At 67.1% G+C, this 57,671-nt stretch carries 56 protein-coding genes (2 of these 56 cut by a window edge); 25 read left to right on the top strand and 31 right to left on the bottom strand.

The window, feature by feature from the left end; genetic code table 11:
* The 3 genes from QH168_RS27485 to QH168_RS27475 form a co-directional block, all read right to left on the bottom strand.
* Nucleotides 1-431, bottom strand: the 5' end (the start) of a protein-coding gene (locus QH168_RS27485) for a TIGR04222 domain-containing membrane protein (RefSeq protein WP_280468892.1). 481 nt of this gene lie to the left of the window's left edge; only the first 431 of its 912 coding nucleotides appear in the window; the start codon lies at nt 429-431; its stop codon lies off the left edge, out of view.
* A gap of 243 nt (nt 432-674) precedes the next feature.
* The gene (gene ggh, locus QH168_RS27480) at nt 675-2,012 is read right to left on the bottom strand and encodes a glucosylglycerate hydrolase (protein ID WP_280468891.1); all 1,338 of its coding nucleotides are present in this window, start codon (nt 2,010-2,012) and stop codon (nt 675-677) included.
* Nucleotides 2,013-2,299: 287 nt separating this feature from the next.
* Nucleotides 2,300-2,884: a DUF6069 family protein gene (locus QH168_RS27475; RefSeq protein WP_280468890.1), complete on the bottom strand. Its 585-nt coding sequence runs from the start codon at nt 2,882-2,884 to the stop codon at nt 2,300-2,302.
* Between the two features lie 83 nt (nt 2,885-2,967).
* Between QH168_RS27475 and QH168_RS27470 the strand changes: the two genes are divergently transcribed.
* Entirely contained in the window at nt 2,968-3,672 is a 705-nt protein-coding gene (locus QH168_RS27470; protein WP_280468889.1) for an SDR family oxidoreductase, read from the top strand.
* Between the two features lies 1 nt (nt 3,673).
* Here the strand turns inward: QH168_RS27470 and QH168_RS27465 are convergent, their stop codons facing one another.
* Entirely contained in the window at nt 3,674-3,907 is a 234-nt protein-coding gene (locus QH168_RS27465) for a DUF2510 domain-containing protein (protein ID WP_280468887.1), read from the bottom strand.
* A gap of 359 nt (nt 3,908-4,266) precedes the next feature.
* Between QH168_RS27465 and QH168_RS27460 the strand changes: the two genes are divergently transcribed.
* Entirely contained in the window at nt 4,267-5,061 is a 795-nt protein-coding gene (locus tag QH168_RS27460) for a polysaccharide deacetylase family protein (RefSeq protein ID WP_280468885.1), read from the top strand.
* An 11-nt stretch (nt 5,062-5,072) separates the two neighbouring features.
* Here the strand turns inward: QH168_RS27460 and leuS are convergent, their stop codons facing one another.
* Nucleotides 5,073-7,946, bottom strand: coding sequence for a leucine--tRNA ligase (gene leuS, locus QH168_RS27455; RefSeq protein WP_432421180.1), 2,874 nt, complete (start codon nt 7,944-7,946; stop codon nt 5,073-5,075).
* Nucleotides 7,947-8,185: 239 nt separating this feature from the next.
* On the opposite strand from leuS, the gene QH168_RS27450 reads away from it, so the two are divergent.
* The 3 genes from QH168_RS27450 to QH168_RS27440 all read left to right on the top strand — a co-directional run bounded on the left by QH168_RS27450 (nt 8,186) and on the right by QH168_RS27440 (nt 9,999).
* Complete coding sequence (locus tag QH168_RS27450) at nt 8,186-8,593, top strand: SdpI family protein (RefSeq protein ID WP_280468883.1); 408 nt, start codon at nt 8,186-8,188, stop codon at nt 8,591-8,593.
* 236 nt (nt 8,594-8,829) lie between these two features.
* Complete coding sequence (locus QH168_RS27445; RefSeq protein WP_432421179.1) at nt 8,830-9,186, top strand: hypothetical protein; 357 nt, start codon at nt 8,830-8,832, stop codon at nt 9,184-9,186.
* A 66-nt stretch (nt 9,187-9,252) separates the two neighbouring features.
* Nucleotides 9,253-9,999, top strand: a complete 747-nt coding sequence (locus QH168_RS27440; RefSeq protein WP_280468881.1) for a glycoside hydrolase family 25 protein — start codon at nt 9,253-9,255, stop codon at nt 9,997-9,999.
* A 16-nt stretch (nt 10,000-10,015) separates the two neighbouring features.
* Here QH168_RS27440 and QH168_RS27435 read toward each other — a convergent pair whose 3' ends face one another.
* From QH168_RS27435 to QH168_RS27425, 3 genes are all read right to left on the bottom strand, one after another.
* Entirely contained in the window at nt 10,016-12,061 is a 2,046-nt protein-coding gene (locus QH168_RS27435) for a PhoX family protein (protein ID WP_280468879.1), read from the bottom strand.
* A 141-nt stretch (nt 12,062-12,202) separates the two neighbouring features.
* Nucleotides 12,203-12,346, bottom strand: a complete 144-nt coding sequence (locus tag QH168_RS27430) for a hypothetical protein (protein WP_280468878.1) — start codon at nt 12,344-12,346, stop codon at nt 12,203-12,205.
* Nucleotides 12,343-12,615 carry a hypothetical protein gene (locus tag QH168_RS27425; RefSeq protein WP_280468877.1) on the bottom strand — a complete coding sequence of 91 codons (273 nt, stop codon included), beginning with the start codon at nt 12,613-12,615 and terminating at the stop codon, nt 12,343-12,345. The genes QH168_RS27430 and QH168_RS27425 overlap by 4 nt, the downstream gene beginning before the upstream one ends.
* Before the next feature lie 184 nt (nt 12,616-12,799).
* Here QH168_RS27425 and QH168_RS27420 point away from each other — a divergent pair, with 184 nt between their 5' ends.
* From QH168_RS27420 to QH168_RS27405, 4 genes are all read left to right on the top strand, one after another.
* Nucleotides 12,800-14,032, top strand: coding sequence for a helix-turn-helix domain-containing protein (locus QH168_RS27420; protein ID WP_280468876.1), 1,233 nt, complete (start codon nt 12,800-12,802; stop codon nt 14,030-14,032).
* 236 nt (nt 14,033-14,268) lie between these two features.
* Nucleotides 14,269-15,474, top strand: a complete 1,206-nt coding sequence (locus QH168_RS27415) for an MFS transporter (protein ID WP_280468875.1) — start codon at nt 14,269-14,271, stop codon at nt 15,472-15,474.
* An 88-nt stretch (nt 15,475-15,562) separates the two neighbouring features.
* On the top strand, nt 15,563-15,922 hold the full coding sequence (locus tag QH168_RS27410; protein ID WP_280468874.1) for a hypothetical protein: 360 nt from the start codon (nt 15,563-15,565) through the stop codon (nt 15,920-15,922).
* 91 nt (nt 15,923-16,013) lie between these two features.
* Nucleotides 16,014-17,021, top strand: coding sequence for a hypothetical protein (locus QH168_RS27405; protein ID WP_280468872.1), 1,008 nt, complete (start codon nt 16,014-16,016; stop codon nt 17,019-17,021).
* Nucleotides 17,022-17,034: 13 nt separating this feature from the next.
* Here the strand turns inward: QH168_RS27405 and QH168_RS27400 are convergent, their stop codons facing one another.
* The 6 genes from QH168_RS27400 to QH168_RS27375 all read right to left on the bottom strand — a co-directional run bounded on the left by QH168_RS27400 (nt 17,035) and on the right by QH168_RS27375 (nt 22,090).
* A complete protein-coding gene (locus QH168_RS27400; RefSeq protein WP_280468870.1) occupies nt 17,035-17,439 on the bottom strand; it encodes a nitroreductase family deazaflavin-dependent oxidoreductase in 405 nt (134 codons plus the stop codon).
* Between the two features lie 45 nt (nt 17,440-17,484).
* Nucleotides 17,485-17,781 (bottom strand): hypothetical protein, encoded by a 297-nt coding sequence (locus QH168_RS27395; protein WP_280468869.1) that lies wholly within the window; start codon nt 17,779-17,781, stop codon nt 17,485-17,487.
* A 176-nt stretch (nt 17,782-17,957) separates the two neighbouring features.
* Entirely contained in the window at nt 17,958-18,380 is a 423-nt protein-coding gene (locus QH168_RS27390; protein ID WP_280468868.1) for a hypothetical protein, read from the bottom strand.
* 228 nt (nt 18,381-18,608) lie between these two features.
* Nucleotides 18,609-19,334 carry an amino acid ABC transporter ATP-binding protein gene (locus tag QH168_RS27385; RefSeq protein ID WP_280468867.1) on the bottom strand — a complete coding sequence of 242 codons (726 nt, stop codon included), beginning with the start codon at nt 19,332-19,334 and terminating at the stop codon, nt 18,609-18,611.
* Nucleotides 19,335-21,119, bottom strand: a complete 1,785-nt coding sequence (locus QH168_RS27380) for an ABC transporter substrate-binding protein/permease (RefSeq protein WP_280468866.1) — start codon at nt 21,117-21,119, stop codon at nt 19,335-19,337.
* Nucleotides 21,120-21,295: 176 nt separating this feature from the next.
* The gene (locus tag QH168_RS27375; protein WP_280468865.1) at nt 21,296-22,090 is read right to left on the bottom strand and encodes an LLM class F420-dependent oxidoreductase; all 795 of its coding nucleotides are present in this window, start codon (nt 22,088-22,090) and stop codon (nt 21,296-21,298) included.
* A 173-nt stretch (nt 22,091-22,263) separates the two neighbouring features.
* On the opposite strand from QH168_RS27375, the gene QH168_RS27370 reads away from it, so the two are divergent.
* On the top strand, nt 22,264-23,361 hold the full coding sequence (locus QH168_RS27370) for an ABC transporter ATP-binding protein (protein WP_280468864.1): 1,098 nt from the start codon (nt 22,264-22,266) through the stop codon (nt 23,359-23,361).
* 35 nt (nt 23,362-23,396) lie between these two features.
* Here QH168_RS27370 and QH168_RS27365 read toward each other — a convergent pair whose 3' ends face one another.
* Entirely contained in the window at nt 23,397-23,714 is a 318-nt protein-coding gene (locus QH168_RS27365) for a hypothetical protein (protein WP_280468863.1), read from the bottom strand.
* Nucleotides 23,715-23,838: 124 nt separating this feature from the next.
* On the opposite strand from QH168_RS27365, the gene QH168_RS27360 reads away from it, so the two are divergent.
* A complete protein-coding gene (locus QH168_RS27360) occupies nt 23,839-24,810 on the top strand; it encodes an o-succinylbenzoate synthase (RefSeq protein WP_280468862.1) in 972 nt (323 codons plus the stop codon).
* A gap of 25 nt (nt 24,811-24,835) precedes the next feature.
* On the opposite strand, the gene QH168_RS27355 is transcribed toward QH168_RS27360, so the two are convergent.
* Both QH168_RS27355 and QH168_RS27350 read right to left on the bottom strand, forming a co-directional pair.
* Nucleotides 24,836-25,348 (bottom strand): TIGR04338 family metallohydrolase, encoded by a 513-nt coding sequence (locus QH168_RS27355; RefSeq protein ID WP_280468861.1) that lies wholly within the window; start codon nt 25,346-25,348, stop codon nt 24,836-24,838.
* A gap of 105 nt (nt 25,349-25,453) precedes the next feature.
* The gene (locus tag QH168_RS27350) at nt 25,454-26,302 is read right to left on the bottom strand and encodes a DUF2786 domain-containing protein (protein WP_280468860.1); all 849 of its coding nucleotides are present in this window, start codon (nt 26,300-26,302) and stop codon (nt 25,454-25,456) included.
* A gap of 120 nt (nt 26,303-26,422) precedes the next feature.
* On the opposite strand from QH168_RS27350, the gene QH168_RS27345 reads away from it, so the two are divergent.
* The 6 genes from QH168_RS27345 (at nt 26,423) to QH168_RS27320 (ending at nt 33,375) form a co-directional block, all read left to right on the top strand.
* Nucleotides 26,423-27,718, top strand: coding sequence for an ABC transporter substrate-binding protein (locus tag QH168_RS27345; RefSeq protein WP_280468859.1), 1,296 nt, complete (start codon nt 26,423-26,425; stop codon nt 27,716-27,718).
* A gap of 47 nt (nt 27,719-27,765) precedes the next feature.
* Complete coding sequence (locus tag QH168_RS27340; RefSeq protein WP_432421178.1) at nt 27,766-28,806, top strand: carbohydrate ABC transporter permease; 1,041 nt, start codon at nt 27,766-27,768, stop codon at nt 28,804-28,806.
* Complete coding sequence (locus QH168_RS27335) at nt 28,803-29,696, top strand: carbohydrate ABC transporter permease (RefSeq protein WP_432421177.1); 894 nt, start codon at nt 28,803-28,805, stop codon at nt 29,694-29,696. The genes QH168_RS27340 and QH168_RS27335 overlap by 4 nt, the downstream gene beginning before the upstream one ends.
* Nucleotides 29,697-29,887: 191 nt before the next feature.
* A complete protein-coding gene (locus tag QH168_RS27330) occupies nt 29,888-32,209 on the top strand; it encodes a transglycosylase domain-containing protein (protein ID WP_280468857.1) in 2,322 nt (773 codons plus the stop codon).
* A 271-nt stretch (nt 32,210-32,480) separates the two neighbouring features.
* Nucleotides 32,481-32,939: a GyrI-like domain-containing protein gene (locus tag QH168_RS27325; protein WP_280468856.1), complete on the top strand. Its 459-nt coding sequence runs from the start codon at nt 32,481-32,483 to the stop codon at nt 32,937-32,939.
* A 10-nt stretch (nt 32,940-32,949) separates the two neighbouring features.
* Entirely contained in the window at nt 32,950-33,375 is a 426-nt protein-coding gene (locus QH168_RS27320) for a GyrI-like domain-containing protein (RefSeq protein WP_280468855.1), read from the top strand.
* A 69-nt stretch (nt 33,376-33,444) separates the two neighbouring features.
* Here QH168_RS27320 and QH168_RS27315 read toward each other — a convergent pair whose 3' ends face one another.
* The 4 genes from QH168_RS27315 to QH168_RS27300 all read right to left on the bottom strand — a co-directional run bounded on the left by QH168_RS27315 (nt 33,445) and on the right by QH168_RS27300 (nt 37,018).
* Nucleotides 33,445-34,542, bottom strand: a complete 1,098-nt coding sequence (locus QH168_RS27315) for an inositol-3-phosphate synthase (protein ID WP_280468854.1) — start codon at nt 34,540-34,542, stop codon at nt 33,445-33,447.
* Nucleotides 34,535-35,092, bottom strand: coding sequence for a PadR family transcriptional regulator (locus QH168_RS27310; RefSeq protein WP_014353629.1), 558 nt, complete (start codon nt 35,090-35,092; stop codon nt 34,535-34,537). Before QH168_RS27310 ends, QH168_RS27315 begins: the two co-directional genes overlap by 8 nt.
* A 223-nt stretch (nt 35,093-35,315) precedes the next feature.
* Nucleotides 35,316-36,122: a DUF1707 SHOCT-like domain-containing protein gene (locus tag QH168_RS27305; protein WP_280468853.1), complete on the bottom strand. Its 807-nt coding sequence runs from the start codon at nt 36,120-36,122 to the stop codon at nt 35,316-35,318.
* A gap of 5 nt (nt 36,123-36,127) precedes the next feature.
* The gene (locus tag QH168_RS27300; RefSeq protein ID WP_280468852.1) at nt 36,128-37,018 is read right to left on the bottom strand and encodes a DUF1707 SHOCT-like domain-containing protein; all 891 of its coding nucleotides are present in this window, start codon (nt 37,016-37,018) and stop codon (nt 36,128-36,130) included.
* Nucleotides 37,019-37,136: 118 nt separating this feature from the next.
* Between QH168_RS27300 and QH168_RS27295 the strand changes: the two genes are divergently transcribed.
* The 3 genes from QH168_RS27295 (at nt 37,137) to QH168_RS27285 (ending at nt 42,377) form a co-directional block, all read left to right on the top strand.
* Nucleotides 37,137-37,556, top strand: coding sequence for a DUF5318 domain-containing protein (locus tag QH168_RS27295; RefSeq protein ID WP_280468851.1), 420 nt, complete (start codon nt 37,137-37,139; stop codon nt 37,554-37,556).
* Between the two features lie 193 nt (nt 37,557-37,749).
* Nucleotides 37,750-40,635, top strand: a complete 2,886-nt coding sequence (locus tag QH168_RS27290) for a transglycosylase domain-containing protein (protein WP_432421176.1) — start codon at nt 37,750-37,752, stop codon at nt 40,633-40,635.
* Nucleotides 40,636-40,715: 80 nt separating this feature from the next.
* The gene (locus QH168_RS27285; RefSeq protein WP_280468942.1) at nt 40,716-42,377 is read left to right on the top strand and encodes a glycosyltransferase family 87 protein; all 1,662 of its coding nucleotides are present in this window, start codon (nt 40,716-40,718) and stop codon (nt 42,375-42,377) included.
* 37 nt (nt 42,378-42,414) lie between these two features.
* On the opposite strand, the gene QH168_RS27280 is transcribed toward QH168_RS27285, so the two are convergent.
* Both QH168_RS27280 and QH168_RS27275 read right to left on the bottom strand, forming a co-directional pair.
* A complete protein-coding gene (locus QH168_RS27280) occupies nt 42,415-43,959 on the bottom strand; it encodes a TerD family protein (protein WP_280468850.1) in 1,545 nt (514 codons plus the stop codon).
* 21 nt (nt 43,960-43,980) lie between these two features.
* Entirely contained in the window at nt 43,981-45,336 is a 1,356-nt protein-coding gene (locus QH168_RS27275) for a TerD family protein (RefSeq protein WP_280468849.1), read from the bottom strand.
* 457 nt (nt 45,337-45,793) lie between these two features.
* Between QH168_RS27275 and QH168_RS27270 the strand changes: the two genes are divergently transcribed.
* The 3 genes from QH168_RS27270 to QH168_RS27260 are packed head-to-tail and all read left to right on the top strand — an operon-like array spanning nt 45,794 to nt 47,882.
* On the top strand, nt 45,794-46,417 hold the full coding sequence (locus QH168_RS27270) for an AIM24 family protein (RefSeq protein WP_280468848.1): 624 nt from the start codon (nt 45,794-45,796) through the stop codon (nt 46,415-46,417).
* Between the two features lie 5 nt (nt 46,418-46,422).
* On the top strand, nt 46,423-47,121 hold the full coding sequence (locus tag QH168_RS27265; protein WP_280468847.1) for an AIM24 family protein: 699 nt from the start codon (nt 46,423-46,425) through the stop codon (nt 47,119-47,121).
* Between the two features lie 2 nt (nt 47,122-47,123).
* A complete protein-coding gene (locus QH168_RS27260; RefSeq protein WP_280468846.1) occupies nt 47,124-47,882 on the top strand; it encodes an AIM24 family protein in 759 nt (252 codons plus the stop codon).
* A 27-nt stretch (nt 47,883-47,909) separates the two neighbouring features.
* Here QH168_RS27260 and acpM read toward each other — a convergent pair whose 3' ends face one another.
* From acpM to QH168_RS27220, 8 genes are all read right to left on the bottom strand, one after another.
* On the bottom strand, nt 47,910-48,218 hold the full coding sequence (acpM, locus tag QH168_RS27255) for a meromycolate extension acyl carrier protein AcpM (protein ID WP_280468844.1): 309 nt from the start codon (nt 48,216-48,218) through the stop codon (nt 47,910-47,912).
* A 77-nt stretch (nt 48,219-48,295) separates the two neighbouring features.
* On the bottom strand, nt 48,296-49,015 hold the full coding sequence (locus QH168_RS27250) for a helix-turn-helix domain-containing protein (protein ID WP_280468843.1): 720 nt from the start codon (nt 49,013-49,015) through the stop codon (nt 48,296-48,298).
* A 202-nt stretch (nt 49,016-49,217) separates the two neighbouring features.
* Entirely contained in the window at nt 49,218-49,751 is a 534-nt protein-coding gene (locus QH168_RS27245) for a DUF4254 domain-containing protein (protein WP_280468841.1), read from the bottom strand.
* 304 nt (nt 49,752-50,055) lie between these two features.
* Entirely contained in the window at nt 50,056-50,451 is a 396-nt protein-coding gene (locus QH168_RS27240; protein ID WP_280468840.1) for a hypothetical protein, read from the bottom strand.
* A gap of 93 nt (nt 50,452-50,544) precedes the next feature.
* A complete protein-coding gene (locus QH168_RS27235; protein WP_280468940.1) occupies nt 50,545-51,330 on the bottom strand; it encodes an HAD family hydrolase in 786 nt (261 codons plus the stop codon).
* A 47-nt stretch (nt 51,331-51,377) separates the two neighbouring features.
* Nucleotides 51,378-53,933, bottom strand: coding sequence for a phosphoribosyltransferase (locus QH168_RS27230; RefSeq protein ID WP_280468838.1), 2,556 nt, complete (start codon nt 53,931-53,933; stop codon nt 51,378-51,380).
* Entirely contained in the window at nt 53,930-55,141 is a 1,212-nt protein-coding gene (locus QH168_RS27225; protein ID WP_280468836.1) for an HpcH/HpaI aldolase/citrate lyase family protein, read from the bottom strand. Before QH168_RS27225 ends, QH168_RS27230 begins: the two co-directional genes overlap by 4 nt.
* A 14-nt stretch (nt 55,142-55,155) precedes the next feature.
* The gene (locus QH168_RS27220) at nt 55,156-56,373 is read right to left on the bottom strand and encodes a hypothetical protein (protein ID WP_280468835.1); all 1,218 of its coding nucleotides are present in this window, start codon (nt 56,371-56,373) and stop codon (nt 55,156-55,158) included.
* Nucleotides 56,374-56,517: 144 nt separating this feature from the next.
* Between QH168_RS27220 and QH168_RS27215 the strand changes: the two genes are divergently transcribed.
* Both QH168_RS27215 and QH168_RS27210 read left to right on the top strand, forming a co-directional pair.
* Nucleotides 56,518-57,093, top strand: a complete 576-nt coding sequence (locus QH168_RS27215) for a TerD family protein (protein ID WP_280468834.1) — start codon at nt 56,518-56,520, stop codon at nt 57,091-57,093.
* A gap of 334 nt (nt 57,094-57,427) precedes the next feature.
* Nucleotides 57,428-57,671: the 5' end (the start) of a DUF475 domain-containing protein gene (locus QH168_RS27210; protein ID WP_280468832.1), read on the top strand. 851 nt of this gene lie beyond the right edge of the window; 244 of the gene's 1,095 nt are visible here — the first part of the coding sequence; it begins with the start codon at nt 57,428-57,430; the stop codon falls past the right edge of the window.

The raw sequence follows: 57,671 nt of genomic DNA, 5'->3' as shown, positions 1-57,671 counted from the left end.
ATCGAGGTGCGCAGATCCCGCACCGGTCCGGCGGCGGCCTTGGTGATATCGGCGATCGTCTGCTTCTTCTGGCCGAGCGCGTCGTAGATCGCGCTGGTGAACCAGTCGAGCTGGACGCGATCCGCCGGTGTGGGGGTGCGGGTCGGGTTCGCCTCGGAATCGATCAGGTCGTGGCTGCGCAGCAGGGTGACCGCCGTGGTGACGGCGCGGTCCTCGCCGAACAGCATCGCGGTCTCGGGCGCGGTCAGCTTCTCCAGCGATACGCCGTCGTCGGGGGCCTCCCCGTGGGTGTACTTGCGCTGGAGGTAGAGCCCCGCCGCGATGGCAAGCACCGCGACCGGGATGTACACCAGCAGGAAGTCGCCGCCGGAGATGCCCCAGGTCTCCCCCGCCGCAACCACATCGGGTGTGAACCGCTGTGTGAATGTCATATCCGAGCCTCCGCCCTGCGATCGCGTTGCGTCCAGTATCCGGGCGAATGGGACGCAGCGCCACGATGTTTCGATCCACCGGTCCGGGCAGCCATGGCGGGATGTGGTGCGGCCGACCGCGCCATCACCCTCATTTCGCACCTCCGACCAGCATCGACGTTGCGTCGAGTATTCAAGAGCGCGGCGCGCTATGCCACCACCATCCGGTGGCGCAACGGCGAAAACCTCGTGACCGGCGGGTTCTCAACCCAGCCAGTCGAGCACCGACGCCGCGGTCCAGGACTGCTGCATACTGCCGAGCGGTTCCGCCGTGAAGGGTTCGTAGTATTCGGCGAAACTGCCGTCGCTGGCCTGTCGCAGACCCTCGGTGCGCAGCATGTAGGAGCGTTCGGCCCAGCCGCGACGGGCGAAGGACCAGGAGAACAGCCAGGTCATCACCGGCCAGACCGGCCCGCGCCAGTATTCGCGCGGCCGGAAATCCTTGGACACCGGCGAGGTCGACGGCGGCAGGGCGTAACGCAGATCGGGGTGGCCGCAGAAGCGCGGGCCCTCGAACGAACGGATCAGGGCGCGTTCGGCGTCACGCTCGAGCCCACCACACAGCAGCGGTGCGAACATCGACAGCGTCTCGGTGGTGATCCAGCGCTGCAACCGCACATCGAAATCCCGCGCCGCACCGGTGCGTTCATCGGCGGAGGCGACGACGCCGGAACGGAACAATTTCGCCCACCGGTACAGATCGCGCACATCGGCGTTGGGCTGGCGGTAATCCTCGCCGATATGCGCGAGCACCTCGCAGGCCATGGCGAAGATGGCGGAGACGAACACGTCCTCCACGGCGAAACTCATCGACGAGGTGAGCTGGTAGTCGTCGTATCCGGCGCGCCGCATCTGTTCGACCAGCCACAGATAGCGGTCGTATTCGCGATCGGAGGGCCGCTGGCTCGGATCGGCGACGACCAGCACGTCCGCGCGCCGATACGGCGGCAGATCCTCGGGCACCACATTGGCGTAGGCCCGATCCCAACGCGGCGAATTGTCCATCCCGGATTCCCACCCGTGATAGATCGTGATCCGGCCGTTCTCCTTGGGGTCGCGGGCATGGGCGAGCCAGCGATGCCAACGCACCAGATCGGGCCAGCGCCGATTCAGGAACTCCTCGGCCACCGCGCGGGTGCTGCGGCCGTGCCTGCGGGAATGGTCGAGAATGCGCTGCACCGCGATGGCGTGCACGGGCGGCTGGGTGATACCGGAGGTGTCGGGGCCGTCCGGCGCGTTCGCGGCCAGCCTACGGCATTCCCATCTGGCCGGGCCGGGAAAATAGCCGTCCACCCCATTGGCGAAGACGATGTGCGGGATCATCCCGTTCTTCCATTGCGCCGACAGCAACGTATCGAGTTCGATCACCGCCCGCTCCACGCTCAGCGGCGCCAACCCGACCGCGACGAAGGCGGCGTCCCAGCTCCACATGTGCGGATACAGCCGGGGCGCGGCGCTGGTCATCGTCCCCAGGTCGTTGCCCCGCAGCAGATAGGCCGCGCGGGCGGCGAGCTGCGTCGGGGTGAAACCGGGATGCACCATACCCCTATTCTGCGGGCTGACCGGCAGAAACGCTTGTCGAGGGGCAGGTGTTACGGGCCGGTGAGCGTGGCGTTTCGGTGGTGTCACCGGTAGGGGCGGCAGACGGACACGGCGCCGATGCGGCAAGGCTTCTACCGCGAGGGCATGCGGGTGGGTGCAAGCTCATGGGTCCGGCGGTCGGAGCTGGTGTCGAGGTCGATGCGCAGGGTGTGGTGGGTACCAGCGGGCCGAGCAGGTGCCAGCGGCGTCGGCTCCGGCAACTACTGCACGGAACCGACGCCGCACGCTCAGTACTGCTGCGGCTGACGCTGGATCGCGCTGGCGCCGATCGAACCGAGCAGCGTGATGATGCACAGACCGGCGATCAGGTTGATCACCGCGGTGGCGATCTTCGCATCCAGATCCGCGACCAGGGTGAACGGCAGCAGCACCGCGAGCGCGGTGAGCAGGCCGGTGATCCAGTAGTAGAACTGCATCGGGCTCGGCATGAACGCCAGCAGCAGATTCAGCAGTCCGGTGGCGGCGATCGCGGCGGCGGCACCGGCCAGCGCATAGGACGTGGTCGAGACCGTGCCGTAGGCGCCTGCCCCTTCGGGTGAGAGCACCGAGATCTTCAGGATTCCGCGGACCAGCATGATCGCGACGACAATGACCAGCGCGACCACCACCGCAGTGCCGATACCGCCCGCCCAGAGTCTGCCAAGATTGATCTGCGGCATCTGGCGTTGCGGTTCCTGCCCGTACTGCTGCTGTTCCTGCCCGTACTGCTGCGGCTGCTGCGAGTACTGGCTGTACTGGTTCTGCGTGTACGGCTGGGTGTACGGCTGTTGGTGCGGGTCTTCCCGCCCGTAGTTGTGCGACGGATCCGTCATAGGGCGAAACTACCCCGCTCGGGGCGGGGTGCATATCCGAATGGGAGTCGGGCCTGTCGTCCGGACCGGATAGCGTTGGCCCCATGACCACTGCCCCCGCCTCGAACTCGGACCGCCCGACAGCCTTGATCACCGGCGCCGCCAGGGGTTTGGGGGCGGCCATCGCCCGTGCCCTCGCGCCGACCCATGATCTGCTGCTCGGCGCGCGATCGGCGGAGTCGCTCGGTCCCATCCTCGGCGAACTGCCCGGCTCGACCGGTCTGCCGGTCCAGCTCACCGATTATCCGGCGGTCGCCGAGGCCGTCGCCCCGATCGAACGGCTGGATGTGCTCGTGCACAACGCCGGTATTGCCGACCTCGGCACCATCGCCGAATCCTCGGTGCAGCAGTGGCGGACGACCATGGATGCCAACGTCATCGCGGTCGCCGAACTGACCCGCCTGCTGCTGCCCGCGCTGCGCGCCGCGAACGGGCATGTGGTGCTGATCAATTCCGGGGCCGGACTGCGCGCCAACGCGGGCTGGGCCTCGTATGCGGCGAGCAAGTTCGCGCTGCGTGCGTTCGGTGACGCCCTGCGCCTGGAGGAACCCGAGCTACGCGTCACCTCCATCCACCCCGGCCGCATCGACACCGATATGCAGCGCGAGATCGTCGCGGGCGAGGGCCGCGAGTACCGCCCGGAGGAATTCCTCACCGCCGAAACCGTCGCGAGCGCCGTCCGCAACGCCGTCGAGACCCCGCGCGACGCTCATCCGACGGAGATCATCCTGCGCCCGATCGCGCGGTGATTCAGCGGCGCGGTTGCGTCTGTGCGGTCCACTGCCGTCCGTCGAACCAACGCAGCAGGCGCGGGTCGGCGTGATCGGGATACCAGCCGGGTGCCATCGCGTTCGGCGGCGGGCTCACCGGGCGTGAGCCCGAGCCCGAGGCCTTGATCAGGGCGAAAACGAAGGCCGCGACTCCGATGATCATCGTGAGAAGTACCAGCAGGATGAATATGTGCGAAATGCTCAATGTTCCCATCCGGCAAGTATTTCGTGCGACGTCGCGATGCTCGACGGCCGGAGGTTCGAGGCATCTCGGGCTACCCGCTGAATCACCGCGTCCGCCGGTGCGGCGGAACCGTCGGCGGTGCGCGGCCCCGCTCGCGGTTATGCCGAGCTTCTGGTCGTCTGCGCTGTCGGCGTGGATTTCCTGTCGGGTCACCTCGGGCGTGGTTGTCCGGACCACGATGGGCCGCCGATGGTCGCGGCGAACACCCGGATGGTTCGCGTGGCGATCCCGTGAAAACTGGCCGGACGACGGTAGAGTCTGCGCTGCATCACAGCACGTCAGCATGGGTTTTCCGGTAGCACGGTTCGGTATACGAGCGGGGTTGCGCAATGGACAGACGCCAGTTGTTGTCGATGTTGGCCGCCGGGACCGCGGTGGCGTTGACCGGGTGCACCAGCGCGGCGCAGGGTGAGCCCGTGGTGGCGGGGATGCCGGAGGTGCCGGTGCCCGCGCCGGTGCCGCCGCCGCTCTTGCCACCACCGCCGGGTGGACCGAGGACACCGATCCCGCCCGCGACCATCACCGCGCTGCCCGGACCGGGGAGCAGTATGGCGCTCACCGTCGACGATGGCGCGAGCGCCGAAGTCGTGGGCGCCTACATCAGATTCGCCAAGGACACCGGCGCCCGGTTCACCTTCTTCGTCACCGCCTACTACGAATCCTGGGCAGCCCACCGAGACGAACTGCGTCCGCTGGTCGATTCCGGGCAGATCCAGCTCGGCAACCACACCTGGGATCACGCCGACCTGACCGCCGGTTCCGCATCAGCGGCCGCGTCGCAGCTCGAGCGCTGTAAGACGTTCCTGTGGAACACCTTCGGTGTCGATGGCACGCCCTACTATCGTCCACCATTCGGTCGGCACAACACCACCGTCGACGCCATCGCCGCCGAACTCGGCTACACCATTCCGGTCATGTGGTACGGCTCGCTGTCGGATTCCGGTCTGATCACCGAGGCATACCTGATGGAATGCGCGCGTAAGTATTTCAACCCGCAGACCATCGTCATCGGGCATGCGAACTTCCCGCCCGTCACCCGCTGCTACGGGCAACTTGTGGACATCATCCGCGAGCGCAACCTGTCGCTGGTGACACTGGACGACGTCTTGCAAGTCCAGGCCTGAGCACAGTCCGGTCAGGGAACGATGTTCACCATCCGGCCCGGCACCACGATGATCTTGCGCGGCGCGTTGCCCTCGAGCAGCGCCGCGATCTTCTCATCGGCCAACGCTGCCGCCTCGATCGACGCCTGATCGGCGTCGGCGGGCACCTGAATCCGGCTGCGCACCTTGCCCTTCACCTGGATCGGGTACTCCACCGACTCATCGACCAGCAGCGCGGGATCGGCGATCGGGAACGGACCGTGCGCCAGGGCTGCGGTGTGGCCGAGGCGCTCCCACAGCTCCTCGGTGATGTGCGGGGCCAGCGGGGCCAGCATCAGCACCACCGGTTCCACCACCGAGCGCGGCGCACCGTCCGGGTAGGCCTTGGTGAGGTGGTTGGTCAGCTCGATCAGCTTGGCGCCCGCGGTGTTGTCGCGCAGGGCCGCGAGATCCTCGTCGACGCCCGCGATCGTCTTGTGCAGCAGACGCAGCGTCTCATCGGCGGGCGCGGCGTCGGTGACGCGCACAGCGCCGGACTCCTCGTCCACCACCAGACGCCACACGCGCTGCAAGAAACGATGCGCTCCGACAACGTCTTTGGTCGCCCACGGCCGCGACGTATCCAGCGGACCCATCGACATCTCGTAGAAACGGAAGGTGTCGGCGCCGTACTGATCGCAGATCTCATCCGGCGAGATGGCGTTCTTCAGCGACTTGCCGATCTTGCCGTACTCCTGGTTCACCTCGACCTCGGCGCCGGAAGCGTCGGTCCAGAAGAACTTGCCGTCACGCTCGACCACCTCGGCCGCGGGCACGTACGCGCCACGGGCGTCGGTGTAGGCGTAGGCCTGGATGTAGCCCTGGTTGAACAGGCGGCGGTACGGCTCGCAACTGGTGACCTCACCCAGGTCGTAGAGCACCTTCTGCCAGAACCGCGCGTACAGCAGATGCAGCACGGCATGCTCCACACCGCCGACGTACAGATCGACGCCGCCCGGATCGTCGGGGCCGTGGCCCTCGGTGCGCGGGCCGAGCCAGTACTGCTCGTTCTCCTTGGCGCAGAACGCTTCCTGATTGGTCGGATCGGCGTAGCGCACCTGATACCACGAGCTGCCCGCCCAGTTCGGCATGACATTGGTGTCGCGGCGGTACTTCTTCGGGCCGTCACCCAGATCGAGTTCGACGTGCACCCAGTCGGTGGCCTTGGCCAGCGGCGGCGACGGTTCGGAATCGGCGTCGTCGGGGTCGAAGGTGACCGGGGCGAAATCGTCCAGCTCCGGAAGCTGCACGGGCAGCATGGATTCCGGCAGCGCGTGCGGGGCGCCGTCTTCGTCGTAGACGATGGGGAACGGTTCACCCCAGTACCGCTGCCGGGCGAACAGCCAGTCACGCAGTTTGTACTGCACGGTGCCGGTGCCGTGACCGTCGGCTTCCAGGCGGCCGATGACGGTGGCCTTGGCCTCGTCGACGCTGAGCCCGTTCAGATAATCGGAATTCACCAGGGCACCGTCGCCGGAGTAGGCGGCCTCGGTGACGTCGCCACCGGAGATCACCTCAACGATCGGCAGACCGAACGCGGTCGCGAACTCCCAGTCGCGCTGATCGTGGCCGGGGACAGCCATGATCGCGCCGGTGCCGTACCCGCTGAGCACATAGTCGGCGACAAAGATCGGCACCTGCGCGCCGTTGACCGGGTTGGTGGCGTAGCTGCCGAGGAAGACGCCGGTCTTCTCCTTGTTCTCCTGCCGCTCCAGATCCGATTTCGCGGCGATGGCCTTGCGGTAACCGGCCACCGCGTCGGCGGGAGTGGCGGCACCACCATTGGTCCAGCGCGGGTCGACGCCCTCGGGCCACGCGGCGGCGGTCAGCCGATCGACCAGCTCGTGCTCGGGCGCGAGCACCACATAGGTGGCGCCGAACAGGGTGTCCGGACGGGTCGTGAAGACCTCCAGCTCATGACCGTCGGCCGCGAACCGCACCTGGGCGCCGCGCGAACGTCCGATCCAATTGCGCTGCATGGCCTTGACGTTCTCCGGCCAGTCCAGCCGATCCAGATCGTCGACCAGCCGGTCGGAGTAGGAGGTGATCCGCATCATCCACTGCCACAGGCGCTTACGGAACACCGGGAAATTGCCGCGCTCGCTGCGCCCCTCGGCGGTGACCTCCTCGTTGGACAGCACCGTGCCGAGACCGGGGCACCAGTTGACCACCGAATCCGTTTGATACACCAGACGATAGGAGTCGATCAGGGCGCGACGCTCGGCGGCCGACAGCTCGGCCCAGGTCTTGTCGTCCGGGACCGCACGCGCACCGGAGGCGAACTGCTCTTCCAGTTCCGCGATCGGGCGGGCCCGGTCCAATTCCTGGTCGTACCAGGCGTTGTAGATGCGCAGGAAGATCCACTGCGTCCACTTGTAGTACTCGGGATCGGTGGTCGCGAACGAGCGGCGACGATCGTGCCCGAGCCCGAGCCGGTCCAGCTGGCCCTGCATGGTCGCGATATTGGTCTCGGTGGTGTTGCGCGGATGCGCGCCGGTCTGCACCGCGTACTGCTCGGCGGGCAGGCCGAAGGCGTCATAGCCCAGCGCGTGCAGCACATTGCGGCCATGCATACGGTGATAGCGGGCGAACACGTCGGTGGCGATATAGCCGAGCGGGTGTCCCACATGCAGGCCCGCGCCGGACGGGTACGGGAACATGTCCTGCACGAACAGTTTGTCCGGCGGAGTGGGACCGGCCAGCGGGCCGACCGGGTTCGGCGCGTGGAAGGTGCCGCGCTCGGTCCAGATCTGCTGCCAGCGGCGTTCGATCCGGCCGGCGAGTTCGGCGGTGTAGCGGTGCGCAGGTGCGTCATCGGTCGCGGCGGTCTGCCCGGCCGCAGGGTCGGTTGCACGAATGTCCTGCACGGTCCTGCCTTCTTTGCTCGCCGATCGGGAGAAATATCGTCGTCGAACAGGGTAAGTCTTGGGACTTGACAACCCCAAAAAGGGGCTGGGGCGGTCTCGGGCGCGTATAGCCGAGCCGACGACCACCGCGCGGCGAGTGACGGGCCGACGGCGGTGCGGCCGGTGATCCCCACCACGATCGCCCGCTGCCCTGGGGAGCAGTCGACCGCTGGTGGGAGCACCTGCGGTAGCCTGCGGAGGTGGTTGTCGTCCCCATCATCCTGTTCCTGCTGGCCGCGGTAGCGCTGGCGATCGGCGTGCTGGGACTGGCGGGCAAACTGCCCCGCAACCGATTCGTCGGCGTACACACCGATGAGGCGCTGAGCACCGACGAGGTGTTCCGCGTCGCGAACCGCGTCGCCGCCCCCACCTCCCTCGCCGCGGGCGCCCTGCTGTTCTGCGGTGGACTCGTGACCCTGGCCGCCGGTGGTTTCGCAGTCGTCCTGATCGCCCTCGCCGTCGCGGTCATCGCCCTGTTCACCCTCGGTGCGGGCGCGACCGCCGGCGCCCGCGCCGCCACCGCCCTCGCCCCGCCCGCCGAAACCGGCGGCTGCGGGCAGTCCTGCGGAGCGTGCTCGCTGCGCGATACCTGCCAACCGGCGGTCTGAGCGCTCATTCGGTTCCGGTTCACGGATTCGTCGCGGCGAGTATCCAGCACAGCGCTGTGACGTGCGGGCCCGCTCCCGCGTACGCGACCGGTCCCTGTCCCATCACAGTCGTACCCGATCACGCCCATGCGCCCGGCTAGCCTCACCGAGGTGGAGCACGCGGGGCTGGTCGGACGATTGGAGCAGCAGCAGGTCGCCATATATCTCGCGGCGATCGGGTTCGGAGCGGTCATCGGATGGATGGCGCCAGGACTGGGTCCGGGGCTCGAACTGCGATCAATCCGGCGCTGGCGGCGCTGCTGTATGTGACGTTCTTGCAGGTGCCGGTGCTGTTCCTGGTGGTCATGGCCTTCGCCGGGCTGGCTGTGGCGCGACTGTTCCGGCTCGATGTCGCCGACAGCCGGGCGATCGTCTTCACCGGCGCGACACGCAACTCCCTGGTCGTGCTGCCGCTGGCTCTCGCGCTACCCGATGAGCTGGCGATCGCGGCCGTGGTCGTGGTCGCGCAGACGCTCGTCGAAGTCGTCGGCATGGTGATCTACGTGCGTGCGGTACCGCGTCTGCTTCCAGGTCGCTGTGAACCCTCCCGGTGAACAGTTGGCAAAAGCATCAGATGTAACACTGGTCACAGTGACATCGGATGGCTATCGTCGGACGGCATGGACAGCACCCGATGGAGAGCGACCTGCAAGCTTGCGTTGTCCGCCGTCACCGTCGGCGGCATCCTCACGGCGACGCTGCCCGCGACGGCGAATGCCGAGCAGACCGGGCCCGATGTGTCGTCGTGGCAGCACATCGACGGGCGGATGATCGACTGGTTCGCGGTGAAGCGGGCGGGGCACGACTTCGCGATGGTGAAGGCGACCGAGGGGCTCAGCTACATCAACCCGTACTTCGTGCCCGACAGCGTGCTCATGCGCGCGGCCGGGGTGGCTCGGGGGACCTACCACTACGCGCGGCCGAATCTGCCGCCGGAACCGCAGGCGGCGATGTACGCGGCGGTGGTGCTCGGGCAGAACGGACCGCTGGATCTCCCGCCGGTGCTCGATCTGGAGGATTCCGGCGGGCTGCCCCCGGCCGCGCTGATCGACTGGACGCATCGCTACCTCAACACCGTCCAGGCGCTGACCGGCCGGGTGCCGATCATCTACACCTATCCCACGTTCTGGCGCACCGCGATGGCCGACAGTAATCAGTTCCACCGATACCCACTGTGGATCGCCGACTATCGCGGCAATCCACAGCCGGAGGTGCCAGGCGGTTGGCCCGCGTGGACGTTCTGGCAGACCACCGACAGCGGGTCCGTCCCCGGAATCGCCGGTGGCACCGATGTGAACGTCTACAGCGGCGCCCAAGGCAATTTCGCGCGGTTCGCGAATATGGCCGGGCTGTTCGGCAGCAGCTGAGCCCGGCGGATCCCGATCACATCCCGATACGTCCGCCGTCGGCCTTCCACACCGCGACCACCGACGGCCGCGGCTGCGCGGCGCCGCCGTCGGGCCAATGCGATACCGGCGCGTCGGCGGAGGCGCCATCCGCTTCGCCCGGATGCTGGACACAGACGAGGACCCGCTGCTCGGTGACCACCGGACCGCAGGTCTCACCGCCCGCGGGCACGGTGAGGAACTGTTTGGTCTCACCGCGCCGCTCACCCTCCAGCGTCACCGCGAACAGCCCGTCGTTGGAGCCCAGCGCATTGCCGTCGGTGGAGATCCACAGGTTGCCGTACGGATCGAAGGCGACATTGTCGGGGCAGGAGATCGGGCTGACCTTCGTCTTATCGAACCCGCCGTAGTAGGTGTCGGCCGCCGCCGGATCGCCGCAGACCAGCAGCAGCGACCAGGTGAAATCGGTGCCCTTGTGGTCGTCGACGATCTCGAGGACCTGACCGTTCTTGTTCTTGATGCGCGGGTTCGCCTCATCGACGCCCGCCTTGCCGTCCTCACCGCGCTTGGTGTTGTTGGTCAACGCGACGTAGACCTTGCCGGTCTTCGGGTTGGCCTCGAAGTCCTCCGGGCGGTCCATCTTGGTGGCGCCGACCTTATCGCCCGCCAGCCGAGTGAAGACCGCGACTTCCTGCGCGGACATACCGTCGACGAGTGATTTCGCACTGCCGTCCTCGGCGGCCTCCAGGATCGGAATCCACCGCCCCTTACCGGTGAACCCCTGGTCGGAGGGCACATTGCCGGAGCCGTCGATGCGATCGGGGTGGTCGCCGGTGAGCTTGGCGACGTAGAGGGTGCCCGCGTCGAGGATGGTCATATTGTGGCGGCGGCTCGCGGCGCCGGTGCCGGGCTGGATCTTGCGCGTGGACACGAACTTGTACATGTATTCGAAACGCTCGTCGTCGCCGCTGTAAGCGACCACGGTGCCGTCCTCGGTGACGTGGATATTGGCCGATTCGTGCTTATTGCGTCCCAGCGCGGAATGCTTGACCGGTGTGGAGGCCGGATCCCACGGATCGATCTCCACCACATAGCCGAACCGGTTGGACTCGTTCGGTTCCTGCGCCACATCGAAGCGCTTGTCGAACTTCTCCCAGAAATGCGGGGCATCCACCTCGCCGACTCCGTAGCGTTCGGCCCGCTCGGCAGCCACCGGATCGGCGAGCTTGCCCACGAAGTAGCCGTTGAAGTTTTCCTCACCGGAAAGCACTGTGCCCCAAGGGGTTACACCGCCAGCACAGTTGGCGAAGGTGCCCGCGACCTTGGTACCGGTCGGGTCGGCGGAGGTTTTGACGAAATCGCTACCCGCGGCCGGACCGGTGAGCCGGAATTCGGTGTCGGCGGTGATGCGTCGGTTGTACTTGCCGAAGGCAGGGACCAGCTTGCCGGAACCGGCCTCGCCCGTGACCTCGACGACCGAAAGCCCGTGCGCGGCAATGGCGATGCCGAACTGTTCGGGGGTCATGGTGTCGCCGTTGAAGCCTTTGAACATGAACGGCTCGGTGGTGTATTCGTGATTGACCACCAGCAGATAGCGATCGGCCTGCCCCTCGATGGGCAGCAGCGCGGCGAAATCGTTGTTGTAGCCGAACTGCCTGGCCTGCGCGGCGGCGGTCTGCCTGTCGAAATCGAACTGCGGTGCGTCCTCGAAGATCGGATCGCCCCAGCGGATCACCACACCCTGTTCGTATCCCTCGGGTACGACCACGGCGTCCTGCTGATTCGGCGCCACCGGCGTGAACCCGGTCCCCGCGCCCGACGCACCGTTCGACACCGCCCCGGCACCGTCATCACCGCAAGCGGCGAGCAAACTGCCCGCACCCACCGCGAGCACCGCGGCCGCCCCGCCCTTCAGCACCCCGCGCCGCGACATCGAGGCGACGATGTCACCGAAGTATTCGCCCGCGGATTTGTTGGGCACCTCATGGAAGCACGCGTTACCGCACTTGTAGGCACAGGTAACCGCGGAGCGCGACGATCGGCCGTCGTGCTGCACGAACAGGGCGAGTGGGGTGAAGCTCACGGTGCCTCCTGGATCAAGCTGACGGCCGCACGGTAGACCACGAGGGCGAGTCGAAGAAGACGACAAGATGAACGCCGATCGAATTAGGCAACCCTCAGTTACCCGATTGCGCTGGGCGAAATCACCGCCGACAAGTATCGATCACACCGCCCCACCACCTTCCCAAACCTGGAGAATCCGTTCGAGCGTCCGCCGCTCGCCGGGCATTCCGTATTCATCGACCGCCGACCAGGTGCCGTCGTCCCACTGCACCCACCCACAAGTGTCGTCCTCCGGCTCGCTCACCGCATGAACCGTTCGGCACGCAGGTCCGGCGTGATCGCACCCACCGCGACCAGGGTTTTGTACGCACCACGCTTATGCGGGCAATCCTCGATGCTGCACCGCCGATGCACCTGCATGGTGCTGTGCGCCGTGCGCGCCGACATGCGCGGTGCCCGCGGGGTGATCGGCGGTTCGTCCTCACCGAAGGTGTAGGGGAGCACGTAGATCAAGTCGAGCAATAACACAGCGATCGAGCCGGCAACTGCGAAAGCGGCAATATAATCGGACATCGAACCCCCTGCGGTAGTTGGTATTCGGGTGCCATCCGACGCCAGGACCATTGCGGCACGCACCTGGCGTCGGAGGTTCTGCGAGAGCAGGGAGGTCGCGCGCCGGCGACGGGTACGTTTCGTACCTCCGCCACCGGTACCCGGGGCTACGCTGGGAAAAAGGGTCAGCAGCGGAAGGGATGCCGTGGGGATCAACCCTGTCGAGGAAGCTCCGATCGGATCGCGTATCAAACGTCTGCGGGAGCGGGCGGGCATGTCGAGACCGGTTCTCACAGGTCTGGTCGGTCGGTCCACCGAATGGCTGAAGGCCGTCGAGAACGGTCGCCTGCAACCACCACGGCTGCCGATGCTGCTGCGGATCGCGCATGCGCTCGAGCTGGCCGATCTGGCCGAGCTGACCGGAAATGGTCACGCAGTGCCGGTCGCGGTGTTCGCCGGTGAACGGCACGCCGCGCTGACGGCAGTACAAGCGGCGCTGACCTCCTATCGGTTGACGACCACAGTGCGCCCCGCCCCCGTCATTCACCTCGAGGAGCGGCTGCGGCAGGCGTGGGACATCCGGCACTCGAGCCCGGACCATCGGACCCAGCTGGGCATACTGTTGCCCGCACTGATCAGGGACGCTCAGGGGGCGGTGCGCGCCGGTGATGCGGACCGCCGCGCGGCGCGGCGGGTGCTGGCCGGGGTCTATCAGCTGGCGGACTTCTACGTCGCCTACCAACCAGCGCCCGAACTCGTCTGGCTGGTAGCAGACCGTGCCATGTCCGAGGGGTACGAGGCCGACGATCCCTATGTAATTGCTTGCGGTGCATGGGCTATGACGCAGGCGCTGCGGGATGCGGGGCGATGGGAAGAAGCCATAGCGGTCGCCAGGACAGCGAACGAACAGCTCACGCCCTACCTCGATCGCGAGCACACCGTCGACGACTGGCGCGGCGTAGCGGGTGCACTACAGGCCGAGATCGCCTACGTGCACGCCCGCCGCGGCCGCCATGGCGAGGCCTGGTCGTACTGGGAAGACGCGGCGACCATCGCCCGGCGACTCGGCCCGAACTACCGGCACGTCCAGACATCGTTCTCGATTCCGGTGATGGAGGCCCACGCGACGACCCTCGGTGTCGAACTGCGCCGCTCCGGCGAGGCGCTTCGAGCGGCGCGCGGATTCGACGCGGACCAGATCGCCTCGATCCCCCGTCGGAGCCGCCATTTCATCGAGGTCGCTCGCGCCCACCACCAGCGCGACGAACCAGTGGCCGCGCTGGCTCTACTGGACAAATCGGCCCGCACCGCACCGGAGACGATCAAGTACAACGGCCACGCCCGCGACATCCTGCACCTGCTCATGCGAAATCCGCCCTCGGGCATGAGAAACGACGTCAACGACCTCTGCCGCCAGGTAGGGCTCATACCCGCATAGGGCCCGCCCCGATCGCGCACGGGTTGCCTCGGACAGCTCCGAGGAGGCAGACACCACCACCGACAGCCGCCGCTCGCCCGCAAATACGACCCGCCGCCACGCTCCACGCCCCCTTGGTCGCCGTCGAGTGGCACCTGGCTGCGCCAAACGTCGACTTGGGTTCAGGGGGGTGGTGAGGACGGTGGTGGCGAGAATCCGCCAGCTTCGGGTGGGGGTGGTTCTTAATGTCGGGCGTTGTGAATGCTCATCTTGTCGACGAAGTACGTGATGACCAGCGGTTGCGTGGGTCGGTTGTGCTGTTCATGGCGCTTGCTGCCGCGCTCGGGACGTCCGCTACTTATCCGCTGCAACCGGCGATCGCGGATGTGGCGGGGGCGGTGCATTCGTCGATCGCCGGGGTCGGGTTTTCGCTCGCGTGCGGGCCGGTCGGGTATCTGATCGGTCTGGGCTTGCTTGTTCCGCTGGTCGACCGGTTCCCGCCCGGACGGATTCTCGCGATCCAGTTCGGGGCGTTGGCGGCGGCGTTGGCGGTGAGCGCCGCGGCTGGGCGGGCGTGGCAGTTGGGGTTGTTGATCGGGGTGATCGGGGCATGTTCGGCGGTGGGCGCGAGTCTCAGCTCGTTGGCGGGACGGCTCGCGCCGGCACGTCAGCGGGCCACGGTCCTCGGCATCGTCACCGCTGGGATCTCGGCCGGGATCCTCGCGGGGCGGATCGTCGGCGGGTGGTTGTCCGATGAGATCGGCTGGCGTGGAATGCTTCTGGTATTCGCCGGCGCTTGCCTGGTCGCGGCGGGGTGCTGCCTGATGACGCTGCCGAAAACCGGGGGCACGGTCGAACTCCGCTATCTCGAGACGCTGCGCTCGCTGCCCGGACTGTTCGTGCGGCATGCGACGCTGCGAATCGCGGCGGTATCCGGCGCGCTGTGGTTCTTCGCCTTCTGTGCGGTGTGGGCCGGGCTCGCGGTCGCGCTCTCGGCGCCACCGTTCTCGTACTCCGCCGAACAGATCGGCCTGTACGCCCTGGCGGGACTCGCGGGTATTCCGGCGACGCAGGTCGCCGGTGTTTGGACCGACCGGATCGGCGCGCCACGCGTCATCCTGGCGGGTCTGGCGCTGGCCGGTGCCGCCATCGTGGTCGCCGGTCTCACCCTCTCGAACATCGTCGTGGTCCTGGTCTGCCTCGCGCTCTTCGACGCCGGACTCTTCGCCGCTCAGGTGGCGAACCAGAGCACGGTTCTCGCCATCGACCCATCCGCTCCCGCCCGCTTCAACAGCGCCTACATGCTGGTGTACTTCATAGGTGGCAGCCTCGGCACCGCATGCGGCGCGGCGGCCGTCGAATGGTTCGGCTGGGCGGCCACGGCCGTGATCGCCGCGGGCGCCATCGGAATCGCCGCCACGATCGCGGCAGTCACCTCTCGTACTTCGGCCGCCAGGGCCTGAGCATCGCCGGAGCGTCCGGCACGGCCGGTGTCGAGGTATCGCCACCCCGCCTTGACCTCGAGGGCAGTTGATATTCGACCATGGCCGTATGAGCATCCTGTTTCACAACACCATGCGGATCACCGACGGCCACCTGGAGGAGTTCTCGGCGGCGGTGCGCCGGGCGGTCGAATTCGTCGAGGAGCACGGACCCCAGCTGATGGTGCAGGTCTTCCTGGACGAGGAGCGTGGACTCGCGCACAGCTTCCAGCTCTACCCGGATTCCGAAGCGGTGCTGGCGCATTGGAAGCTGTCGGACCCCTACATCCAGGAGGTGATGGCGCATTGCACCGTGCAATCGTTCGAGACCTTCGGCGAGATGTCGGAAGAGGTGCTGGCGGGTCTGCGTTCCGGCCCGGCGGGCGAGCCGACGATTCGGCCATTGCTGACCGGTTTCACCCGCTTCTGACCCGACGGGTCGGCGGGGAGGGGCCGGTTCCGCACGGTGGCGTGGTGGCCGCCGTCGGTGCCGACCGCTAACCTCCGCGGATGTGCACACGATGACCGATGCCCGTTTCACCCAACTGCTCACCGAACTGCGGGCCGCGCCGTTCGGCTCGTTCACCCAGAACGAGGTCGATGACGCCTATCGCCAGCTGGGGTGGACGGCGACCGACCACGGATCGGTGGAGATCCCCGGTGTCGAATCCGCCGGCCGGATGTTCGAGCACTACGGTCCGCACATCGACTTCACCAGCGTGGAATCGAGCATCCCCATCGCGACGATCGCGCCCGAACAGTTCCGCCATTACCTCGATCTCACGATTGCGGAATGGGGAACACCGAGCTGGTACTGCGGCCTGCGTGGCCTCGACGTCGTATGGGAGGACGGCCCGGCGCTGCGCACGCTCCAGCTGCCGCGCGAAGGGGCGACGTTGCGGCTCCACCTCGGCTCGGCCGAGGCCAACGAAGCACAGAAGGTGTACTGGTGGGACAACCCCCACGAGTACATGGAACGACTCGACGAGGACGAGATCGAACTCATCGACGAGAACGATCTGGCGATGTCCGGGGCGGACGACTACGAGTTCTCCCACCTCTGGTCGGGCGCGGGCTATCCGGGATACGAGCGGTGGCGCGCCGACACACCGAAACAGCTGCGTGGGATGCTCACCGATCTGCTGTGCAGCGTGTCCCTGGCCATGCGCGCATTGGGCCGCGGCCCGGACGATCTGCGCCTCGAATTCCACGGCGGCGGATCGTCGGCCCATCTACGCCCCGTCGTCGAATCGAACCCGACGGAGATCCGGTTGCGTATTCACCGAACCGACGCCGTCGACACCTACCTCACCACCCACGGCTTCGTCGACGACGGTGACGGAACGGCTGTCCGCCGATGGAACGCGACACCCGATGAGGCCCGCAGGGCGGCCACCGCCACCGTCGCGTACCTGCGTCACGTCGATATCGACAACGATCTGCTGTTGCTGTCCTGCTCGGGCAATCCCCTCGCCCTCGAGAGCTTCTCGTTGGACATGTACGTCGAACTCCGGCACAAGGACGACTAGTAGCCGCGGCGGTTCACACCCTCGTCAGCGCCACCACCGGAATGACGCGATCGGTCTTCTGCTCGTGGTCGGCGAACCAGGGGTAGGTCTGCTTCAACATCGTCCAGATGCGCTCGCGCTCGTCTCCCGCCAAGGGCACGGCTCGTGCGTCGTAGGTCTCGTCGCCCACTTCGACGACGACCGCCGGGTTGCGGACCAGGTTCTGATACCAGTCGGGGTGCCGGGGCGCGCCGATATTGGAGGCCATCACCAGCAGCCGGTCACCGTCCCGGTGGAACATCATCGGGGTGGTGTACGGCTGTCCGGTGCGCCTGCCGATCGTCGTCAACAGGACCAGCCGATCCCGATGCATTCCCTCGGGATCCTCCCCGGCCCGGAACTTCGCGATGGCGTCTCGGTTCACCTGCGCGAGGTCCACGATCCACCTCCGTGGTTCGGGTCGATATCGGGTCGGCGACGGCGCTCAGTGTTCGTCGTAGTGCCCGTCGTGCGGCGCATGACGGTGACCGTCGTGGATGTAGTCGACGTGGTCGCCGTGCGGGACCGCGACATGACCGCAGCCCTCACCGTGGACATGGTCGTGTTTGGTGTGTTCGGTGTGGGCGGAGGGCTCACATTCGTCGTAGTGACCCTCGTGTTCGCGATGCAGATGCCCGTCGTGGACGTAATCGACATGGTCGCCATGCGGTACGGCGACATGACCGCAGGTCGGGCCGTGGTTGTGCTCGTGCTCGGTGTGCTGAGCATGCGCTGTGGTCATCAGAATCCTTCTTTCCTCACGCGGTCAGGTGGAACTGAAGAGCACTTCACACATTACCAAGTGCGCATGAATGCAGAGTAGCGGCGGGCGGGCGGGTGGATCACCCTTCTCCCTCATTTCGATCTCGGCGGCGGGAGAAGGGCGAACTCACCCGTCCGTCATTGCGCGCCGGTCGATCAGCTGCTGCCGGTCGAGGGGCCGATGGGCATCGGCGGCAGTGCGCGGATCAGCGACGCTATCTGCGGGCACATCTTGAAGGTGGGCGGGGCGCCGATGTGGTTGACGCAGGCAAGCGCGCCGGTCTTGTCGTAAACGTTCGTTTGAAGCGCCTGCCCCGTACTGAGGGACGCCTCCGAGTACGACTTCCACTCGATACCATCGGGCGAGGGTATGAAATTGCATTCGGCGGGAGATTGGCCCCTACATGGCCCTTCGATACCCCAGGGGCCGACCGGATATGCCTGCGCCGACGGTGCGAGAGCGAGGGTGGCGAGTACACCCGCAGCCAGGGCTGTCGACACTCGAATTGCTGAGAACATATTTCCTTTCATGCTGCGAACCGGATCATGATCCGGCGCGAGCAGGTTCGGATGCCCCACATCACGAACGAGCAGGCACTTACCCCCGAAGTCTCTTTACCCCGGGCACCCCTGAACACACCGGAATCCGCCGATCATGACCGTGCACACGACCGGCGATTTCAACGTACAGGAATCCCCAACTGTGAGAATGAGTAGCGGATGACACCGCCACTCAGCAGCGTCGCGAAGTCGAGGTAATGGTTGCGACCATGGTCAATAGCTTCACCCATCACGTCGGATCACCGTCTAGAGCACCTGGTCGAGGAAGCGGCGCAGGCGTGGGGTTTCCGCGTTGTCGAACAGGGCGTCCGGGGTGCCGGTCTCCACCACCTGACCGGCGTCCATGAACACCACGCTGTCGGAAACGCTTCGCGCGAAACCCATTTCGTGGGTGACGACGACCATCGACATTCCGCCCGACGCCAGATCGGTCATCAGCGCGAGTATGCCCTTGACCAGTTCCGGGTCCAGTGCCGAGGTGGCCTCGTCGAAGAACATGATCTCCGGTTTCATGGCCAACGCCCGCGCGATCGCCACCCGCTGCTGCTGACCGCCGGACAGATTGGACGGCCGGGAATCGGCCTTACCGGCCAGGCCGACCACCTCGAGCTGCTCGATGGCCAGCGCCCGCGCCTGCTCCTTGGACAGTCCGCGCAGTTTGCGTGGGCCGAGCGCGACATTATCGGCGACGGTCTTGTGCGGGAACAGGTTGAAATGCTGGAACACCATGCCGATGCGCTGACGCAGCTTGTCCGGGTCTTCGGTGAGCACCGATGTCCCGTCGAGCAGGATGTCGCCCGCATCGGGTTCGTGCAGCCGGTTCAGCACCCGCAGCAAGGTGGATTTACCGGAACCGGACGGTCCGATGACGGTGGTGGTCTTCCCGGCGTCGACGTGGATGTCCACCCCGCGCAGGATCTCGTTGTGACCGAGCCGCAGCCGCAGGCCGGTACCGGTGAGCGATGCACTCATCTACCCACGCCCTTCTGTGATCGCGGCCTGATCGGCCGGGTCGATGGGCTGATCAGGACGGCCGGTGCGCATGCGCCGGTCGATGTAGTTCACCAGGTGGGTGAGCGGGATGGTCAGCAGCAGATACACCAGACCGGCCGCGACCAGCGGCGACAGGTTACCGGTCTGCGCGTTCAGATCGCGGCCGACGGCGAACAGCTCACGCTGGGAGGCGAGCAGGCCGAGGAAGTAGATCAGCGAGGAATCCTTGATCAGCGCGATGAACTGGTTCATCAGCGCGGGCAGCACCCGCCGCACACCCTGCGGGATCACCACCAGCGTCATCGACTGGCGATAACCGAAGCCGATGGCGCGCGCCGCCTCGAGCTGACCGGGTTCGACCGATTGGATACCGGAGCGGAAGATCTCCCCGATATAGGCCGAGGCCAGCAGCGCCAACGCCACCGCACCGAGCCAGTACGGGTTGTTGCCGGTCAGATCACCCACCACCGGACCGATGCCGAGCCCGATCAACAGGATGATCACCACCGCGGGCAGACCACGGAAGATATCGGTGTAGACGCGGGCGGGCCAGCGCAGCCAGCGCGACCGCGATATGCCGGCCACGGCGAGCAGCATGCCGAGCACGGTGCCGAGGATGCCCGAAACCAGTGCGAGGATCAGGGTATTGGGCAGACCGGTCTTGAACAGATCGGGAAATGCCTGGCGATACAGCGACCAGTCGAAGAAGGTGTCACGCAGCTGTTGCAGCGTGGATTTCGGTTCGTCCTGCGCCTGTTCGGCGGGTCCGCGTTCGGCGGCAATGGCGGCGAAATCCGGAAGTTCTGGTGTGGGAGCGGCTTTCGATCCCGGCTTCCACCCCGGCGGGAGTTCACGCGGCACCCAGTCGCTGTAGAGCCGGGCGTAGGTGCCGTCGGCGATCACCGCGTCCAGACCGCTGTTGAGGGCGTCGACCAGCGGCTGCTTGTTCTTGCCGACCGCCCAGGCCGCGAAATTGTCGAGACTGAACGAATTCTCGATGATCGTGGTGCCGTCACCCGGTGCGATCGCGCCCTCGGCCTGCGCCGACGGCGCCACCCAGGCATCAACCTGGCCGGTCTTCACGTTCGCGTAGGCGGTGTTGTAGTCCGGGAATTTCACCGGATCCAAGCCCAATTGGTTGACGACGTACTCGTCCTGCACCGTGCCCTGCACCACGGCCACCCGGCTGTCCGGGCCGAGGTCGGCGAACCCGCCGATCGGGCTGCCATTGCGGACGACCAGCGAGAAGTACCCGAAGTCGTAGCCGTTGGTGAAGTCCACCATCCGCCTGCGCTCATCGGTGGTGGTGATATTGGAGGAGCCGACATCGAAGCGGCCGCCGCCGACCTGTGCGAGCAGACCGGCGAATTCGGTGCCGGAGAACTCCACTTGCAGGCCGAGTTTCGCGGCCACCGCGCGCAGCAGTTCATTGTCGAAACCGGTGAACGCGCCCGCGGCGTTCACACAGATGCTCGGCGGCGCGTCCGACAGGGTGCCGACGCTGAGCTTGCCTGGGGTGAGCAGGCCGAGCTTGCTGATATCGATGGACTCCAGCGGAACGGTCGTCGGCGTGGTGAACCGGTCGACACCCGCCCGCGTCGGTGAGGCCAGATTCGTCGGCGCGGGGGACGCGGCCTCCACCCCGGGCGGGGCACACAGGTCTCGGGCCGAGGAGCCGTCACCGCAGGCCGTCGCCAACGCGACGACGGCGAGCAGTATCACGGCGATCAACGCACGAGACCGCACAGCGAGCAGACCAACCATGGGTGAACACCCTATCCCTCGACCGTGGGTTAACCGGCCGCTACCGGTGCGCGCCGAACCCGAGGACGCCAACGACCACCACGTCGTCCTGCTCCCACCGGCTTTCCACCACCACCGCGAGAAATCCGATGCCGGGCCACGGACACCGCACGGTTACCGCCCGCGCCCGCATGCGATCAGGCGATACCGCTGACCGGCTCCGGGTTGATCTCATCGCGCCAGTTGATCGCGTCCACCACCCGGCTCAGGTCGTAGTCGGGCCCGCTGACGCCGACGGTGAACAGCGTCGCACCGGCCGCGAGGAATTCCGGTGCCCGACTCGCGCCCGGCCAGCTCACCGAACGCTCGATGCGAGCCGGATCGGTACCCGCGGCCGCGCAGTGCTCACCGAGGATACCGCTCTTACGGGTGAACACCCCCAGGTCGCCGAAGCTGTGCCAGATATCGGCGTGCTCGGCGACCAACCGCAGCGTCTTGCGTTCACCGCCACCGCCGATCAGCATCGGGATATCGCGGACGGGCTGCGGATTCAATGTCGCCAACCTGGCGTCGATCCGGGCCAGCGCACCCTTCAGCTTGTCCAGCCGAGTGCCCGCGGTACCGAACTCGTAGCCGTACTCGGTGTAATCACGTTCGAACCAGCCCGCGCCGATCCCGAGGATCAGCCTGCCACCGCTGATGTGGTCGACGGTCCTGGCCATATCCGCCAGCAGATCGGGATTCCGGTAACCGCCCCCGGTGACCAGCGCACCGATCTCGACCCGCTCGGTCTGCTCGGCGAAGGCGCCGAGCATGGTCCAGCATTCGAAATGCGCACCGTCCGGATCTCCGGTGAGCGGATAGAAATGGTCCCAGTTGAAGACGATATCGACGCCCGCGTCCTCGGCCCGCCGCACCGCATCCCGAATCAGCGCGTACTCGGACGCATGCTGCGGCTGCAACTGCATTCCCACACGAACCGGTCGATTCATCGCATTGACTCCTCGTCGCTGGGCAGATTCCGCAGTCGAGGCTACCGCCGGTCGTGGTGAAACCACCTACTTCCGCCGATCGCGCACGCTCCGAGCGGTCCACGTAGGATCCGCCGGAACCCTCTACTCGGATCGTCCGGCACGTTCCTGCCGGTGAAGGGAAGTGATCTGCCGTGGCTACGGTGACCTTCGACCATGCCACCCGGTTGTATCCGGGTGCCGGTAAAGCGGCTGTCGACCAGTTGAATCTGGAGATCGCCGATGGTGAGTTCCTGGTGCTGGTTGGGCCGTCGGGGTGTGGGAAATCCACCTCGCTGCGGATGCTGGCCGGGCTGGAGGAGGTCAACGGCGGGCGGATTCTGATCGGCGACAAGGATGTGACGCACGCCGAGCCGAAGGAACGCGATATCGCGATGGTGTTCCAGAACTACGCGCTCTACCCGCATATGACGGTCGCCGAGAATATGGGCTTCGCGCTCAAGCTGGCCAAGGTCGGCAAGACGGAGACCAAGCAGCGGGTGCTGGAGGCGGCGAAGCTGCTGGATCTGGAGCCTTATCTGGACCGCAAGCCCAAGGCGCTCTCCGGTGGTCAGCGCCAGCGCGTGGCGATGGGGCGGGCCATCGTGCGCCAACCGCAGGTGTTCCTCATGGACGAACCGCTGTCCAACCTCGACGCCAAACTGCGGGTGCAGACCCGCACCCAGATCGCGCAGTTGCAGCGCCGGCTCGGCACCACCACCGTGTACGTCACCCATGATCAGGTCGAGGCCATGACCATGGGTGATCGGGTGGCGGTACTGCGCGACGGCCTCTTGCAGCAGTGCGCCTCGCCGCGCGATCTGTACCGCGATCCGGCGAACGTGTTCGTCGCCGGGTTCATGGGTTCGCCCGCGATGAACCTGTTCACGCTCCCGGTCTCCGACGGCTCGGTGGCGCTCGGCGGGCACGAGCTGGCGCTGCCGCGTTCGGTGGCGGATGCGAGCAACGGTTCGGTGGTCGTCGGTGTGCGGCCGGAGCATCTGGAGATCGGCGGCGAATCGTCCGGGCTGGTCAAGGGTGGCGTGGGGATCGAGATGGAGGTCGACGTCGTCGAGGAACTCGGCTCCGACGCCTACATCTACGGCCGCACCGTCGCCGATGACGCCGGGGAAACGATTGTCGCGCGCGCGGATTGGCGTAATCCGCCGGCGAAGGGTGCACGAGTGCGGCTCACCGCCGATCCCGACCACACCTATTTCTTCTCGGCCGACGACGGGCGCCGGTTGAACTGAGCGCTGTACCCTCGGATCCCGGCCCGACGGCGCGTTCAGGTCGGCGCGGTAAAGATCGCGACCAGGAACCCGCACACCCAGGCTCCGACGAACAACGGCACGCCGATCAAGGGTGCCCAACCGATCACCCGCCGCGCCCTGATGGCGCCGACCAGGGTCGCGACCACCGCGCCGACCGCCAGTACGAAACCCGTGGCAGCAACCACATAGGCGGCGGTCAGGTCGTGTGGACGCGCGAGATCGCGGCCGGTCAGCTGATACCAGTCCAGCAAATGCACTGCCACCCAGCCGAACCCGGCCGCGATCAGGGTCGCGGGTATCGCGCGTGCGAGATCCCGCAGTCGCCACCGCACATGTCGAGTGTGCGGTGGCGGGCGGACAACGGCAATCGCGATGGCGGGTCCGGCCAGGAGGCATGCTCGACCGACGACCGACGACCGACGACCGACGAACGTGGGGCGGGCTACGCTGCTGACGGTGAGCGATGTCGAGGCTGTCGCCGTCTACGCGGTGCCCATGCGCACCCGGTTCCGTGGCATCACCGTCCGCGAGGGAATGCTGGTGCGCGGGCCGCTGGGCTGGGGTGAGTTCTGCCCGTTTCCCGAATACGACGATCGGGAGGCCGCGCACTGGCTGGCCACCGCCGTCGAGCAGGTCACCGTGGATCGGCCGGAGCCGGTGCGGGATCGGATACCGGTGAACTGCACGGTGCCAGCGGTCGGGCCGGAACGCGCGCATGCCATCGTCGCGGGGTCGGGGTGCCGCACGGCCAAGGTGAAGGTGGCCGACCATCCGGATTCGCTGCCGGAGGACCTGGCCAGGGTGGAGGCGGTACGCGATGCGCTCGGGCCGGACGGCGCGGTGCGCGTGGATGCCAACGCGCTGTGGGATGTCGACACGGCGGTCCGCCACATCACCGAGATAGACCGGGCCGCAGGTGGTTTGGAGTACGTCGAGCAGCCCTGCCGCACGATCGAGGAGCTGGCGGCGGTCCGGCGGCGTGTTCAGGTGCGGATCGCCGCCGACGAATCCATCCGCCGCGCCGAGGATCCGCTTCGGGTGGCCGTCGCCGGGGCCGCCGATATCGCGGTCCTGAAATGCACACCGCTGGGCGGAGTGCGCCGCGCGCTCGAGGTCGCGGAGGCCGCCGGACTGCCCTGTGTGGTGTCGTCCGCGTTGGAAACCAGCGTCGGGCTGTCCGCCCAGCTCGCCCTTGCCGCCGCCCTCCCCGCACTCGACTTCGCCTGCGGGCTCGGCACAGTGGCGCTGTTCGAAGGCGATGTGGTGGCCGAACCGCTGCTCCCGGTGGACGGGTACCTGTCCGTACCGCGCACACCACCCGCGCCCGATCCGGATCTGCTGGAGCGTTACCGGTATCCCGATCCTGCTCGGACGGCGTGGTGGCGTGAACGCTTCGACCGCGTCCACGCCCTGCTCGGCCGACCCTAGGCCGCGTCGAGCGACAGGCCGCCGGTCAGCCGAAGCCGACTCCGCAGCCGATCATGGTGGCGCGTAGGAGCAGCGCCGCTTCGGGGCCGATCACACCGTCGACCAATTCGACGTAGCGAGTGCAGAATTCCGGGCCGTGCGGTGCATGTTCACCCGGATCCGGTTCGAGATGGTGGGTCAGCTCGTGCAGCACCACCAATTCCCGGAGCGCCCATGCCCTCGCCCCGGTGTGCAGCGGGACGGCGAGCACCGCGCCCTCGGATTCGTAATGCGCGGCGGTGGTCCCGGCCCGCGCACGGACCCGCACCGGCGTACTCGCCCGGCCCCACTGCGCCGCAACCCAGTTCAACGCCAGTACCCGATCGCAGTAGCGCTGCACCGACTCCACCGAGGCGAACCGCCGCTCCACCGGCAAGGTGATCTGCGAACCGAATACCTCCACGGTGCGGTGACCGAACTCGTCGGCCCGATCGAACGCACCACGCACCAACTGTTCTGCGTCGTAGACCTTCGCGCGCTGGCTGTCCCGCACGGTCATCGCGGCATCACACCCACACGGACACCGCCGATGCCCAGGCGCGAGGCATCCGTCGAGAAGCGCGTACGCTGGTGCGCCTCGCGCAGGCGGGTTCGGGGGCCATGGTCAGTTGGCTCGGCGTGTGGTGAGACGGGTGCGCGGTGCGGGGAGTTCGGGTGCGGTGCCGAGGCGGGCAGCCCGCCCGGCTCGATCGCCTGCGGTTCGCGCGGCGGGGGCGTAGCCCGTCGATGCCTGCGGTCCGCGCCAGGTGCCGCGGGCCTCGGAGGTGCGGGTATAGAAGTCGGTCAGCTCGACCTCCTTGTTCCGCAGGGCGAGGGCGGTTCCGGTCGCGGCGGCGCCCGGCTCCGCACGGGCCTGGGTCTCCACCTCCGATTTCACCTCCGACAGCCGTTTGCCGATCCGCGCCGCGAACGCCATCTGGAAGTTCAGCCGCGCCGTCACCGCGGCGACCGGCGCCTGCACGCGACGGCGCACCCGACGCCCGCCGCGCACCTCGACGACGATCTTCTCCACCGTCGCCGACCGGTAGGAACCCGATTTGATGTACTGGTCCGAGGCCCGCACCATCTGCACGAGCAGGCTCGTGTACAGCGCCTCGCAGGTATCGATATCGGAGTCGAAACCGTAGGCGTAGACCTGGGTGGACGTACGCGCCACATCGCAGCGCACATCGTTGGCGGCGGCGATCGCGACGAACAGCTGCACATAGGTCCGCAGACCTTTACGCCCCGGCTCGCCGATCGGGATGATCCGCTGGATCGGCGGCGGCCTGCGCTCGCGACCGGCCACATGGGCACGCGCCACCGCCAGATCGATCGAAGAGCGGGTGGCCAGACGCTGCGCCGCGGCGAGGAACGCCTCGGCCTCGTGTTCGTTATCGGTCGATTCGGCCTTGCGCAGCAACCCGCCGATGCGGGTGAGCATCCGATCGGGGGCGGGATTGGCGGCAGTCATCGCCGTCCAGCCTAGGCACACCGACCGACACGGTCGGGCGCGTCGGATGATCAACAGGTATGTTGCCAGGTGCACCGCCGGGTGTGCTGCCGCTCACGTCTCGACCTTGGAGTTTCCGCGATGGCTTTGAAGAAGGTGTCCCTACGTGCCGCACTGGTGCCACGCGCCGCGCTCGCCGTGGCCTCGGCCGCACTGCTGACCGCGACCTTCGCCACCGCGTGCACGAGCGACAACGGCGGCAACCCGACCAGTGAGAACCTCACCGGACGCGGGCCCATCACCTACGTCGAGGGCAAGGACACCACCGAGACGGGTGTCGTCAAACAGCTCATCGACCGGTGGAACGCGGCCCACCCGGATGAGCAGGTGACCTACAAGGAACAGTCCAACGACGCCTCCCAGCAGTACGACGACCTGGTCGAGCACATGCGCTCCAAGTCCGCCGACTACGACGTCTTCGCGATGGACGTGCCGTGGACCGCGGAGTTCGCGGCCAAGGGCTGGATCCAGCCGCTGAAGGATTCCTTCGCCATCGACACCTCGGCGCTGCTGCCGCCGACCGTCGCCAGCGCCACCTACAACAACACGCTCTACGCCGCACCGCGCAACACCAACGGCGGTCTGCTGTTCTACCGCTCCGACCTGGTGCCGAACCCGCCCAAGACCTGGGACGAGATGCTCGGCATGTGCAATATCGCACGGGACAACAACATCGGCTGCTATGCCGGTCAGCTCAAGAACTACGAGGGCCTGACGGTGAACACCGCCGAGGTGATCAACGCCTACGGCGGCACCTTCGTCGGCGCCGACGGCAAGACCCCGACCGTGGACAGTCCGCAGGCGCGCGCGGGTCTCGGCAAGCTGGTCGAGGCCTACGATCGCGGTGACATCCCGGAGGAGGCGATCACCTTCACCGAGACCGAGAGCGGCGCCGCGTTCACCCAGGGCAAGCTGATGTTCCTGCGCTCCTGGCCGTCCACCTACGGTGACGCCGGATCGGAATCCTCGGCCGTGAAGGACCGCTTCGCCGTCGCCCCGCTGCCGGGTGAGACCGGAATCGGCGCCTCCACCCTCGGCGGCTACAACGCCGCGATCAGCGCCTTCTCCAAGAACAAGGCCACCGCGCTCGACTTCCTCCGCTTCCTGATCAGTGAGGACGCCCAGCACATCGTCGCCTCCGGTGCGCTGCCCTCGGTGCGCGAATCGATGTACGACGATCCGGCCCTGATCGCCAAGATGCCGTACCTGCCCGCACTCAAGGATTCGATCTCCAATGCGGTGCCGCGGCCGGTGACCCCGTTCTACCCGGCGGTGTCGAAGGCCATCCGGGACAATGCCTTCGCCGCCCTGAAGCGCGAGAAGACCGTGGACGATGCGATCATCGGCATGCAAAAAGGCATCGAGGCGGCCGGTTAGCGGGACGTTCGGACGGACCCGACCAGCCGAAACAGGAGAGGTAAACGGTGTCGGATCCTTCGGGAACGGGTACGGCCGTGCAACGGCGGCGCACGGACGATGCGGGCGAACCACCGCGTAAGAAGCGCGGCTTCGGCGCGGTAATCGCCGATGAGCTGCGGCTGTCGGGCAAGGCGTGGATGTTCGTCGCGCCGGTGCTGATCGCGCTCGCCGTCGTCATCGGCTACCCGGTGTTCCGGGCGCTGTGGATGTCGTTCCAACAGGATTCCGGCGGTATCGATCCCGAAACCGGGATGTTCATCGAAGGTGGCAGCGCCGGACTGTCCAACTACACGCATTGGCTGTTCCAGCAGTGCGAGACCGCGACCGGCACCGTCGACTGCCCGACCGGCAATCTGGGTTCGCAGTTCTGGCTCGCGGTGGGCGTCACGCTGTTCCTGACCGTGGTCACCGTGTCACTCGAGGTGATCCTCGGCCTCGCCATGGCCGTGGTGATGGGTAAGACCTTCAAGGGCCGGGCGCTGCTGCGTGCGGCCGTGCTCATCCCGTGGGCGATCCCCACCGCGGTGACGGCGCGGCTGTGGGAGTTCATGTTCCAGTACGACGGTGTCGTCAACCGCGTGCTCGGTACCGGCATCCTGTGGACCTCCGACGAATGGCCCGCCCGGTTCGCGGTGATCGCGGCCGATGTGTGGAAGACGACGCCGTTCATGGCGCTGCTGCTGCTGGCCGGTCTGCAAGTGATCCCGAACGACGTCTACGAGGCCGCGCGGGTCGACGGCGCCTCGGCCTGGCAGCGCTTCGTGCACATCACGCTGCCGCTGCTCAAGCCCGCACTGCTGGTCGCGGTGCTGTTCCGCACCATGGATGCGCTGCGCATGTACGACCTGCCCGCGATCATGACCGCCGACAACCCCGCCACCCGCACCATCTCGATGCTGGTGGTCGAGCAGGTCCGACAAGGTCCCAACAGTGCCGCCGCACTGTCGACGATCACCTTCCTGATGATCTTCGCGGTGGCGTTCGTGCTGGTGAAGGTGTTGGGCGCGAATGCGGTCCGCACCCAGGAAGAGCAGCGGAAGGCATGATGGCCGCGACGACGACGAAAGAGAAGCCCGCCGCGAACGTCACCGGGAATGTGCCGTGGACGCGCAGGCTCGGCTCGGCCCGGCTGTACGTGGGCGCGCTGATCGTGCTGGTGTGGGGGCTCGGCCCGTTCTATTGGATGGCGGTCACCGCGTTCCGCGATCCGCGCTACACCTTCGAGAACACGCCGTGGCCGACGCATGTGACGCTGGAGAACTTCCGCGATGTGTTCGACACCAGTCGCGGTAACGACTTCGGCAAGGCGATGATCAACAGTGTCATCATCGGTTCGATCACCACGGTCATCGCGTTGGTGCTCGGCGTGCTGGCGGCGTACGCGCTGGCGCGGCTGACCTTCCGCGGTAAGTACCTGGTGTCCGGGCTGATCCTGAGCGCGTCGATGTTCCCGGTGGTCGTGCTGGTCACGCCGCTGTTCCAGCTGTTCACCGATCTGGGCTGGATCGGCAAGTACCAGGCGATGATCATCCCGAACATCTCCTTCGTGCTGCCGATGACGGTCTACATCCTCGCCGCGTTCTTCGCCGAGCTGCCATGGGAACTCGAGGAGGCGGCCCGCATCGACGGCGCCACCAAGATGCAGGCGTTCCGGCTGGTCATGCTGCCGCTGGCGGCACCGGCGGTGTTCACGACCGCGATCCTGGCGTTCATCGCGGCCGTCAACGAGTACCTGCTGGCCCGGCTGCTCTCCAGCGAGTCGACCAAACCCGTCACGGTCGCGATCGCCGGGTTCTCCGGTAACAATCCGCTGGTCCAGCCGTACGCCTCGATCATGGCGGCGGGCACGCTGGTGACGATTCCGCTGGTGATCATGGTGCTGCTGTTCCAGCGGCGCATCATCTCCGGTCTCACCGCGGGCGGCGTCAAGAGCTGAGTCCGGGCGGCGCCGATCCCCCGATGGCGGCACCGGCGCGGTCGCGGCACAGCAAACCCTCGGCTAGTTACCGTCCAGCTATGCTTGGCGAGGTAAGTCTGTGCCCGTTTCCGGTCCCCGGGCGGGTGGAGTTCGGCGACGCTGTCATCAGACGGTGGGGTCTCTGAGTTTTACCGACGCTCCGGGAGGAGATGATCGTGAGCTCGTTTCGTGACCGGCGACCGCGCACTACCCGCGGCCGATCCCCGGAGCCGGAGTATGCCTCGATCAGCGGATTCAACCCGCGCGTCGGCAAGTCCGACGAGGGCGGCGGCCGTACCGGAAGGGATGGCGAACCCGATGCCGACCGGCCCCGTTCCGGTCGCGGCAAACGCATCCGCAGACTGATCCTCGCCCTGTTCGTCATCTTCATCGCGGTGCCAGCGCTGCTGATGGCGCTGTTCTACTGGAGTGCGGAGATCCCCTCACCCGCGGCGATGCGCACCAACCAGATCGCCACCATCGTGGCCGCCGACGGCACCACGGTGATCGCGAAAGTCGTCCCACCCGAAGGCAACCGCACCCCGGTCCCACTCGCGGAGGTGCCGGTACCGGTGCGCAATGCGGTGATCTCGGCCGAGGACCGCAATTTCTACACCAACCCCGGCTATTCGATCCCCGGCTTCCTGCGGGCCGCGCGCGACAACTTGCTCGGCAAGGAGAACGCGGGTGGCGGTTCGACCATCACCCAGCAGTATGTGAAGAACGCCTTCCTCGGTTCCGAGCGCACGGTCACCAGGAAGATGCGTGAGCTGGTGATCGCCGCGAAGATGGCGCGGGAATGGAGTAAGGACGACATCCTCGCCGCCTACCTCAACACCATCTACTACGGTCGCGGCGCCTACGGTATCGCGGCGGCGGCGAAGGCCTATTTCAACAAGCCGGTCCCCGAACTGACCCTGGCCGAAGGCGCCGTGCTCGCCGCGCTGGTGCGCTCGCCGTCGATCCTCGACCCGGAAACCCACCTCGAGGACCTGAAGGCGCGCTGGAAGTACGTGCTCGACGGCATGGTCGAGATGGGGGTGCTCAACCGCACCGACCGCGAGACGGCGACCTTCCCGCAGATCATCCCGATCGCCGAGGTCGCCGACGACGGCGCCGCCCGCGGCCCCGAAGGCCTGATCCGCACCCAGGTGCTGCGCGAACTGCTCGCCTCCGGTATCTCCGAACACGAGCTGAACACCGGCGCGCTCCAGATCACCACGACCATCGAGCCGAAGGCACAGCAGGCGGCGGTCGCGGCGGCGCAGGACGCGATGGAAGGTCAGCCGCCGGATCTGCGCACCGCGGTGGTGTCGATCGATCCGCGATCCGGTGCGGTGCGGGCCTACTACGGCGGGGCCGATGGTGTCGGATTCGATTTCGCGCAGGCGCCGGTGCAGACGGGTTCGGCGTTCAAGACCTTCGCCGTACTGGCCGCCCAACGCCAGGGCATCTCGATGGCCAAGCAGTTCGACAGTTCACCGGTGCAGGTCAACGATGTGCTGGTGCGCAATGTGGAGAACGAATCCTGCGGCACCTGTTCGCTGTCCGAAGCGTTCAAACGTTCGCTCAATACCAGCTTCTACCGGCTCACCCAGTCGATGTTCAACGGACCGCAGGCGATCGCCGACGCCGCGCACCAGGCGGGCATCCCGGAGCAGATTCCCGGTGTGGCGGGCCTGTCGCTGAGTGAGAACGGTGGACCGCCCGCACCGTCGATCGTGCTCGGTGTGTACCAGGTGCGCCCGATCGATATGGCCTCGGCGTACGCGACGATCGCGGCGTCCGGTATGTATCACCAGCCCTATTTCGTGCAGCGGGTGGTGACCGGCACCGGCCGCGTCCTGCTCGACCGCGGCGCACCGGAACATCAGGTCGGCCAGCAGCTGCCGCCCGGCGAACAGCGCTTCCCCAACGCCATCGCCGATCGCACCACCCAGGCCATGCTGCCCATCGCGGCCTACTCCAACGGACATGCCCTCGACGGCCGGCCATCGGCCGCCAAGACCGGCACCACCCAGCTCGGCGACACCGGTGAGAACAAGGACGCCTGGATGGTCGGCTTCACTCCGTCGCTGTCGACGGCGGTCTGGGTGGGGACCGAGCATTCCCAGCCGATCCGTTCGGCCGGTGGCGGTCGCATCTACGGATCGGGGCTGCCCTCCGATATCTGGAAACAGACCATGGACGGCGCACTGGACGGCACTGCGGCCGAGAGTTTCCCGGTACCGGAGGGCGGTTCCGGGCTGCCGATCATCCCGGCCGGGCCGCCACAGCAGCAGTCCGGCGGGCCCTACGACATCCTCAATCCGCCGCCCGGTGAGCAGCCGCGCGGCCCGGAGATCTTCATTCCCCCTGCGCCGCAGCAGCCGGCGCCGGAACCGGAGGAACCGATCGTCATCTTCCCGCCGCAGCCGCCACCGCCGCCGCCCCCACCGCCGCCGCGACAGGTGGAGATCCTGCCAGGAATCGTGATTCCGGTGCCGGGATGACACCGGGGGAACGCTCGGCATGGCAGCATCGTTTGCCAGGGTGAGAGCGTGACCGCGGCGGCGGCGACGGGCCGACGCCGACGCCGCTGGCACGATGCGGAAGGATGAGCGAACGAGCGACACGACAGCGGTGCGAACAGCGGCCCACAGGCGGTAGCCTGCGTGCCCACGCAGTAGCCGGGGAGCGCCGCCGAACGAACACCGCGGCACGAGCGGAGGGCCCGGCGCGTGCCGCCAACTGAACGACAGACGAGAAATAGGGGCTACGCCGGTGGATTTCAATGTCGTTGACCGCCAAGAGACATTGGTGGCGGGAACCGTGCTCCGCAGCCCGGCATTGGCTGTGGAGGGGCCGCGGCGCACCAAGGTCGAGGAAGCGTGGAAGCGCAATCTGGCGCGGGCGCTGCCCGGCCCGCCGGCGAGCGCGTTCGTCGACCACGCACCCGAGATCAACTCGTATCTGACCCATATCGTCGGCTACAAATGCCGCACCCTCGACGACCTGCTACCCGGTGACGTGCTCGCGCGCATCCCCGCGGGCAAGTTCGCCCGGTTCGTCCTCAGCGGCGACGACCTCGGCGATACGGTCGTCACGGTATGGCGCGCGATCTGGGACGCCGAGGCCGCCGGTCGGCTGGAACGTTCCTACACAGGCGATTTCGAGCGCTACCCCGACAACCGGACGGTCGAGGTCTTCGTGGCGCTGGCAGACGATTCGGTGGACGGGTAGGAACGACGCTGTGGACTTCGAAATAGTCACCCTCGACGAAAGCCTGGTCGCCGGACTCACCGTCCCGCTGGCCGGACGCGAGGTCGCCGCCCGCGACCTCGACCTGGTGAACTTCACCTGGGACCGATACCTGGTCAGGGAGAAGAACGTGCCACGGGTCGCGGCCTATATCGGCCAGAACGATCACGCCGTCGCCGTACTCGGCTACGAGGTGGGGTCGATGGACGACATGGACGCCGGCGATGTGGTGACCCGCGTGCCCGGCGGCCGGTTCGCCAAGTTCGTCGTCTCCGACAAGCCCTACGACCTGCTACGCACCGCATGGGCGCAGGTACGCAAAGCCGAGAGCGCCGGCACCATCACCCGCTCCCACGCCGCCGAGATCGAGCGCTACACCGGCCCGACCTCGGTGGAGGTCTACGTCTCCCTCGACTGAGCGCGGCCACAGAGAAGCCGGTCGGAGGAATCCCTCCGACCGGCTTCTTGTTTGTCTCGACCCGCAGGATCAGGCTTCGATGATGAACGCTTCCAGCTGGGTGCGGGCCACATCGTCGGCCAGCTGCTGCGGCGGGGACTTCATCAGGTAGGCCGAGGCCGGGATGACGGGTCCGCCGATGCCGCGGTCCTTGGCGATCTTGGCCGCGCGCACCGCGTCGATGATGATGCCCGCCGAGTTCGGCGAGTCCCACACCTCGAGCTTGTACTCCAGGTTCAGCGGCACGTCACCGAAGGCACGGCCCTCGAGGCGCACATAGGCCCATTTGCGGTCGTCGAGCCAGCCGACGTGATCGGACGGGCCGATGTGCACATCGTTGGCGCCCAGTTCCTTCTTCAGGTTGCTGGTGACGGCCTGGGTCTTGGAGATCTTCTTCGACTCCAGACGCTCACGCTCGAGCATGTTCTTGAAGTCCATGTTGCCGCCGACATTGAGCTGCATGGTGCGGTCGAGCTGCACACCGCGGTCCTCGAACAGCTTGGCCATCACCCGGTGGGTGATGGTGGCGCCGACCTGGCTCTTGATGTCGTCACCGACGATCGGCACACCGGCCTTGGTGAACTTGTCGGCCCATTCCGGGTCGGAGGCGATGAACACCGGCAGCGCGTTGACGAAGGCGACGCCCGCGTCGATGGCGCACTGCGCGTAGAACTTGTCGGCCTCTTCGGAGCCGACGGGCAGGTAGGAGACCAGGACGTCGACCTTCGCGTCCTTCAGTGCCTTGACCACGTCGACCGGCTCGGCTTCGGAGACCTCGATGGTCTCGGCGTAGTACTTGCCGATGCCGTCGAGGGTCGGGCCGCGCTGCACCACGACGTCGCTGGGCGGTACGTCGGAGATCTTGATGGTGTTGTTCTCGCTGGCGAAGATCGCCTCGGACAGGTCGAAGCCGACCTTCTTGGCGTCGACGTCGAATGCGGCGACGAACTTCACATCGCGCACGTGATAGCGGCCGAACTTGACGTGCATCAGACCGGGAACGGTCGCGGTCTCGTCCGCGTCCTTGTAGTACTGAACGCCCTGGACCAGCGAGGATGCGCAGTTGCCCACACCTACGATGGCGACGCGAACCTCGGTTGCGCTCTCAGCAGCTTTGACATCACTCATGGCCGGTATTTCCCTCTTTCTGTGGTGCCGCCTTCGTCGATTGCTCCGCCGCAATCAACTCGTTGAGCCAGCGCACTTCGCGCTCGCTTGATTCGAGTCCGAGTTGATGGAGCTGGCGGGTGTAGCGATCCAGCGAGCCACTCGCCTTCTTGATCGCTTCCCTAAGCCCCTCTCGGCGCTCCTCGACCTGACGCCGCCTGCCCTCGAGGATCCGCATCCGCGCTTCCGCGGGGGTGCGGCTGAAGAAGGCGAGATGAACGCCGAAGCCGTCGTCGGTGTAGTTCTGCGGTCCGGTGTCGGCCAGGAGCTCGTTGAAGCGCTCCCGCCCGGCCGGAGTCAGCTGGTAGACCCGCCGGGCGCGACGTGTGGTCGCACCGGCCGGGATCTCCTCCGCGAGCAACCCATCCGCCTGCATTCGACGCAGTGTCGGATAGAGCGACCCGTAGGAGAAGGCCCGAAACGCGCCGAGCAGGCCCGTCAGCCGTTTACGCAGCTCGTAACCGTGCATGGGCGATTCGAGGAGCAGCCCGAGGATTGCGAGTTCGAGCATCGGGCTTCACCCCCTGACTGTGTGCAGACCTAACCGATGGATGCGACTACCAACTATATCGGAGCGATATAACCACGCATAGTTCTACGTGATGTATGACGCATTCGGGCAGGTGAGAGCGTCGGCTGGCGAGCAGCGAACGGCGGTGGCGTGATGGCCGCTGGATTCCAGCGGTAGTCACCCAGTGCAACCGCGCGCCGGTACGTCGATAGCTGACCCGGTGTCAGTCGGCCGGAAAGATCTCCAGCGCCTTACCCGCCGGGTCGACCATCATCCGCCCGGTTCGGCCACCGTCCTCGACGTAGATATCGATCACCGGCCCCGCGTCGGCGGCGGCGATGAGTTCGTAGCCGATTCCGAGATGCTCCACCGCACCGTCCGGCAGGCGCACCGACTCCGGTGCGCCATGCAGCAGACCGGCGAAGGCGGTCAGATCGATGGCGCCCAGGTCGACGGGCCGCCCGTTGGCCCAGCTCACCGTGGCGGACCCGCTTGCCTGGAAACCTTGCGCGTCGAACCGGTACATGACCGGCTGTCCCGCCTCCAGCCGCTGGACCACCGCGAACTCGGGAAAGATCGTCGCGGTGTCGGCGATGGTGTCGCCGAACTCGCGCCGATAGCTGTCGATGAACAGCGCGAACCCGGACCCGGTGACCAGGCTGGGCAACTTCACCGGTTCGGCCTGCTCCGCGCCGACCGCGATGACAGGCCCGTCCGATTCGCCGGGCCGCAGAATCCCCGCGGTCGCACCGATCACCGCGGCGACCGCGAGCACCGCGACCGGAACCCACCAGCGATGCTTCGGTCGATCACGATGCAGGACCGCCGAACCGGCCAGCGCGTTCGGAATCTGTAGGTCCCGGATGAGCGCGTTCAGCTCACCGAAGGATTTCGCGCGCATCGCGGAACCGGTGCGGGCGGTGTGCTCGGCCTCGGTGAGCTGCCCGTCCTGTAGTGCCGCGTCGATGAGCGCACACACCTCGACACGGTCGGTGTCGCGCGCCCTGAGCTGGTCGTTTCTCATCGTCATCGGCATCAACCCTCGAACGGCCAGACCCGCAGCACCTCACCAGCGGGGTCGAGCACGAAATGGCCGGACTCGTCGAACTCATTGCCGACGTAGACCCACACCACCATCTGGCCCTCGGACGACCCGAACCGGTATATCTCCACCGACAGGTGCGAGACCTTGCCGTCCGGCACCTGGGCGATGGTCCCGGCGTTCGCCAGCGCCGCCCCGACGGCGGTGGTGTCGAGGGCACCGAGATCGACCGTCGGGGTGTCCACCTTGCGGGTGGTCGGCTCACTCGGCCGCTGGAACCCGCCGCGATAGTCGTAGGTGACCAGGCGGTTCGGCTGTCCGGGGACGGCTCGTTCGACGTCGCCGTGATCGGGATGCAGGGAGATCTCGTCGGCGATGGTGTCACCGAATTCGGCGCGGAAGTCGGCGATGAAATGAGCCAAGCCCGCGCCGGTGACCAGATCGGGAGTCTCGATGATCACGGGGTCGACGTCGTCCAGCTCGGCGCGCGGCGCGGCGGGCTCGGCCTCGGGAACAGCGGCGGCAGGCGGTGCGGCCGGTGCGGGTTCGTCGTCACCGCTGGTCAGCGCGAAGGCGCCGAACGCGACCACCAGCGCGGCAGCGGTGAGTGCGGCCGAGTACCACCCTTGACGGGAAGGTCGCGCTCGTTTCGGGGACGTCGAGACGACGCGGGGTGCGCGCGCACCGAGCGCGGCGGGTGTTTGCAGATCGGCGGTGAGGGCGGTCAGGTCACCGATGGTTGTCGCGGCCTTCGCCTTGGCCACCCGATCGTGGTATTCGTCGGCACCGAGCTGTCCCTCCGCATAGGCGGCGTCCAGCACGCTTGCGGTATCGGAGCGGTCCAGATCACGCGCACGCATCCGACCGGGGACAGACGTCGACACGAGCGGATTCTAATCGGACAGACACACGTTTCGCTTTGCCGGTCGGGCAGGCTACAACAGGTGCTGACAAAACGCCGCGCGCCAGCGCAACGAATTGGACACAGCTACTCTGGGTGGCGTGCGAATTCAGCGGCAAGTGGTCGACTACGCGCTCCGGCGCCGGTCGCTGCTGGCTGACGTCTATGCGGGCCGTGTCGATGTCGCCGAGGTATGTGATGCGAATCCATATCTACTGCGTGCGGCGAAATTCCACGGTCGGGGGAGCGAGGTCACATGCCCTATCTGCCGGAAAGAACAGCTCACGCTCGTATCCTGGGTCTACGGCGACGGCCTCGGCCCGATAGCGGGCTCGGCTCGCACACCCGAGGAACTCGTCCGTCTCGCCGAGACGCGCGAGGAGTTCTCGGTTCATGTGGTCGAGGTGTGCCGGACATGCAGCTGGAACCATCTGGTGCAGTCCTATGTGCTCGGCACCACACCGGCGCCGCCGCGGCGGCGCACCGGTACGAGAGCCAACCGGCGCACCGCTGCCGAATGAAGTACCTGGTCATCTGCCCGTCGGGTGACTTATGGGGCCGAGCCGGGTCCGTTGCGACCTCGGCGGCACCGAGCCACCCGGACCGAAACGAGCTTTGGAGATCTTGTCAGTGAATTCGCCCTACGAGAACCCCGGCGATGACCCGAACGCCCGCACGCAGCGCAGTCCACAACCAGGCCCGAACCAACGTCCGATGGGACCACCTCCCGGTGGGCGCCCCGGCCAAGGTGGCCCCGGTGGTCCGCGTCCACAGGTGAGCGGCCCGCGCCCCGGTGCGGGTGGTCCGCGCCCCGGCCCGCCGATGCCCGGTCCCGGTGGTCCGAACGGTCCGCGTCCCGGTCCGAACGGCCGTCCGGGTCCGCAGGGGCCGCGTGGACCGCAGGGTGGGCCGCCGCCGGGTGGTCAGCGCGGCCCGCAGCCACCGCATCGTCCGGGACCACCGCCGGGCAGGCCCCCGCAGGGCGGCCAGCCGCAGGGTCGGTCGCCGCAGGGCAGGCCGCCGCAGCCGAATCCGGGTCTGCCGACCCCCGCACAGTCCACCCAGAAGATCAGCAAGTCCGATCTGGAGGGCGGCAAGGCGCAGGCGACGCAGAAGATCAGCCGCCCCGCCTCGCTCTCGGAGGCGGTGTCCCAGCGCGACCGCAAGGCGTCCAGCACCGGCCCGCGCCCCGCCGCGCGCCGGACCCCGGTGACGGGTGCCGCGAATACCGGAGAACGCCGGGCGCAATCGCGTTCCGGCCCGCCGTCGGGTCCGCCGCCGCGGCGCGGTGGTGGTGACGGCGACGATTCCGGCGGTCCGGGTAGGCGCAGGCCCGGCGGTAAGAAGAAGTCGCCGTGGCGCATCGTGCGCCGCACCATCTATGTGCTGATCGCGCTGGCGATCGTGGTGCCCAGCACCGTGTTCCTGATCGCCTACTCCACCGTGTCGGTGCCCCAGCCCGGCGATCTGAAGACCAATCAGGTCGCGATGATCTACGCCGCCGACGGCACCACCGAGATCAGCAAGGTGGTTCCGCCGGAAGGCAACCGCACCGACGTCACCATCGATCAGGTTCCGCCGCATGTCCGCAACGCGGTCACCGCGGCCGAGGACCGGGACTTCTACACCAACCCCGGTTTCTCGGTGTCCGGTTTCGTGCGCGCGGCCCGCGACAACGTACTCGGCAAGGAAAGCGCGGGCGGTGGTTCCACCATCACCCAGCAGTACGTGAAGAACGCGATGGTCGGTGACGAACGTTCGCTCAATCGCAAGCTCAAGGAGCTGGTGATCTCGGCGAAGATGGCCAGGCAGTGGAGCAAGGACGAAATCCTCGCCGCCTACCTCAACACCATCTACTTCGGTCGCGGCGCCTACGGTATCGACGCCGCCGCCAAGGCGTACTTCGGTAAGCCCGTGCAGGAGCTGACCGTGGCCGAGGGCGCGGTGCTGGCCGCGACGATCCAGCTGCCGTCCTCACTCGACCCGGAGAAGAACCCCGAGGGCGCGAAGACCCGCTGGGGTTATGTGCTCGACGGCATGGTCTCGGAGGGCAATCTGGCCGCGGCCGAACGCAAGTCCATGCAGTACCCACAGGTGGTGCCGCTGGCCTCGCTCGGTGAGAAGTCCATGGACGACGGCCCGGAGGGCCTGATCAAGCAGCAGGTGCTGCGTGAACTCTCGGCCGCGGGGATCAGCGAGCAGCAGCTCAACACCGCTGGCCTCCAGATCACCACGACGATCGATCCGAAGGCCCAGCAGGCCGCACTCGACGCGGTGGCCGAGAACATGCAGGGCGAGCCGGAGAAGCTGCGCACGGCCGTGGTGTCGGTCGATCCGCGTAGCGGTGCGGTGCGCGCCTACTACGGCGGCAATGACGGCCAGGGCTACGACTTCGCCAACGCGGGCCTCCAGACCGGTTCGTCGTTCAAGGTGTTCGGCCTCGCGCAGAACCTGGAGATGGGCGTCCCGCTGTCGCAGATGTACGACAGCTCACCGCTGACCGTGCACGGCATCAAGATCACCAATGTCGAGGGCGAATCCTGCGGTATGTGCACCATCGCCGAGGCGCTCAAGCGTTCGCTGAACACCAGTTTCTACCGCATGCAGCTGGATATGCAGAACGGTCCGCAGAAAATTGCCGATATGGCGCACAAGCTCGGCATCCCGGACGAGATCCCCGGCGTCGGCAAGACCCTCACCGAACCGGACGGCTCGGGCCCGAACAACGGCATCGTGCTCGGCCAGTACCAGGCGCGCGTGCTCGATATGGCCTCGGCGTACGCCACGCTGGCGGCGTCGGGCACCTATCACGCACCGCATTTCGTGCAGCGTGTGGTCACCGCCGACGGTGAGGTGCTGCTCGATCGCGGTGAGGTCGCCGGTGAGGAGCGGGTCTCGGAAGCTGTCGCCGACAACGTCACCGCGGCGATGAAGCCGATCGCGGGCTACTCCCGCAACCACGGCCTTGCCGGTGGCCGGGAGTCGGCCGCCAAGACCGGCACCGCCCAGCTCGGCGACACCGGCGAGAACAAGGACGCCTGGATGGTCGGCTACACGCCGTCGCTGTCCACTGCGGTCTGGGTCGGCACCGAACAGGGTGAGCCGCTGCGCAATTACGGCGGTGCCATGATCTACGGCTCCAGCCTGCCGTCGGATATCTGGAAGGCCACCATGGACGGTGCGCTCGAGGGCACGCCGAAGGAGACCTTCCCGAAGCCGGCGCCGATCAAGGGCCAGGCCGGTGTCCCGTCGTGGACGGCGCCCTACACGGCCCCGTCGACCACACAGGCTCCGTCGTTCGAGCCGCCGGTCGTGATCACCCCGAGCCAGGTGGAGATCCTGCCGGGTATCACCATCCCGGTGCCAGGTGTGCAGCCGAATCCGCAGGCACAGGTGCGGCCGCAACCGCAGCAACCGTCGGATTCCGGGCCGCTGCCCGGTCAGCCGACCGCGCCGCCGGACGGCTCACCCTCGACGGGCCAGGGCGAATCCTCCGGTGACGGTTCCGACAGCGGCACCGAATCCGATGGCGGCGGCGCGAGCGGCGGGGACGACGACTCCGGGGGTACGAACGGAGCTCCGCCCGGCCGCTCCCGGTAGCCTCGGGTGCCGTGACCGATCAGCGACCGGCGGGCGAGCCGACCAATGGGAGCGCGCACCCAGGCGACCGGTCCGGTGACATGCGGTACGACTCCCCGGCACCGCTCGCCCCGGATCTGCGGTCCGCCGATGCCAGGGACCGGCCGAGCCGCAACGACTCCCTGACAGCGCAGCTGTGCACGGTGATCGGCGGCCCGGTCGGTGATCACGCGCTGATCGGCCGGGCCGGGTTCTGGACGCCGGTGCGGGTGCTGTTCCTGTTCACGGTGCTGTTCCTCGCCCTCGGCTGGGGCACCAAGGCGGCCTGCATCCAGCAGACCGAAACCGCGAACGGCGCACTCACCCTCGACTGGAACGACGGCCGCCAGTACGTGGCCATGTGCTACTCCGACACCGTCCCGCTCTACGGCGCGGAACGGTTGAACGAGGGCGCGTTCCCGTACAAGAAGTCCTGGACCGAGGAAACACCCGACGGCGGCACCGAAACCCGGCATATGGAGTATCCGGTGCTGTCGGGCCTGTACCAGTACGTGTCGATGCAGATCGCCAAGAGCTGGGACGCCGGACCGCTACCCGGCGCATTGCAGGTGGTCATCTACTTCAATGTGATCGCTATCGGCCTGGCGCTGGCCTGGCTGGTCACCGTATGGGCGACGGCGCTGCTGGCCGGACGCCGGGTATGGGACGCCGCGCTCGTCGCCTGCTCACCGCTGGTGATCGTGCACGGATTCACCAATTTCGATGCCCTGGCAACAGCTCTGGCCGCGACCGGTCTGCTGGCCTGGGCGCGTAAACGACCCGTGCTCGCCGGTGTGCTGCTCGGTCTCGGCGGTGCGGCGAAACTGTATCCGCTGCTGCTACTCGGCCCGATCCTGGTGCTGTGTCTGCGCGCCGATCCGATGCAGCGCACGCCCAGCGCGCATATCAAGATCCGGTTGAACGAGATCGACGGGCTACCGGCCGCCCGCACCTGGATCGGCGAGATACCGCATCGGGTGCGGATTCTCGGCACCCGTCCGCTCGGCGCGGCGGGGCTGACCGTCGGCGCGGCGGCGGGCACCTGGCTGATCGTGAATCTACCGATCGCGGCACTGTATCCCACCGGATGGCGGGAGTTCTTCCGGCTCAACACCAGCAGGCATGCCGATCCCGATTCGATCTACAACGTCATCACCTCGTTCACCGGCTGGCCCGGTTTCGACGGGGTGCTCGACCACGGTGAACCGCCGACGATCCTCAACCTGGTATCGCTGACGCTGTTCGCCATCGCCTGTCTGCTGATCGCCTATATCGGGCTGACGGCGCCGCGCAGGCCGCGCCTGGCACAACTGTGCTTCTTGGTGATCGCGGCGTTCCTGCTGACCAACAAGGTGTGGAGCCCGCAGTATTCGCTGTGGCTGGTACCGCTGGCCGTGCTCGCGCTGCCGCATCGCCGGATCCTGTTGGCGTGGATGACGATCGACGCCCTGGTGTGGGTGCCGCGCATGTTCTACTACCTCGGCATCGACCGTAAGGGTCTGCCGGAGCAGTGGTTCACCGGTGCGGTGATACTGCGCGATATCGCGGTGATCACGGTGTGCGCGTTGATCGTGCGCCAGATCTACCGTCCCGATGAGGATCTGGTGCGGCGCGATTTCGTCGACGATCCGGTCGGCGGACCGCTCGATCACGCACCGGACCCGCTGCTGCCCTGGTTGCCGGAATGGTTGCGGCCCAAGGAAGGACCGGTGCGCACCGGCTGAGCGGGCCGGTCCGCACCGGCCCGGCCCGGAGCGGGCGTCAGCGGGCGCGCAGGATGCGGGCCTGCCGTTCCGGTTCCTGCGGCAACAGATCCAGATCCAGTTCCCAGGCGCTGCCGGTCCACGGATCGAACAGCGGCGTACCGGCAACCGTCGGCAGATGGCGGCAGGCCTGTGACAGGGCCGCGACCATGCTGTCGTCGGAGTCGGATTCGTTGCTGCCGACGATGACCGTGGACAGACCGATCAGATCACCGCGCATGAGCAGTGAGCCGAGCCGCTGCACATCGGTGGCCTGATAACCGTGCGGGAAATCCGCCGCCACCAACACACGGTGTTCAGTGGGCGGTGTGCCCGCGCCGCTGTTGTATGCCATCTCGGCCAACTCGGCGGCGTCGGCCAAGGTCTTCAGGCGGGCGGAGATCTCGGTGTGGTCGGTGATCGGCGGACCGCCGAGCACCGGAACCAGCAGATCGGTGAGACCGGCGAAGGCACCGGTCAGATCGATGACGTCCACCACGGTCCGGCGCTGCGGCGCCGCCGCGACCAGCCGAGCCAGCAGTGCCCCGACGACCGGCGCGACCGCCGACGAGGATTCGGTATCGATCCACAGCGGCCGATTCAGCGGCACCGGAACGCAGTACGGGATACGCAGCGGCCCACGGTCGATGGCATACAGCTCACCGAGCCGGATCCCGTCCGAGGTCGCGGGCGCACGGTCCCAGGCCGATGATTCCCAGGAGGCCAGCGAGGGCGGCAGCGCCTGGTCGGCCTCGGTCAGTTCACGCACCAGTTGTTCGCTGTCGCGAGCATGGTTGGCCTCGGCGATGGCGTTGAGTTCATCGTGGCGGCGTTGCGCGTTCGCGCGGGCGGCGTCGGCGGCCGGGGTATTCCTGGTGGCCGGATCCGACACCGCCTCCGACAGCTCCTGATCGAGCCGTTTGGCGGCGTAGTCACGAGCCGAGATCAGCGCGGCCGCCGATCGGGCGGCGTCCTCGAAGATCATCCACAGCCGTTCCAGCCCGTGGCCGACCTCGAGCGGACTGCCACCCTGCGCGGGCGGGGCCATGGCATACGGATCCGCTTGCGGGGCAGCCGGAGCGGCAGCAGCGGGCACGAAAGCCGCCGCACCATGAGCGTGCAGCAGTTCGGCGAGGCCACCGGCATAACCCTGTCCGACCGCGCGCACCTTCCACGCACCCTGCCGCCGATAGACCTCCAGGCAGATCAGCGCCCGCTCACCGGCCGCGGGCGCGATCGCGAACTCCACCGTGGCGGCGCCGTTTTCGGAGAGTTCGGCCACCACCTTGCCGAGCTCGGCCGATTGTCCGGCCGTGCTCGCCACCAGTAGCACCGCCTGCGCGTCGGCGCGGACCTCGGCGAGGGTGACGGTCACACCGTCCGGGCCGAGCCGCACTCCCGGCGCCGTCGTCCGATCACCGGTGACGACGTCGGCGGCGGCCGACACCCGAAGGTCGTCGGCCACCACCAGCGCCGAGATGTCCAGTGCGGCATCGGCGTGCACACCGAACCGCACCACTTCTGCCGTCAGGGGCACGTTCTGCCCTGCCGTCAGTTGCCTCACGTCCACAACCCCCGTCGATCCTCAGTTGGCCGAGAGGAACCGGCCGAGCTGCGGCACCGCCTCGCCGGGATGTTTGGCCTGGAAACCCTCGCCGAGCGCCTGCATCTTCCAATCACCGCCCACGCGATACACCTTCGCCATCGCCATCGCGGTGAACGGCATACCACCGGCCAGGGTGTAGCGGGCCAGCTCGGCGTTGTTACCGCCATCGATCAAGCGGCAGAACGCGTTCTGCACCTGTTCGAAGGTGTGACCCTTGTAGGAGGTGACGATGAAGAACAGGGTGCTGATGTGGGCGGGGATGCGGGTCAGATCCACCAGGATCATCTCGTCGTCGCCCTCACCCTCACCGGTGAGGTTGTCGCCCTGGTGACGGACCGAGCCGTCCTTGGAACTCAGCTGCCCGTAGTAGGCGACATCGGCGGGGTTCATATCGGCGAACATCACCACCGAGGCGTCCAGATCGATATCGACAGTGCGGTTGCCGAACATGCCCCGGCTGCGCACCGGATCCCAGCCGAGACCCATCTTCACGAAGGTGAGCGCGGTACCGCCCTCCTTGCGCAGCGTGACCCGCTGGCCCTTCTGCAAGCTGACCGGGCGGTCCTTGCTCAGGCTCACCTCGCCCTGCTGCTGCGGCGGCGGGGGCGGCACCGGCGCGCCGGGCGGCGGATAACCACCCGGCCCCGGCGGCGGCGGATATCCGCCACCCTGGGCCGGATAAGGCGCGGGCGGCGGCGGAGCCGGGTAGCCACCCTGCGGTGCGGGCGGCGGCTGCGTCGGGTACGCGGGCTGAGCCGGTGGCGGAACCGGAGCGGGCTGGACCGGTGGCGGAACCGGGGCAGGCTGCGGAGCCGGGGCGGGCGGTGGGGAGTCGTCGACGGTCACGCCATGGTCGGTGACGAGCGCCGCGAAGCCACCGGCGTACCCCTGCCCGACCGCGCGCACCTTCCACGCACCCTGCCGCCGGTACAGCTCCAGCGCGATGACGATCGACTCGGTGTCCAGGCCATCGATGCGGTACTCGAACAGCTGGTTGCCGGACGGATCGGAGACGATGGCCGTCGGCGCCGGATAGCGCCCGAAGTTGCTGGTCGCGTCATCGAGGGTGATGACGGCACGGATCTGATCGATATCGGCGGGCACCGCGTTCAGCGACACCGCCAGCGACGCGGGCTGACCGGCCGGACCCGGCTGTAGGTGCACACCGGGACCGCTCGGCTGATTGAAGAACACGAAGTCGGCGTCCGAGCGCACCTTGCCCTGTTCGGTGACCAGGAGCGCGGACAAATCAGCCTGCGCCGTCAACTGAATGGAAATCACCACGTCGTTGCCGGGCAGGGGACCGTTCTGGCCCTTGGCGAGTGTTGCGGACAAGTTCGACCCTTCGCTTGTCGGTGCGTACCGAAGCCACTCTACGAGAAAGCTGTGTTTTATTTGCGTCGCCTTCGGCGCCGCTGTTCGCGGCCCTCTTCGGCTCGTGTTTCCGCGCTCGAGACTCGTGCCTTCGGCACCTGCGCTTCGAGCGCGGAAACACGAGCCGGGCCGCGACCGGGGCTCGTAAGACTCGCCCCTGGGTGGCGCACGAAACAGTTCGCCTCGGCGATGGGTGTATCGGTGGTCGATCGAGACTATGCGCCACCGCCTCGTTGCGTTTGCCCTCTCGAGTTCACGGTGCGGCACAACGAGCTGGGTAGGCCCTCTGGGACCGGGATCAGCGTCTGTGGGCTGAGATCAACGTCGATCGCCGTCGTCTACTAGTGTGGCGGCGACGCATTCGGAGCATGGGGGGATTGCCCGTGTTCCCCAATCGACACGACAGGCAAAACTCCCCATGGCGCAACTGTTCGAACAGTCGAAGAAGGTGATCGAGGCGCATCTCGCGGGCACAAGCCTGCGTGCGATCTCCGGGTCGATGATCGCCTACGAAGGAAACGTCCAGTTCAAATCCGCCGGATTCGGCGGCGGCGACGGTGTGATCGCCGGGCTCAAGCGCCGCGCCACCGGCGAGAAGCTGTCGCTGATGGAATGCGGCGGCAACGGCCGGGTGTTCTTCGCGGTCAACGGCCAGAACGTCTCGGTGGTGAACCTGAACAACGAGACGCTGCAAGTGGAATCGCAGCAGCTGCTGGCCTTCTGCGGCAATCTGCGCACCGATGTGCGCTTCGCCGGACTGCACGGCGCCTCCGCCGGACAGGGCTTGTTCACCACGACGGTCACCGGTCAGGGCCAGGTGGCGCTGCTGTCGGCGGGCGGGCCGCTGATCGAGCTGGAAGTCACGCCGCAGTACCCGCTGGTGGTCGACCCGGACGCGTTCGTCGCCGCGCGCGGCAATCTCAATCAGTCGTTCGTCACCGATGTCTCCTGGCGCACGGTCGTCGGACAGGATGCGGGCGAGGCGTTCTCGCTGCGCTGGGATGGGCAGGGCGTGGTGTCGATCCAGCCCGCGGAACGGTAGGGACGATGTTCGAGCAGGTCAACGGCAAGGTCGTCAAGGTCAACGTCGGCATGGCGGGTGGGGTGGCCGCCCGCGCCGGCGCGATGCTGTTCTACACCGGCGACGTCTCCTTCGCGCCGCATCAGATTCCGGGCGGTCAAGGCATGGGCGGCGCCGGTGGGATCATGCGGATCGCGGGCCGGATGATGCAGGGCGAGCATGAACGCACCATGCTGGCCCAGGGCAACGGCGAGGTGCACTACGGATACGCCGGGCTCGAGGTCCAGGTGGTGCATATGCAGCCGGGAGCCACACTGCGGGTGGAAGCCTCACGGCTGCTTGCCCATACCGCCGGTTTGCAGAGTTCGGTGGTGTCGGTGATGAGTTCCGGCGGTGGCGGTGGGGGTGGCGGCCTGATGGGCGCGCTGCGCGGCGCCGCCTCCGGCGCGATGACCGGACAGGGCATGTTCACCACCCAACTGTCCGGGCAGGGCAGCGCGGTATTGCTCGCGCACGGCGGGTTCCTGGAACTGCCGGTCGGCGGTCCGAACCCGATCGTGGTGGATCCGCAGGCGTTCATCGCCGCCTACGGCAATGTGCAGACCGAACTCAAGACCGCGATGAGCTGGCGCGATGCGGTCGGTCGCGGTTCCGGCGAAGCCATGCAATTGCATTGCGTCGGACAAGGTGTCGTCTATGTGCAGGCCTCGGAAGAGAAGTTGTGATCATGAGCCAGATCCTGAACCCGATGAATCTCGGTGAGAGCGACAACATCCCGGGAAACAGCTACGCGTACTGCATCGACCTGACCAAGCCGTGGTTCATGCGCAAGGGCGCGATGATCGCCTACTACGGACAGATCCAGTTCCAGCTGCTCACCCATGGTTTACAGGGTTCGCTGATGCACATGGTGTCGCAGCAGTTCTCCGCACCACTGTTCACCAGCGACTATGTCGTGGCCGAGGGTCACGGCAAGCTGATCATCGGCGACCGCGGCTACGACATCAACTCCTATGACCTCGACGACGGCAACCTCACCATCCGCGCCGCCAACCTGCTCGCCTTCGAGCCTGGTCTGTCGCTGAACCAGTCCATCGTCCCCGGCTTCCTCACCCTCATCGGCACCGGCAAGTTCCTCGCCTCCTCCAACGGCCCGGTCATGTTCGCCGAACCGCCGCTGCGAGTGGACCCGGAATCCCTTGTCGGCTGGGCCGATTGCCCCTCCCCCAGCCACCACTACGACCAGCGCTGGGTCACCAGCTTCCTCGCCGCGGGCGCCGCCCGCTTCGGCGTCAACTCCGGCGAAGAACGCCAATTCGACTTCACCGGCGCCGGCACCGTACTGATCCAGTCCAGCGAGAAGGTGATGAGCGATTCCGCACTGGTACGCACCATCGAAGGACAGTTGCAGAGCGGTATGACAGTGCCGGGCCTACAACGCATCCAGGGCGTGGTCGCCCAGCAACTCGCCGGCCAGCAGTACTGAGCGACACGCCGCGCATCGAAGCTCCGGTCAGTTGCGCTTGTTCGCCTCGAACTTCTCGCGGATGGCCTGGGCGGTCTCGGAGTTCTCGGAAGCGAGCTTCTGGATGTAGTCGACGGCGTCGCCCACGGTGCGTAGAGCGGCGAGGTCTTCGTCGGGGATCTTGACGGCGTACTTGTCCTCGGTCTGAACGGCAATTTCGACCATGGAGAGCGAGTCGATGTCGAGATCGTCGACGAACGATTTGTCGATGGTCACTTCGGACGGTTCGATGCCGGTCACTTCTTCGATGATTTCGGCGATACCGGCGACGAGTTCTTCCCGAGTTGCGATTTCCATGCTTCCTCCATGTGTTCGGATGAGACGAGTTCGATAGTTCGATCGATGGACAGGTATCGGTTGTCGTGTCGTGCAAGCTAATCGGCGTCGACGCGGCGAGCCGAGCGGCGATCGGCGCGCTCGAGGTAGCGGTCCGTGGTGCCACGGCGGCGCTTGATCTCCCACTCCGGATAGGAAGGATCGAAGATCTGGTGGGTGTCCTCGATGGCCGCCGTGATCAGCTTCCACACCTGGTGCGCGGTCGGGCGGCGTTGCGGCCAACCATCCCCGTAGAGATCGTCGCCCTCGTCCAGGCCGATCTCGTCGAGAGCGACGGGTGTGTGCTTGGCAGCGCATACACCCCGGTCGAGGCCAGGGCACTGTTCGACGAGATAACGCCCACGTTGATCACCGCCCGACTCCGACGCCGGATTCGGCCGACCGTTCCAGCGAGTCTGGGAGTAGACCAGGATTCGTCGGCCCGTGGTCACCTGCACGTATTCCCGTGCGTCCGTGACCGCCAGATCCGTCGGTGAGGTCAGTTCTGGCGTGATGCCGTGCAGCAGCATCCGTTCGTAACTACGAAGATGGTCATCCTCGATCAGCCAGTGCTGATCAGTCGTATCCGCGACATCGACCCACACCATCCGGCGCAGCGGCTCGACTTGGGCCGCGACATCCCGATCCGCGGGCGCGGGCCGGACCGCCATCGCCTTGATCGAGGACTTGCTGACACCCAGTTCCGTGGCAATTCTTCGGTCACTCAGACCCTCCGCGCGCATCACGGCGATGGCCTCGGCGACCACACTACGAGACACGATGTCGGTGATCTCCGCACGCTCGCGGGCCAAACCGACTGCCTTCCCAGCTATTCGGACACGGTAGGGGTGATCGGACACGGCCATAGTGTGCCTCACCGTCGCCCGAGTGTCCAATCGATTGGACATACGGGAGCTTTAGTGGCCACGGGGCATTCGAGCGGCCGTGGCCTGCAACGGCCAGCAGCAGTATTGGGCGCAGTCAGGGGAGGTGGCAGGGGGCGGGGCGGGGTTTCGGCTCGCGGCGGGGGAGGTAGCGGCGGCCGTCGTCGAGTTCGCGGACCAGGTCGCCGTAGGCGAGTTCCAGTTCGGCCAGGCGGGTCCATGCGGTGTGCACCCGGATTCCGGCGGGGTCGTCGGTCATCAGCAGGTGGAAGGCGCGGGCCGCTACGGCGGCTATTCGGTCGATGGTGTCGCCGAGGGTTTCCCGGTGTGCGCGCGCACCAACGGCAGGCAGGGGTAGGTGCACGGCCGCCCAGGCGTTGATATCGGCGATCAGCTCATCGCGTCGTTTCGTGGCCGATCCATCGGTGGACGGCCGGGAATAGGTCAGGGCGTGCAGATCGGCCAGGTCGTGCGCCAGGTGGCACAGGCGGCCGTGCAGGTTCCGGCCACCGAGCGCGCACAGCAGTTCACTGGCGTTCGGCAGCCTCCCGACCGCGGTCGATCGGCCGACCTCGGGGCACAAGATCAGCGGCGATCTGCTCTTGCCGCGCCACCCCGGCCGGGGTGTCATGACAGGGCCGATCGCCGATTCGGATGCCGTCGGAGCCGCCGCCGAGATAGTAGGAACCGATCTGCCGATATGGTCCGGGTCCAGCCGGGGTCGTTGATGTTCGCGGTGGTGAGAGCAGGCATATCGACTCCGAAGGCAACGGCACGGACCAGAGCGTGGTGTGCCGGTTTCCCCCTCATGGGATCTCGGGGGAAAGAAGTAGTGACCCTCAGCAGCCTACGATCGAGCCGGATCGACCAGCAGTGTCGGATACGACATCTTCCGCTCGATTCCCGACATCTGCCATGTGGTCGCTACCTGGACGTCAGCGCCGTCCCGGGTCGTACTCCCAGGCGTTGTCCGGCAGGCCGGGGCGAGTCGGCACCTGGGTGATCCGCACACCGGTCGCGATCCCGATCTGCCCCAGCGTGGTTGGCATCAGACAATCGCGGCTCGGGCGACTGGCGGGGTCTCCGGCGAAGCCGGTGACGGATTTGTTGTAGGGCCCGAACGGCTGACCGTGGGCCAGGTTCACGCCGAGGCAATCCACTTCCAGGATGTAGGTGCCGTCGCCTCCGCATTGTGCCGACGCGCCGGTCGGCCACTGGTTCAGCACACAGTCCCGCGGCTCCGCAACCGCCGAACCGGCCGAAAGCGTGATCATCGTCGCGGCGCCCGCGATGATCACCGACATACCGACAACATTCCGAGTCATACCCATGGTTACTCCGTATCGCTGTCCGACGAATGAGTTGCCTGGTCAACATAGCGGGAAACCCGCCGGTATCCGCGCGATACGGTCACCCTTATTCCTTCACGCCGCCGCGGGCGCCGCCTCGATGAACCAGTCGAGAATTTCCTCACCGGCCATGATTCCCGATGCCGCGGTGACGGTGAGGTTGGGATGGGTCCAGTTGAGAAGCTCCAGTTCGCCGTGGCGGGGACGGATCGCGGAGTCGGCGGCGCGCAGCATCTCGGCGTCGAGGGCGCCGTCACCGGCGGCGAGAGTGGTTGCGGTATCGGCGAGTTCACCGGATTCGACGAGACGACGCCGGACTTCGGCGACGGCCCGGCTCTTACACACCGCCAGGGGCATGGTGTAGATCTTGCGGCCCTGCTGGGAGGCGGACCAACCGCGCGGGCGGCACCAGGCATCCCATTCGGCGAGGAAATCCTCCGGGACGGCCTTCGGTTTGACGACCAGATAGCAGAACAGGTGATCGGCGATGCGGAATTTCGGCGCCCAGCTCTCATCGATGCGGGAGCGCAGTTCGGCGCTGATCGCGGAGAGCGTTGCGCCACCGGCGCGGACCTCGGCGTCGATATCGATCCGCCAGCGCATATCGGGAATACCGTCGACCAGGATATTGCCGCCATTGCTGGTGATCGCATAGCGCCAAGGCGCGCCGGGCAATTGGATGCGGCCGAATTGTTTGATGGTGCGCGTGGTGGTGGGGACGACGGCCGCGGGCCGGGTGAGGGTCCGCATCCGTGCGGCGGCGGTGGTGGTCATATACGACAGCGGCGCGCCCTCCAGATGCTCCACGCAGACGGTGGCGAGTTCATCGTCGGTGCTGAACGCGTTGCGGGAGTAGATCATGGTGCGGTCCAGGTCGGTGGCGACCAGCACCTGTCTTCGGGGCGGTTTCACTGCTGCACATCCTTGATCAGTCCCATACACGAATAGGTCAGGTCCTCGACGACCTCGACCGGTACACCGCGGGCCGCGGCGAGTAGGCGGATATGGGCGTGCTCGGGAGCGTCGGGCTCCCGGACCAGCACGCGCCACGGCATCCGGCGCAAGAGCACCCTGGTGGTCTCACCGACACCGGGTTTCACGAAATTCACGCTGGACACGCCGTATTCGTCCCGCACCTGCTCCACCGAGGCCCACCCCGCCCAGGTCGGGGTGCGGTCACCGGCGCGGAGGGCGGCGAGGGCACCGGGCACCTGATCGCGTACGGCGTCGAAGGCACCGGTCACGGTGTCGATGAGGCGTCCCGAGACGTCGTCGGCGGCCAGTTCGCGATAGAACTTGGCGCCGTGGAATTCGCCGGGTCCGATCAGCTCGTCATTGAGGACGGTGCGGGAGATGAGCCCGGAGACGGTCGAATTCAGACATGCCGAGGCGATGAGGAAATCGTCGCGGGTGCCGTAGGTGCGCACACAGTGGCCCGGATCGGCGAGCACGGCGAGGTCGTCGTCGAACCGCGGGCCGCCAGCCGCGTGATAGGCGTCGAGAGCTTCGGACAACTCGCGGGTGATGGCGCCCTTACCGGTCCAACCGTCCACGAACACCACCGACGCCGGATCATGATGGCGCGCCAGATAATCCAGCGCCGCCGCGTCGATGCCCCGATCGCGCACGATCGACACCGCGTAGTGCGGCACATCCAGGCTCCGCACCCCCGGACCGCGGCCGTCGAGCAACCACCGGCGCATGAGAATCCCGACCGGCGTACCCGCGCGGGCCAGCGACACCAGCACGATATCCGTACCGCGCTCGGCCACGACCAGCTCCGCCACCACACCGACCGCGAGCGCCAACCGGTTGGCACTGTCGGCGAGCACGCGATCGAACAGTTCGCGATACTGCGCATCCGGCTGGTATTCGATCGGCAGCGACTCCGCGTAATGCGCGATACCGGCCTGAATCCGCGGCTCCCGCTCGGTGACATCGGCCTCCAGGTCGGCCTCGGAGAGGTCCTTCAACAGCCAGGCGACGTCTTCACGCGCGTAGGAGCCGAATTCGGGACCGTACAGGGGCCTCGGACCCGCCGCACGGCCCGCGTGCAACACGCGCGGGTCGGCACCGGGCAGCACCGCGAGCAGTACGTCCGCACCCGACGCGGTGAGCACGTCGACCAGACCACCGGAAGCGATCAGCTCCTCGGTGTCGGCGGGCGCGTCGAGCACGGCCACCAGCACCGGTGCACCCGATACCGAATCGGCTTCGGACACATCACCGGTCCAGGCGTCGAGTTCGGCGATGAAGTCTTCGGCCCAATGCGCGTTGTACAGGTAGCGCGGCTGATCCTGCCCGGATTCCGGTGCGGTGAAGCGGAATCCGCGGCGCAGCGGATATCCGGGCTCGTCCAGCACGTAGGCCGGGGAGCGGGTGGTGGTCTGGTACCTGGTCGGAATACCCGAATCGGCGAGGGTGACGGCGAGGCGCAGCGGCAGATACATCAACTCTTCGTGCCCGAGCACGATCACCGGACGATCGGCGAACTCCGCCACCAGCTGGTCACGCAACGTCGAGGTCGCCGCGTCGACGGCCGCGTCGAACGCCGCGGTGTCCGAATGCAGGATTCCGTGCCGCCCACCCTCGGGAACGTCGGCGGGCCAGGGCAGTTCGCAGCGCTGAACCGAGCCACGCTGCGGCGCCACCGGATTGAGCTGTGGTTCCGGCAGGCTCGCGACGGCATCGATGAGACCTTCGGGCAGCATCGTCCGCCCCGACGCCAGACAGACGGTGTCGATGCGGGCGCCGAGTTCCCGTGCCGCCGCCTCGAATCCGGCGCGATCGGCTTCGGTGCGCATATCCACCAGCGAGGCCAGCACATAGTGCGCTCGGGGCGCGAAGGCGTGCAGCGCGCGCACGGCGTCCATCGCGGTGGCGCCGGTGGAGATCTCGTCGTCCACCAGCACGAGTGGCAGATCGTTGACGAAGATATCGGCGGGTGCCGGCTGCAACAGATGCGAGGTGGCGTGCGAATGGCCCTCCTCGAATCCGGTCAACGTATCGGCGAGTGGCACCTCGCGCCGGGTCGAATGCAGATAGCAGGCGGCGCCGATGCGGGCCGCCACACAGTGCCCGAGGCCGGTGGCGGTCTCGGCGAATCCGAGCACCACCGCCGCGCGCTCCCCCAGCGCGGCGCGCACCAGATCACCGAGCCGGTTGCCCGCGTCGAGCACCACCCGCGGATCGGTCGGCAGATGCTTGCCGAGCACTGTGGACACCAGCAGGTGCGCGCGCCGCGGATTACGCCGCAGACCGGGCTTGATCAGCGATTCGATCGACAGCTCCGAGGGCAGCGCACCGGGTTCCGCGCCGTGCCGGTAAGACCGGTCGTGCTGTAGTTCGATACCGAGATGCCGCGTCGCCCAGGCCGTACCCGCACCGGCGCTATCGCCGGTGGGTGCGCCATCCGACGCCCGCTTCTCCCGCGAGCTCTTCGAATCCGACTGCGAGCCGCTCATACCGTGACCAACGCCGACAACAGATCCACGAACGACACTCCCTTGTTGGCCACCCCGAACACTCGCGCGCGCAGCAATGTCTGGCGCGCCCAGCTGCGATGCGGACGCATCTCGTTCATCTTGTTCCGATATTCCGACGCCGCGACCCCGCCCACATCGGCCTGGAGAATGTCGAGGGCGTCGGAGTACTCCTCATGGGTCACCACCGACAGCGCGTGCACGGCCGCCACATGCGAGGGATGGATCACCGTCTTGCCCTGGATACCGTTGGCGCGGTCGAGCGTGATCTCACGCAGCAGACCGTCGAGATCGCGGCTGACCAGGTAGCGCCGGAACGGCACCGCATCGGATTCCTCGAACGGCGCCGTACGCAGCAGCGGCCGGAACATCCGCTCGTGGTCGGCGAAGTACTCCCAGACCGGCCCGGTGATCACGAAACCGGTGCCGTCGGCGCGGCCGAGATAGTTGACGATATCGGCGATCACATCGGCGACCACCCGCACGTCGTAGATGGTCAGATCGCGATCACGTCGAATGCCGAAGGTCGAGCACATATCGGTCGCACCGACCCGCACGGCCAGCACGTGATCACGGTGTTCGGCCAACAGCGCGGCGATCTCGGTGAGTTCGGCGTCCCGCGTCTGCCGATGCACCAGCGCCGCCGATTCCAGCACCGGCATCCCGTACAGCGGCCGATCCAGCAGGGCGCGCGCATGTTCCAGCGCGGCAAGATATTTCGAACCGGACGCCGAATCGAACTTCGGGAAGACGAAACCGGTCAGCACCTCGGCGCCCGGCCCGAGCTGTTCGGCGAGTTCGACGATGGTGTCGGCATCACGCACCCGCACGAACAGCATCGGATTGGGATCAAGGCCCGCCGCGAGTTCGTCGAGGGTGCGCACCGCCTGCGCCTTGGCAGATTCCACCTCGTGATCGGCGACGGCGTCCTCCAGATCGATCACCATCGAGCACACCCCTCGGGCCGCCCGCTTACCGATGGTCGCGGTCAGATCTGCCCGCGTGGCTGGCGCGTACAGGGTCGCGCCGAGGGCGACGGCCAGCAGGTCACGATCGGTCTGACCGCCGATGGCCTCGGGCTGACGATAGAAGAGCGTGCGCGCGTCCGGCCCCTCCAGCTGCCGGAAATGGCGCAGCAGTATCCGTTTCCGCAGGGAAACTTCCTGCTTGACGGCGATGCCTGCGGTCATCGTCTCCCCACCCCTCACTCTCGTCGTGGTCCTTGCTGTTTTCTCATGCGATCCACTACGCCCGCGATGAACTCGGCGACGGCGTCGAGTTCGGTCACATATGCCCAATAGTCGGGGTGCCGCCCGGTCAGCGCACCCGTCACCCGATCGATCCGTTCCGCCTGCGCGTCCAGTACCGATCCCCACTCGGTGACGAGCCCGCGGCCCACCGCGAGCATCTGCGCGTCCCGCAGCCGGAATCGTACGGCCTCGGCCTTGTCTTGCGGCTTCTCCCGGACCTCACGCAGCAGCGTCAGCCGTTTGGTGACGGCATCGACCTGCTGTTCGGCCGCGGCGAGGTTGCCGCGCGCGGTAGTGGTCAGTTCAAGGGCTAACTCCGGGTCGTTCTCGGCCGCCGCCGCGCGGGCCCCGCTCAGGGCGTCGTCCGCGGCGGCTATGGCCCGCTGGCTTTCCCGCTCATTGTCGGCCAGATCCGCCGAACTCGCAGCATTGAACTCGCGCAGCAGCGTCGAGTACGCAGCGGCGATGCCATCGGCCCTGGTACGCACGGCCGCCAGCCTGGTCCGCACCGAGGTGATCGCGTTCTTCGCGGCATCGGATCGAGATGGGGCCTGCGCCAAAGCATCTGCCAGCTCTTTGGTCACCGCGTCCAGCCGGTTGGCGGCCTCGCGCACCGCGCCGACCGCGGCCCCGTCACGGGCCGAACGCAATGTGATCAGCGCCTCATCGACGGCGGTCGAGGCGCGGCGGATCGACCGATAATGCGCGTAAGGGGACTCGGCAGCCTGCCCGCGCACCGAAGCCGCGGCCGCGGTCACCTGATCGGCCAGGCGCGGCACCATCGCCACCACCGCGACGGCCTCTTCCAGCTGTGCCTGATTGCCGCGGTAGTACTCGTCGACACCGTGCGCGGCCTCGGTCAATCTGCGCACCACATCGGCGGTCCTCGCCTGCCCCTGGGGCACCGCGGCGCCGGTGGCTTCGGCCTGGTCGAGCTGCTCGGTCAAGGTCAGATAGGCGTCGGCGGCGGTGTAGCAGCGGGCCCGCACCGGTTCCCAGCGCCGGCCGAGACCGCGCTCGGGGAAGATCTGCTCGGCGGCCACGGTCGCCGATTCGGCCACGCTCTGGCGGCGGTCCATATCGAGGAACGCCGACGCGAGTGCCTGCCGAGCCTGCTCGATCCACTCGGTATTCCCGGATGACCGGAACCATCCACGCCTTCGGCCTGCCACGACCCGATGGTAGGAGATCGCACCGGATATGGGTTCGGGCATCGGTTTATACGCAAGATCGCCGAAACCTACTACTGTCGTATCTCGTACCCGGCGATTCGGACATGCTGGGAATCACAGACGACTATCGAAAGGGAATCCCGCATGGGTGTCAGTTTGTCCAAGGGCGGCAACGTCTCGCTGACCAAGGCGGCGCCTAACCTGACCGCTGTCGCGGTCGGCCTCGGCTGGGATGTTCGTACCACCACCGGAACGGACTTCGACCTCGACGCCAGCGCGATCGCGACCGGAGCCGACAAGAAGGTGGTCTCCGACCAGCACTTCGTCTTCTTCAACAACCTGAAGTCGCCGGAAGGCTCGATCGAGCACGTGGGCGACAACACCACCGGTGAGGGTGAAGGCGACGACGAGGTCATCAACGTCGATCTGGCCGGTACCCCGCCCACCATCGAGTCCATCTTCTTCCCGGTCTCGATCTACGACGCCGACACCCGTCAGCAGTCGTTCGGCCAGGTGCGCAACGCCTACATCCGGGTCGTCGACCGGTCCAGCAACGAAGAGCTGGCCCGCTACGACCTGTCCGAGGACGCCTCGACCGAGACCGCCATGGTGTTCGGCGAGCTGTACCGCAACGGCGCCGAGTGGAAGTTCCGCGCCATCGGCCAGGGGTACGCCTCGGGTCTCGCCGGTATCGCCCGCGACTACGGCGTCAACGTCTGATCGAGCTGTGCCTCGGTAGCGAAGGGGGCTCGGCGACGGGCCCCCTTCCGCATGCACTGCCACCCGTGGGAAACTGATCTCACCGGGGGCTCATCGAACATCCACGCGGTCACCTCGTTCGCCGAGGTCGGGCTGGAGGAATTCGTGGTCCGGCGACCGGGCTCGACGACCACGGTCACCATCGGCGTCGCCGGCCCGAAATGTCGGGTTCACCGTCGACCGGTACCGTCGTGTCGAGCGCTGTCCACCGGTCGGCGATCGCACGCAGCAGCTTCAGACGTACACAACGCCCGGATGACGACCGACTCCGGCGACGCACACGAAAGGTCCCCGCGTGGTCCTGCGCATATTCGGCCTATCCTTCCTGGTCACCGTCGTCTCACTGGTGGTGGCCATCCTCTACGGTGGCCCCACCGCCCTGGTGCTCTGCGCGATCCTCGGCATCCTCGAGGTGTCGCTGTCGTTCGACAACGCCGTCATCAACGCCACCATCCTGCAACGGATGAGTGAATTCTGGCAGCGGATGTTCCTGACCATCGGCATCCTGATCGCCGTGTTCGGCATGCGGCTGGTCTTCC

The organism is Nocardia cyriacigeorgica, from assembly GCF_029868385.1.
Taxonomy (GTDB): domain Bacteria; phylum Actinomycetota; class Actinomycetes; order Mycobacteriales; family Mycobacteriaceae; genus Nocardia; species Nocardia cyriacigeorgica_F.
The sequence above is the reverse complement of the archived record's forward strand: the minus strand, read 5'-3'. Positions and strand labels throughout refer to the sequence as shown.

Bases quoted from the DNA above. Each gene is read 5' to 3' on its own strand.
- ggh (WP_280468891.1), bottom strand. From the start codon at position 2,012: ATGGTGCATCCCGGTTTCACCCCGACGCAGCTCGCCGCCCGCGCGGCC.
- QH168_RS27475 (WP_280468890.1), bottom strand. From the start codon at position 2,884: ATGACGGATCCGTCGCACAACTACGGGCGGGAAGACCCGCACCAACAG.
- QH168_RS27470 (WP_280468889.1), top strand. From the start codon at position 2,968: ATGACCACTGCCCCCGCCTCGAACTCGGACCGCCCGACAGCCTTGATC.
- QH168_RS27465 (WP_280468887.1), bottom strand. From the start codon at position 3,907: ATGGGAACATTGAGCATTTCGCACATATTCATCCTGCTGGTACTTCTC.
- QH168_RS27460 (WP_280468885.1), top strand. From the start codon at position 4,267: ATGGACAGACGCCAGTTGTTGTCGATGTTGGCCGCCGGGACCGCGGTG.
- QH168_RS27445 (WP_432421179.1), top strand. From the start codon at position 8,830: ATGGATGGCGCCAGGACTGGGTCCGGGGCTCGAACTGCGATCAATCCG.
- QH168_RS27440 (WP_280468881.1), top strand. From the start codon at position 9,253: ATGGACAGCACCCGATGGAGAGCGACCTGCAAGCTTGCGTTGTCCGCC.
- QH168_RS27425 (WP_280468877.1), bottom strand. From the start codon at position 12,615: ATGTCCGATTATATTGCCGCTTTCGCAGTTGCCGGCTCGATCGCTGTG.
- QH168_RS27410 (WP_280468874.1), top strand. From the start codon at position 15,563: ATGAGCATCCTGTTTCACAACACCATGCGGATCACCGACGGCCACCTG.
- QH168_RS27405 (WP_280468872.1), top strand. From the start codon at position 16,014: ATGACCGATGCCCGTTTCACCCAACTGCTCACCGAACTGCGGGCCGCG.
- QH168_RS27395 (WP_280468869.1), bottom strand. From the start codon at position 17,781: ATGACCACAGCGCATGCTCAGCACACCGAGCACGAGCACAACCACGGC.
- QH168_RS27385 (WP_280468867.1), bottom strand. From the start codon at position 19,334: ATGAGTGCATCGCTCACCGGTACCGGCCTGCGGCTGCGGCTCGGTCAC.
- QH168_RS27380 (WP_280468866.1), bottom strand. From the start codon at position 21,119: ATGGTTGGTCTGCTCGCTGTGCGGTCTCGTGCGTTGATCGCCGTGATA.
- QH168_RS27375 (WP_280468865.1), bottom strand. From the start codon at position 22,090: ATGAATCGACCGGTTCGTGTGGGAATGCAGTTGCAGCCGCAGCATGCG.
- QH168_RS27355 (WP_280468861.1), bottom strand. From the start codon at position 25,348: ATGACCGTGCGGGACAGCCAGCGCGCGAAGGTCTACGACGCAGAACAG.
- QH168_RS27350 (WP_280468860.1), bottom strand. From the start codon at position 26,302: ATGACTGCCGCCAATCCCGCCCCCGATCGGATGCTCACCCGCATCGGC.
- QH168_RS27345 (WP_280468859.1), top strand. From the start codon at position 26,423: ATGGCTTTGAAGAAGGTGTCCCTACGTGCCGCACTGGTGCCACGCGCC.
- QH168_RS27335 (WP_432421177.1), top strand. From the start codon at position 28,803: ATGATGGCCGCGACGACGACGAAAGAGAAGCCCGCCGCGAACGTCACC.
- QH168_RS27330 (WP_280468857.1), top strand. From the start codon at position 29,888: ATGATCGTGAGCTCGTTTCGTGACCGGCGACCGCGCACTACCCGCGGC.
- QH168_RS27315 (WP_280468854.1), bottom strand. From the start codon at position 34,542: ATGAGTGATGTCAAAGCTGCTGAGAGCGCAACCGAGGTTCGCGTCGCC.
- QH168_RS27310 (WP_014353629.1), bottom strand. From the start codon at position 35,092: ATGCTCGAACTCGCAATCCTCGGGCTGCTCCTCGAATCGCCCATGCAC.
- QH168_RS27305 (WP_280468853.1), bottom strand. From the start codon at position 36,122: ATGACGATGAGAAACGACCAGCTCAGGGCGCGCGACACCGACCGTGTC.
- QH168_RS27290 (WP_432421176.1), top strand. From the start codon at position 37,750: ATGGGACCACCTCCCGGTGGGCGCCCCGGCCAAGGTGGCCCCGGTGGT.
- QH168_RS27285 (WP_280468942.1), top strand. From the start codon at position 40,716: ATGCGGTACGACTCCCCGGCACCGCTCGCCCCGGATCTGCGGTCCGCC.
- QH168_RS27270 (WP_280468848.1), top strand. From the start codon at position 45,794: ATGGCGCAACTGTTCGAACAGTCGAAGAAGGTGATCGAGGCGCATCTC.
- QH168_RS27265 (WP_280468847.1), top strand. From the start codon at position 46,423: ATGTTCGAGCAGGTCAACGGCAAGGTCGTCAAGGTCAACGTCGGCATG.
- QH168_RS27260 (WP_280468846.1), top strand. From the start codon at position 47,124: ATGAGCCAGATCCTGAACCCGATGAATCTCGGTGAGAGCGACAACATC.
- acpM (WP_280468844.1), bottom strand. From the start codon at position 48,218: ATGGAAATCGCAACTCGGGAAGAACTCGTCGCCGGTATCGCCGAAATC.
- QH168_RS27245 (WP_280468841.1), bottom strand. From the start codon at position 49,751: ATGACACCCCGGCCGGGGTGGCGCGGCAAGAGCAGATCGCCGCTGATC.
- QH168_RS27240 (WP_280468840.1), bottom strand. From the start codon at position 50,451: ATGGGTATGACTCGGAATGTTGTCGGTATGTCGGTGATCATCGCGGGC.
- QH168_RS27235 (WP_280468940.1), bottom strand. From the start codon at position 51,330: ATGATCTACTCCCGCAACGCGTTCAGCACCGACGATGAACTCGCCACC.
- QH168_RS27230 (WP_280468838.1), bottom strand. From the start codon at position 53,933: ATGAGCGGCTCGCAGTCGGATTCGAAGAGCTCGCGGGAGAAGCGGGCG.
- QH168_RS27225 (WP_280468836.1), bottom strand. From the start codon at position 55,141: ATGACCGCAGGCATCGCCGTCAAGCAGGAAGTTTCCCTGCGGAAACGG.
- QH168_RS27215 (WP_280468834.1), top strand. From the start codon at position 56,518: ATGGGTGTCAGTTTGTCCAAGGGCGGCAACGTCTCGCTGACCAAGGCG.